Here is a 57671-nt window from a genome sequence, read left to right as displayed (position 1 = left end):
TGTTCGGCGCGTGGCGGCGCCGGGCGCGTCGCGCCCCGGACGTCCGGTTCCCGGTGCTGGGCGCCATCGCGCCCGCGGTGCCGCCGTGCTTCGACATGGCCGTCCTCGCCGGCCCGGGCGGCGACTTCAGCGAGGGCAGGGAGAGCTTCCTCGCCAGCCCCCGCCGCGCGGTCGAGGCGGAACTGGACTTCTACGCCGGGCGCCACGGACGGGTGCCGGCCGCCCTGGATGGGCTCGCCGACTCTTCCGCTGCCCGGCGGGAGGTGCTGTCCGCCGTGGAGACGTACCACCGGGCCGCGGTAGGCCCCCACTGGGATCGCGTCCGCGCACACCTCGACGCCGAGCGGGTACGACGCGGCATGATCCTGCTCGACAGGGGAGTGGAGGGCCTGCTGTCCGGCCTGCACCCGGCCATCCGGTGGACGCCGCCGGCCGTTCACATCACCGCGCCGGGGCCCGGCGGCGATTTCGTCCTCGACGGGCGGGGACTCCTGGTGGTGCCCTCGTTCTTCCTGCGCGCCCCGGTGGTGATGTACGCGGCGGACGGACCCGCCGACCCCATCCTGATCTACCCGGCCGCGCTCGGGGCCGACCGCGCGGCGGACGTCTGGACGACGGGCACGTCCGCCCGCGCGCTGGCCAACCTCCTGGGACGCACGCGCGCGTCGGTGCTCACCGCCATCGCCGACGGCGTCCTCACCACCGGCGCCCTGGCCCGGCGGATCGGCATCACGTCGGCGGCGGTCAGCCAGCACACCGGCGTCCTGCGCGAGGCGGGCCTGATCACGACGCGCAGGCACCACGGCGGTGTCCTGCACACCCTCACCCCGACCGGACTGGCTCTCCTCGATCGGCGCCGCCCACCGGCACCCTGATCGCGCACCCGCTGTCGCCGCGCCCAGGGCGAACGTACGCGGGGTGGCTGTGGCGCATATCACGATTAGGTGCCGTCAGTGCGAGGACCTGCGGAAGCATGGTGCAGAAGGTGCAGAAATGGACCTGTTTGCCGGTTTTTCGGTCGTGTCCTACTCGTGATCTACTATGCTTCCGGTCAGTGCGCCGGTGCGTGGTCCTCAACCCGAGGACGACCGGCGACCGCCGAATCCCGGATGTCATCGAACCCGGGAACCGGGGACCCACGTCTCTTCTGGGGTGAATCCGGACCATCCGGTAGGGCTACTCCTGGCCCGAACCCGTCAGCTAACCCGGTAGGCGGCCAAGGAGAGGAGAGCGCGTGGAGTGTCCGCTCCACCTGCCCACCCGGTCCGGCCTCCGTCGCCGGACCACATGCCCGCCCTGGAACGTCTCCAGGCTTCCGGGGTGACGGCGCGCCCGTGACGGGCTGCCACATCTCCCGTTTCTGAATCCCGTCCGACCCCGCCCGCCCGGGGACCGCCGCGGCCGTGTCCGCCGGTGCGTCCGCCGGCGTGACGGTCGGTGTGACGGTCATGCCCGCATGCCGTCGTGCCCGGCGGCGGGTTCGTCATGTTCTGACGCGCGCCATAGGAGCCTTCGATTTCTACCGATCCGATAGCACAGCAGTTGCTCGACGCCGTACGCCCGGAGCTCGGCTACCGGGAACGGCCCGGGAAGCCGACCAAGTTCGGCGAGTGGTACGCCGACAACATCGCCATGGACTCCGACTTCAAGGCGGCTCCCTGGTGCGACATGTTCGTCTCGTGGGCGGCCAACCGGGCGGGCGTGCAGGACCACGTCGGCGAGTTCGCGCTGACCACCCGGCACGCCAAGTGGTTCGAGCAGCAGGGCGCCTGGAGCCGCAAGCCGGAACCGGGGGCCGTGGTCTTCTTCGACTGGTCGGGGTCGAAGCGCATCAAGGACATCGACCACGTCGGCATCGTCGAGAAGGTCGTCGGCGGCAAGGTCCACACGATCGAGGGCAACGTCGACGGCGTCTGGCTCAAGCGCAAGGTGCGCGACTCCAGCAAGATCGTCGGGTACGGCCTGCCGCGCAAGGTGAAGGTGATCCCGAAGGTGACCGTCACCGTCCAGCCCGTGGCGGCGGACGCGGCGGTCCAGGGGGCGGTGGTCCAGGGGGCAGTGGGGCAGGGGGCGGCGGCGTCGGCCACGCGGAGCATGGCCGCGGGTCACGGGCAGCCGCCGGGCACGGCCTTCTCGCCGAGCGACGCCGTCCTGCCGGCCGGGCTGCTGTTCGCGCTCGTGTCGACCGCGGTGACCGGTCTGCGCTTCAGGGCAGCCGCGGCGGCGACGTCCGGCGGACGGCACCGCAGGGGTGGCCCGCGGCGGGAGGGGCACGGCGGCGAGCGACGCGGCCAGGAGGTCGTGGGAGCCGGGGTGTCCGGCCCCGCCGCGGCGCAGGAGCCGTTCCACCTCCCCTATTTCGGCTGACCGGCCGGAGAGGCGCCTGGGAACACTCTGGGAGTTTGAGATCGTTTGCGGGTGTCTGTGAAATTCGGTGACTCACGCGGCTAGGGTGGGCAGCCACCCGCGGAAGCCGTGGAGCTTTCCCCCGATACGACCGCTGGGAGTTGTCTCACATGTACGGGCGCGTCCCCTCACAGACGAGCCAGGATGATCAGTTTCGTCAGGAGATCCTCTCCAGCGACGAGCCGTCCGGCGCGAAGAGCAGGAAGCCCCTCGTCATCGTCGCCGTGATCCTGGTCGCCGTACTCGCGGCGGCGGGCGCGGGCTTCGCGTTGCGCGGCGCCACGGACCCGGGCCCCTCCGCGGGCGGTGCCGGGCAGCAGACGGCGCCGGCGCAGGAGAACGGCGCCGGTGATCCCGCCGAGGCGGGACCGGACTCCGGGACCGGCGCCGAGGACGGTGCGGATGACGGCGCGGATGACGGCTCGGCGGGCGACGCCGAGGGTGGTGGCGCGGACGGCGGCTCCGGAGGCTCCGCGCAGGCGCCCGCCGGAGACGGCACGGGCACCGGCTCCGGCGCCGGTGGGTCCACCGGTCAGGCGCCCGGCGGCACGGGCCAGGTGAAGACCGGGCCGGCCGGAAAGGCGGGCGGTGACACGAAGGGCGGCGCGGGCACCGGCTCCGGCGGAGGCGACGACACGCCCTCGACGGCCGGTGGCTCCGGCGGCCTCATCCCGGGGGAGTGCGCCGCCTCCGGATGCTGAGTCCGCGTGACGACCGCGTACCCGGCGAGTGCGCCGCCGCCGCGAACCCGGCCGGCTTCCGGCGGGCGTACCGGATCACCAGGTCCGTTCAGGCATCGGGTCAGGAGGACGGATCGGGCCAGCCGAGCGGGAACGAGACGGTCGTGGGCGGTTCGCCGGCCGCGTCGGTGAACTCGCGCATGGCGGTGATCAGAGCCTGGCGCCGGGGAGCGGGCATCCGGGCGAGTATCGCCGCGATCTCCGCCTTGCGCCGGGCCGTGACCTCGTCCACGATGCGCGAGCCGACGTCGGTCAGCCGCAGCAGCGTCTCCCGCCGGTTCTGCGGGTTCACCTCGCGCTTCAGCAGCCCGGCGGCGGCGAGGCGGTCCGCCATCCGCATCGCGGTCGAGGGATTCACGCCGAGTCTCTCGGCCAGCGTGACCAGTTTTGTCTCTCCCTGCCCGACCACCAGCAGCATCCGGAACTGCGGCAGTGTGACTCTGTCCTCCGCGGAGGCGAGGGAGCGTGCGGAGATCGCGACGAGCACCCGCGACGCGGTGAGCACGGCGGACGTGACGGCCTCCAGGTCGTCCGCGATCGGCTCCTCGTCCCCATCCTTAGCCATAGGCATCGTTTTTACACGGTCCCAGCCGCCGTCTCGTCATTGCACCGGACAAAGGTTCCCACCCTGTGACCAGGAGTTGTACGGCGAGGACGGCGGCGGTGCGTCCCGACATGCACCTCTGTGCAAGCGCGTGTGCTGATCGCTTCTGTGGGTAGTCGCGGGGGCACGGAAAACACGGAGGGAAACGATGGGCTGGAGCTACCGTAAGTCAATCAAGATGGGGCCTTTCAGACTCAACCTGTCGCGCGGCGGTGTGGGCCACAGCTACGGCGGCCGCGCCTTCCGCGTGACCAAGACGGCGGATGGGCGTCGCACCCTCACGGTGAACCTGCCCGGCGGCTTCCACTGGAAGAAGACGCTCAGTTAGAGCCGGTGCGTGACGCGCCGGGCGTGGCCTCCGGCCCGCCCGGCGCAGGACCCCGGCGGCGTCACTTCTCCGGGTCGCTTCGGGAGAGCGGCGGTCAGGCGGGCTCCCCGATACGGGTATCGGAGTTCCTGGGGCAGGCCCGAGCAGCAGGCATGTCCGGCCTACTTCACCGGATGGTCGGCCCACTTCGGGGTCGACCACAACCGGATCGTCGCGTCCTCGTTGGCGGTGGCGAACCAGCGGCCGTCGGGATGGAACGCCACCGCATAGACGGTGCCGGTGTGGGCGCTGAGGGGTTCGCCGAGGGGTTCTCCGGTGGCCGGATCCCACAGCCGCGCCGTGCCGTCGGCGCCGGTAGTGACGAGCAGGTCACCGCCGGGGTGGAAGGCCGCGCCACGGACCGCGCCGACATGGCTGCTCAAGGGTTGACGGGGATGTCTCAGTACCTCTCGCCCGGTTTCCAGATCCCGCAAGTGCACGCCCCCGTCGTCACCGACGGCGACGAGCAGGTGTCTCTGCGGGTGGAAGGCCAACCCATGGAGAGGGCCGGGGTAGGGCATGAAGGGTTCGCCAATGGACTCCATGGTGGCCGGATCCCACAGCCGCACCGTCCTGTCGACACTGGCGAGCAGACTGCCGTCGGGGTGGAAGGCCACTGCCTTGACGGGCGAGCCGCCACTGCCGAACCTGCCGAGGGGTTCTCCGGTGGCCGGATCCCACAGCCGCACTTTCCCGGCAACGCTGCCGGTGACCAGCAGATGCCCCTGAGGGTGGAAAGCCACCGCGATGTCAGAGTCGATCCGGCCACCGTGCTCCAGAGGCCTGCCGACGGGCTCTCCGGTGGCCGGATCCCACAGCCGCACCGTCCCGTCGACGCTGGCGAGCAGACGGCCGTCGGGGTGGAAGGCCACCTCGTAGAGACCGGAGTGGCCGGTGATGGGATCCCCGACGGGATCGTGGGTGACCGTATCCCACAGCCGCACGGTGCCATCGGCGCCGGCGGTGGCCAATAGCCGGCCATCGGGGTGAAAGGCCAGTCCGACGACGGGCTTGGCGTGGCCGGCCAGTATCCGAGGAGCGGCAACCGCTGTCGCGCGTGGTCTGGCCCTCCGGGCCTGGGCGGCGGACAGGCCTTGGAGCCGGGCCGCCAGTTCGTCCCGCTCACGCCGCACTGCCTCGAGTTCGCGCTCGCGCTGGTGGGCAAGGGAGTCCCGGTCCCCGCGCGGGATTTCGTCTCTGTGCTGGAGAGTGTGCTCTGCCTGGGGAGCCCGTGTGTCAACGGCGGCCGCATCGGCCTGGGCCTGACGCCGCAGCGTCTCGGCCTCGACGAGTCTCTGCTCGGCCTCGGCGATGATCTGCTCAGCTCGGCCGCGAGCCCCGGTGAGGATCGCCTCGGCCGCCTCGTGAGCCTGTTCCAGGACCTGCTCGCGGAACCGATCGAGGTCGGCGGGCTCGACCTCGGGGCGGCGGTTCTCCTCGGGGGCGATGCGCTCCCAGGCGCGCTGCCATCGCTCGACCTCGCCATCGGGTACCGCGCAGGCCTCCAGGAAGGTCAGCAGTACGGTCTTCCGCGGAAACCGCCGGCCGCTGAGCATGTCGGCGACGGTCGACTTCGACAGTGCCGGCTTCCCGTTCTGTTGTGCCCAGCGCTCCAGTTTTCGCAACGAGGGCCTGTCTGCGCGGGCGCGCAGCGCTTCGAGGAGCGAGGCCAGTTGCTCGCGAGTGGTCACAGCGGTCAGATCGAGATCGTCGGTGAACGGCCCGTCGTCCACGTCACCGTCCTCATCGTGTCCGCGGATGTCCGATCGTGTCCGCAAGTGTACGACCGAGGGGGTGGGCGGCACAGTCAGCCGGCCCAGAGTGAACGCGCTGTGTCCGGGCGTGGGATCCGGTCGGCGCTGATATGTCGCGACTCCGTCCCGCGGACTACTGGACACCGCCGGTGCCGGCTGTGCTGGACGGTGAGCGAGAACGACAGGGTTCCCGCCAAGATCAACCTGGAGGGATCGTGTACCTGCTCACGTTACGTGCGGCTGTCGTGTTCGTCCTCGCGGCCCTGACAGCGGTCATCGCGGTGGCGCTGCTCCTGACGGCCGGCAACTCCTGGCCGGTGGCGTTGCTGGGCGGCGGCGGAGCCTTCGGAGTGGCCCTTCCCCTCGTCAACGGAATGATCCCGCCCACGGAGGGTCAGGGCCGCTCGGCGCATGGGGGGTGACGGTGACACGTCGGTTGAGACCTTTGGGAATCCACGTGCCGCGGATACGGGCCGGCACGCTTATGGGTGTCCGGTCCCGTGAGCCGCCTGACGTCTCTGTCCAGGACATGGGCGACTTCCTCGGCCGGGCGTCACTTCTTCGGGTGCAGAGCCGAGGGCTTGTGCACCGCCGAGCCGCCGCTCTTCTCACTGCGCACCTTGTACTGCGGTTCCTCCGGAGACGCGGCCACGGTGCGGCCGGCCTCCTCGGTCCGTTCGGTTATCTTCTTCTCGACCTTGCCTTCGGCGGTCCCGCCGTGGCTCTTCCAGGTCACCTCGTCGCCGACCTTCGGTTCCTCGGATTCGCGCTTGTCACTCATGGGCCCGCGCATACCCCCTCGTCCCGCCGGCACTCGGGACGGGAATCCAGGAAAAGGGCGATCCCTTGGGCGCCTGATCTCCGTGCCGTTTCCCCGGCGTTTCCGCGGGGCGCCGAACCCGTGTGTTCCACGCCGCGGCGGCGCCCGTCAGGCGGGCCGCTTGCAGGCGTGATGGGACCTTTGCGGGTGAAGCGCCCGATCACCATGCTTGACCGGACATTGGTCGTGGGATGCGTGATCACTCCCTGGTGCGGCGCTTACCGTCGTGCTCGTACCATCCATGACCTCGGGGGAGTCTCATGCCTCTCTGCACTGCCGTACTGGCCGCCGCCCTCCTCTCCGGGCCGGCCGTCGTGCCGCCGGACCCGGCTCCGACCGGGACGACGGCCACCGCGGACACGAACGACGCCACGCCGTCGTGGCGGCCGGCGGGACCATTCGCTCTCACGCCCGGCGGGGCGCCGCAGGACGGGGAGTCTCCGTTCATGCTTCCGCAGGCGCCGCCGTGGATGGCGCCCGGCGGGACGGCGGGCGAGCGGGGCGACGCCGGCGCGGACTCCGCTCCGGGGAGCGCCCCGGACGTGCCGCGTGATCCCGGCGCGGACGCCGGGCCGGACGCGGACGGCGACGTCGTCAGGCCGGGGGAGAAGGCCGGCGGCGCGGAGAACGTCAGCCCGTCGGGATCGAACACCTCGATCATCCCGCTGATCGATCCCAAGACGCGCGACGTCGTGTTCCAGCCGGCGTCGGCGCCCGGCAAGCCGGGCGAGGCGCCGAAGCCGTTCACCTTCCACTCCGCGCAGGGAGTGCAGAAGACCAGGTCGTTCCCGCCGGTCCACGGGCGGAAGAAGGTCATCCAGCGCCCCCGGCAGCAGCAGCGGCCGCGCGGCTGGTGAACAACGCGCCCGAGACGGCCTGACGGACAGGCCCGCGCGCCCGGCCCGCCACCCAGCAACGACCTTTCCACGACTAAGGAAGCACCATCATGAAAACCCGTCTGCTCGCCTTTGCCGCGCTGACCGCGGCGCTGTCGATGTCCGCGGCGTGCGGTAGCCAGGGCGGCGACTCCGCGGCCCCGGTCGCGGTCAACGAGACCGCCACCGACATGACCACCGAGACCCCCACCACCAGCGCCGAGCCGAGCGAGGGAGCCTCCGCGACGCCCTCGGCCTCGGCGGCCGCGTCGCCGGTCGGGCCCGCCTGCGCCTCGCTCCCGGCCTCGGGCAAGGGCAGTCCCGCCGAACTGGCCAAGGTGCCGGTGGGCGCCGCGCTCTCCGACATTCCGTCGCTCTCCACGCTGGCCCGTGTGGTGAAGAAGGCCGGGCTCGCGGAGACGCTCAACTCCGCCCAGGACATCACCGTGTTCGCGCCCACCAACGAGGCGTTCGGCAAGATCCCGAAGAACCAGCTCGACCAGTTGCTGACCAACCGCAAGTCGCTCCGGGGGCTGCTGGCCTACCACGTGGTCAAGGGACGGAAGGCGCCCGCGGACCTGAAGGGCGAGCTGACCAGCCTGGAGGGCCGCAAGCTCACCGTCTCGGGCGCGGCGCCCAGCCTCAAGGTCAACGACGCCGCCGTGACGTGCGGGAACCTCGCCACCTCCAATGCGACCGTCTACCTGGTCGACAAGGTCCTCATGCCGAGGTGACCGGCCGCCGTCCAGGACGGTGTTCTCCGGGGGTGTGCCGCATGCGGCGCGCCCCCGGATTCGTTTCCACCCCTTTTCGCTCCTGATTCTCCGCGCGGGGTGCGGCCTATGTCCTGAAGCGGCCGATTCTCTTATTTGACCGGACACTGAGTGTCAGGTCCGTGAACGCCCGGCATCAGCCGCTTACCTTCGTTCTTGTACCGTCCACCAATATTCGGGGGAAATACTCATGCCTATAGCTACTGCCGTACTCGCCGCGGCTCTCCTGTCGGGGCCGGCGCCCGCCGACCAGAGCCCGATGGCCGCCAAGGAGCAGCTGTCGCCCGGCAAGAAGATCGCCGCGATGGCGATGAACCACCCGGAGGAGCCCGACTTCGTCGCGTCCAAGGCGCTGGAGATCCTGGACAAGGGCGCGAAGGTCACCCCGTTCACCAAGCCGGACGACGAGGCCGGCGCTCAGGGCATGCGCGGCCCGGCGGCCGGAGGCCCGCGGAACGCGGGCCAGGCGAACACCGGCCAGGCGGCCGGGGCTCCGCAGGGCGCGGGCCAGGCGGGCGGCAAGCAGGGGGCCGCCGGCCAGGAGCCCGGCGGCACGAGCGGCTTCATGCCGCTGGGCAACGGCGGCATGTTCACCATGCCGGCGAGGAACAACAGCGGCGACGCCAACAGTGGCGCCAACAGCGGCGCCAACGCCCAGAACGCGCCGCGGGACATCTTCCTCAACCCCTCCACGCAGAAGCCCACCTACGCGAAGCTGTCGGGCGACGACCTGACCGGCGCGCCCACCGGCCGGCAGAAGAAGGAGGACGACGAGGCGGCGGACGCATGGCTCCGGCCGGCGAAGCCGGCCACCGGGGCCAAGAAGATGATCAAGGCCAAGGGGCAGGCCAGGCCGAGGAGCGCCGACCCCTTCTCGATGCCGGGCTGGGACTGACCCCCGCCGCCGCATGGGCGGCAGTGGGACGACCGAGGGGTGAGCCGGCCGGGACCGGCTCACCCCTCATCGCCGTGCGCGCGGGCGTCCGGCCCGTCGCAGCTCCACGACCTCCACCAGGTCGGCCAGGTCCACGTGGGCGGCCACCTCCTCGACGGTGGCGCAGAAGCCGACGTGATACCCCAGATGGCGCACTCGCAGGAGCCGCCGGCCCTCGATGACGACGGAGTCCACCTCGTGCCCCTCCGCACTCACCCACCTGCGCATGACGGCAGGGTAGGGAACCCCAGGTCATGAAGGAGTAAACCCCGGCAGGACCCGCCGTGCCGGGACCGTGCGGCGCTCCACCGGCGGCGGCCGGACAGGCCATCCCGACATAACTGGCGATAAGTGGTGAAAACCGGTGCGGCGGAAGGGTATGACGGCAGCGTTGACGGGCGTGCGGGCCGGGGGGATCGGCATGACGGGCGGGTGGACGTTCGAGGGGCAGCCCAGCCCCATCGGCGCGGGCGCCGTGACGCTGGTGGCCGGGGGCTCGTTCTGCGTGTCGTCCCGCAACGGCGACATCCTGCCGGGAGCGGCGCAGGGGATCTACTACGCCGACACCCGGCTGCTGTCGCAGTGGGAGCTGCGCGTCGACGACGGCCCGATCGAGGAACTGCAGGTCGTCACCGGCGAGCCGTACCACGCGACGTTCCTCGGCCGGGCCGCGCCCAGGCCGGGCCAGGTGGAGAGCACCCTGCTGGTGACGCGCGACCGGTACGTCGGCGGGGGACTGTCGGAGGACCTCGTCATCCGGAACATGTCCCACGAGCCGGCCGGCCTCGTCGTGACCCTGCTCGTCGGGTCCGACGTGTGCGACCTGTTCGAGGTGAAGACCCACAGGGTGCACTGGGTGGCCGACGTGACGACCGCGACGGAGGAACGCTCGCTGCGCATGTTCTCCGTCAGCAAGGCCCGGGGGGCGCGGGTGACGGCCGAGGCCGGTGACACCCCGGTCCTGGCGGTGCCGGCTCCGCGCATGCTCCTGTTCCGGGCGGTGGTGCCGCCACGGGGCGAGTGGAGGGCCGCGCTGAAGGTCAACCCGATCATCAACGGGGTCGAGACCGAGGCGTGGTACTGCCACAAGCGGCTGACGCCCGCGCTCGCCGAGCAGGCGGGGTGGCTGTTCGAGTGGGACCGGAGCCTGCCGGAGGTCACCACCTCCAACACCGCCCTCGGCGCGATCCTGCGGCAGTCCCACCAGGACATCGGCGCGCTGCGGCTGTTCGATCCCGAGCGCCCGGACCTGCCGCCCAGCGTGGCGGCCGGGGCGCCCTGGTTCATGACGCTGTTCGGCCGCGACTCGCTGCTCACCTCCCTGCTGGTCCTGCCGCTCGACCCCGGATTGGCGTACGGCACGCTGTGCCGGCTGGCCGACCTGCAGGGCACGAAAGCCGACCCGATGACCGAGGAGGAGCCGGGCAAGATCCTGCACGAGCTGCGGTACGGCGCCCGGCCGGACGACGCGGGCGTGGGAGTGGGCGGGCACGCCTACTACGGCTCGGTGGACTCCAGCCCCCTGTTCGTCGTCCTCCTCGGCGAGCTGCGCCGCTGGGGTCTCGACACCGAGGCGGCCTGGCGGCTGCTCCCGCACGCCGACGCCGCGCTGGAGTGGATCGAGCGGTACGGCATGCGCGACGGGTTCCTGTGGTATCGGCGCAAGACCGACCAGGGCCTGGTCAACCAGGGGTGGAAGGACTCCTTCGACGGGATCAACTTCGCCGACGGCGCCCTCGCCCGGCCGCCCATCGCGCTGGCCGAGGTGCAGGGATACGTCTACGCCGCCTACCTCGCCCGCCACTATTTCGCCCGCGAGGCGGGGGACGCCGAGGCCGAGCGGCACTACCGCAGGCGGGCCGCGGAGCTGCGGGCCCGGTTCAACGAGCGGTTCTGGCTGCCCGACCGCGGCTACTTCGCCGTGGGGCTCGACCACGAGGGCCGGCCGATCGACGCCCTCGCCTCCAACATGGGCCACTGCCTGTGGTCGGGCATCGTCGACCGGGACAAGGCGGCGTCGGTGGCCGGGCACCTGCTCTCGCCCCGGATGTTCACCGGTTTCGGCATCCGCACGCTCGCCTCAGACATGGGCGCCTACAACCCGATGAGCTACCACAACGGCTCGGTGTGGCCGCACGACAGCGCGCTGGCCGCGGCCGGGCTCATGCGGTACGGCTTCGTGGAGGAGGCCCAGCGGGTGGCCTGCGGCCTGCTCGACGCCGCCCGGGCCTTCGGCGACCGGCTGCCCGAGCTGTTCTGCGGCTTCGACCGCGGCGAGTTCAACCTCCCGGTGCCCTACCCGACCTCGTGCTCCCCGCAGGCGTGGTCGTCGGCCGCGCCGATCCAGCTCGTGCGCCTCCTGCTGCGCATCGACCCCTGGGTGCCGCACGGCAAGGTGTGGATCGCGCCCGCACTGCCGGCGGGGTTCGGCGACCTGCGCATCTCCGGCATGCACCTCGCGGGGACCCGGGTCGACCTGGACGTCCGGGAGGGCAGCGGCGTGCCGCACGTGACCGGCCTGCCCGGCGACGTGCTCCTCATCTCGGAGCCCCGCCCGCCGGCCTCCTCCCGTACCGGCGCGTGACGGCCGGGCAGCCGTGTGGCCGGGCGGCCGGGCGCGTCGTCTCGGGCATAGTGAAAGCGTGGCCGACGACCTGAACTACTACTCGACGCTCATCGCGGTCGCCGACGACTGCCCGGTGACCACCGCGAAGGCGCCCGAGCCCCGAGGCGGCAGGCCGACCGTCGCCGTCCTGCAGTACGAGATGATCTCCGGCGCGCCGTACGGCCTGACCCAGGAGGACGTGCTGTTCGAGAGCTGGCTGCTCCGTCAGGACCTTCCGGACCTGACGGAGGAGCGGCGCGCGGCGCTGCGGAAGGACTTCTTCTCCCGCCCGCAGGCGTGCCTGCGGGGATCGCCGCTGCCCAAGAAGTACGGCTGGGGGCTGCTGTTCGACGCCGGCGGCCGGATCGCGCTGTGCCCGATGGAGTCGGAGGAGTACCGGCGCATCGTCGGGGGCGAGGGGGCCGGCGCGGGAGACGGCGCGGCGGGCGGCGACGGCGGTGTGCGGGTGCTGAAGGCGCTCCGCTCGCGCCGCGCCTGACGTCCGGTTTGTCGTAATTCGCCGAGGGTATGCCCACTGGTCGCGGAGGCGCGGCGTGCCGGAGGAGGCTGCGATGAGCGAGGTCGAGCTCAGCGTGCGGATCCCGGTGGGCGAGGTCGTCCTCGACGCGGACGTGGCCGTGCCCCGGGACGCGCGCGGAGCGGTGCTGTTCGCCCACGGCAGCGGCAGCGGCCGGCACAGCCCGCGCAACCGCTACGTGGCGGGGGAACTGCAGCGGGCCGGCCTGGCCACGGTCCTCGCCGACCTGCTCACCGCCGAGGAGGAGCGGGCCGACGCCCTCACCGGGCACCTGCGGTTCGACATCGGCCTGCTCGCCGCCCGGGTGGGGGCGCTGGCCGACCGGCTGCCCGGCGACGACCTCACCCGGGGCCTGCCCGTCGGGCTGTTCGGGGCCAGCACGGGCGCCGCGGCCGCGCTCGTCGCCGCCGCCACCCGGCCGGGCGTCGTACAGGCGGTGGTCTCCCGCGGCGGCCGGCCGGACCTCGCGGGGAACGCGCTGCGGGCGGTGCGCCAGCCGACGCTGCTGATCGTGGGGGAGCGCGACCCCATCGTGATCGGCCTCAACCGGGAGGCGATGGAGTCGCTCACCGCGCATGTGCGCATGGAGGTCGTGCCCCACGCCACGCACCTGTTCGAGGAGCCCGGCGCCCTGGAGACGGTCGCGCGGCTCGCCCGCGACTGGTTCGTACGCCACCTCCAGTCCACGCCGCCTGCTCCCTGAGCTGCCCCGCTACGATCTGACATCATGGAGCAGCGCGTTTTGGGCAGGACAGGCAGGCGGGTGGGCGTGGTCGGGCTGGGCGCCTGGCAGCTCGGAGCCGACTGGGGCGAGGTGAGCGAGGCCGATGCGCTGGCCACGCTCGGGGCCGCGGTCGAGGCCGGGACCACCTTCATCGACACGGCCGACGTGTACGGCGACGGCCGCAGTGAGAAGATCATCGGCAAGCTGATCAAGGAGCGGCCCGGCCTGACGGTCGCCACCAAGATGGGCCGCAGGGTGCAGCAGACGCCCGACGCCTACACCCTGGACAACTTCCGCGCCTGGACCGACCGTTCCCGGGAGAACCTGGGCGTCGACACGCTCGACCTGGTGCAGTTGCACTGCCCGCCGAGCACGGTCTTCGACACCGACGAGGTCTTCGACGGGCTCGACACGCTGGTGGCCGAGGGCCGGATCGCCGCGTACGGCGTCAGCGTGGAGACGGTCGCCGAGGCGCTGACCGCGATCGCGCGGCCGGGGGTGGCCACCGTGCAGATCATCCTCAACGCCTTCCGGCTCAAGCCGCTCGAAGAGGTCCTGCCCGCCGCGGAGAAGGCCGGGGTCGGCATCATCGCCCGGGTCCCGCTGGCCAGCGGCCTCCTGTCGGGCAAGTACGGCCCGCAGACGGTCTTCGCCGAGAACGACCACCGCAACTTCAACCGCCAGGGCGCGGCGTTCGACGTCGGCGAGACCTTCTCCGGCGTGGAGTACGGCGTCGGCCTCCAGGCGGTCGACCGGCTGCGCGGACTCGTGCCCGAGGGCATGACGCTGGCGCAGTTCGCCCTGCGCTGGATCATCGACCAGCCGGGGGTGAGCGTCGTGATCCCCGGCGCCCGCAACCCGCAGCAGGCCCAGGCCAACGCGGCGGCGGCGCAGTTCCCGCCCCTCAGCGCCGAGGCGCAGGACGAGGTCCGCAACGTCTACGACGACCTCATCCGCCCCCAGGTCCACCACCGCTGGTGACCACGGCTGCAGAGCGCCCTGGGGTCCGCCGCCGTCGTACGGGCTCACCCGCCCGCACGACGGCGGCGCGTCCCCGAGGGTCAGCGGGCGGCGAGCCGCCCGTGGTGCGCGCGGTTGGCGTCGATGAGCCGGTCGAGGGCGTCGCGGGCTGTCACGAGTTCCTCGACGTGCCGGCTGATCCGGTCCCGCTCCCGCACCAGCCGCTCGAACGCCTCGGTGGAGTTCTGCTCGCTCGGCGATTCCACGCACGGCAACAGCTCGGCGATCGTACGGCTGGAGAGCCCGGCGGCGTACAGGCGTTGGATGAACTCCACCCGTTCGATCTCGCCGTCGGTGTAGTGACGCTGGCCGCCGGCGCTGCGGGTGCTGGTGATGAGGCCCTGCTCCTCGTAGTAGCGCAGGGACCGGACGCTCACCCCGGCCCGTGACGCCAGTTCCCCGATCCGCATCGAGCCTCCCCTGGGAAATCTCCACTCGAAACACTTGCATCTGACGTCAGTGTCAGGTTCTAGCCTGGTCTTGTCCAGCCGGCGGACGTGACCATCCACGGAGAACCTGAAAGGCACGCAGTAATGACGTCCCTGTTCGATCACTACCGTCTCGGCGCGCTGACCCTGCCCAACCGTGTGGTGATGGCCCCGATGACCCGCGTACGCGCGGCCGCGGGCGGCCTGGCGACGCCGTCCATGGCGACCTACTACGCCCAGCGTGCCACCGCCGGGCTCATCGTGACCGAAGGGGTGCAGCCGAGCCTCGTCGGGCAGTCCAATCCGGGCACCCCGGGCCTGTACACCGACGAACAGACCGAGTCCTGGCGGCAGGTCACCGGTGCGGTCCACGCCAACGGCGGTCGTGTCTTCGCCCAGATCATGCACGGGGGCCGCGTCTCCCACCCCGACACCACGGGCATGCGGCCGGTGGCCCCGTCGGCCGTCCCCGCGCCGGGGGAGGTGTTCACCCCGGCAGGGCCCAAGCCGGCGCCCGTGCCGCGGGCGCTGCCCACCGCCGAGGTGCCCGAGCACGCCCGGTCCTACGCCGAAGCCGCCCGCCGGGCTGTCGACGCCGGCTTCGACGGCGTGGAGCTGCACGGCGCGAACGGTTATCTCATCGCGCAGTTTCTCTCCAGCACCGCCAACCTGCGCACCGACGCCTACGGCGGCTCGATCGCCAACCGCATCCGGTTCGCCGTCGAGGCGGTGTCCGCGACCGTCGAGGCAGTGGGCGGCCACCGGACCGGGATCCGCCTCTCACCCGGCGCCGGCTTCTGGGGCGCGGAGGACATGGAGGTTCCCAGCCTGTACGGTGCGCTGCTCGCCGAGCTGGCCCCCTTGGGCCTGGCGTATGTCCACCTCGAGGCCACGGCCGACGAGGAGGTGCTCCTCGGGCTGCGCAAGGCCTGGCCCGGCACGCTCATCGTCAACCCGGTCTTCCCGATGGGCCCCCGGCAGACGGACAGGGCGGCGGCCGACCACTGGCTGGAGCGCGGCGCCGACCTGATCAGCTTCGGCCGCGCCTTCATCGCCAACCCCGACCTCGTGGAGCGGCTGCGCCAGGGGCTGCCGATCGCACCGCACGACGAGTCCACCTGGTACCAGGGCGGCGACACCGGTTACCTCACCTACTCCGCCTACCAGCACGCCGCCTGAAGAACCAGCGCTGTCACGGACCGGCCGGCCGAGGACGCCGGCCGTGTCCTCCGGGCCACCGCTGGTGACCATGGCCCTTGCGGCCACCCGGATGGCCCCGCGCGGGGTTGCCGCGCGGGGCCCGTGCTCGTCAGACGCCGGTGCTCGTCAGACGCCCGTGCTTGTCAGACGGCCGTGCAGGTCACCTGGGACGGATTCGAGTTGGTGCCGTTCCAGGAGCCGTTGAAGCCGAACGTGGTGGAGGCGCCGGCGCCGAGCGCGCCGTTCCAGGACAGGTTCACGGCCTTCACGTCCGATCCGTTCACCGTGTGCGAGGCGTTCCAGAGCTGGGTGATCGTCTGGCCGTTGGGGAAGGTCCAGGCGACCGTCCATCCGCTGGTGGCGATGGCGCCGGTGTTCTTCACGGTGACGGTCGCCCCGAAGCCGCCGGGCCACTGGCTGGTGACGGCGTACGTCGCGGTGCACGCCTTACCCGTGCTCGCCGAAGGTGAGGGCGACGGCGAGGGACTCGGCGAGGGGCTCGGCGAGGGAGAGGGAGACGGGCTCTGTGAGGGGGACGGTGACGGGCTGGGGCTGGGCGATTCCGAGGGGGAAGCCGACGGCGACGGGCTCGCGGAGGCGCCGGCCTTCTCCGCGGTCCAGGCGCTCACCCAGGCCAGCACCGCGTTCCAGTTGATCGCGACCTCGTTGACCGACCAGGCGTTGATGTCGTCCAGGTAGCACTTCTGCGGCTTGCACCCGCCGAGCCTCTCCTGGGCGACCGGGTCCTGCAGCCCGCTGTTGGGGCCGCCGGCCAGCGCGCCGGGCGGCGCGATCGGCAGCGACGAGTCGAGCTGGTGGGCCCAGAACCGGTGGTGGACGTTGCGCGAGGGCTGGTCGCCGTACCCGGTCACGTACGACTGGCCCAGCGGGTTGCGGCCGAACTCGTAGGCCATCGTCTCGAACACCCCGTTGCGGAAGCGTTCCTGCCCGCTGAAGTCGTAGGCGAGCGCGAGCAGCGCGGCGTTGTTGAGGATGAGGTTGTTCGAGCCCCAGATGTAGCCGCCGCCGGACGGGGCGAACGGCACGGGGTAGCCCTGGTTGCGCATCGCGGTGAGCAGGGTGTCACCGTTGCTCACGAAACGGTTGCGCAGTTGCGTCCCGATCGTGGAGGTCAGGCCGTTCGGGACGAGCGCGAGCGTGATGTCGCCGAGCGAGCCGACCTCCGACCACTGGGCGCCCTCGTTGGTGAAGCTCCTGCCGTAGTAGAGGGACGAGCCGGTGAGGGCGTCGCGGTAGGTCTGCTTGCCCGTGGTGACGTACAGCTCGGCGGCCGCCCAGTAGAACTCGTCGGTCACCTTGGTGTCGACGTACGAGCCGCCGCCCTGGTCGTCGTTGCTCGGGGCGATGATGGACGGGTTGGCCTTGGCCGCCGCGTACGCCTTCTCCGCGGCGGTGAGGCAGCGGCTGGAGAAGGCCGAGTCGATGGAGGCCCACACGCGGGCGCACTGCGCGGCCGACGCGGCGAGGTTCAGCGTGGCGGCGGTGGTGGGCGCCGACAACAGCCGGGGCTGGGGGTCCTGGTCGGGCCGCAGCGGCAGGCCGGTCCACGCCTGGTCGTGGATCTTGGCGTGTGCCATGCCCGCCAGCGACCTCCCGTCCGGGACCTGCATCTTCAGCATGAAGTCGATCTCCCAGCGGGCCTCGTCGAGGATGTCGGGCACGCCGTTGCCCCGCTCGGGAATGGCCATGGTGCCGTCGCCGAAGGCCGCGGGGTCGGCGCCGGAGACATACTTGGCCCGCTCGTAGACGTTGACGAGCTGCCACGCCGACATGCCGCCGTTCACCACGTACTTGCCGTGGTCGCCGGCGTCGTACCAGCCGCCGCGGACGTCCAGGCTGTACCCGCAGCTCGTGCGGCAGGGCACGTTGTTGTCGCCCTGGTTGGGGGAGACGTTCAGGTGCCCGGCGGGCCGGGCGTACTGGGCGCCCACGTACTGACCGTTGATCGCGATGCCGCTGCGCTGGTGGTAGAAGAACGCGAGCGCGTCGTACGGCAGCTTCTTCCAGGCGTCCGCGCCGATGTCGAAGGGCCGGCTGGACTCGTTGCCCACGGTGAGCACGAAGTTCGTGCCCGTCCCGGTGTACGAAGAGAAGTCGATCTTGTGAACGCTGTCGCCCGACGGCGAGTCCTGCCCGAAGACGGTCGTGGTTCCGGTCGCCACCACCTGGTCGGAGCCGTTGAGCAGGCTCCACGTCAGCGGGGATGTGGAGGAGTTGACGACGGTCGCCTGCTTGGCCGCGCCCGGCGCGTAGGCGACCTGGTTGACCTTGATGTTCTGTCCGAGCGGCGGCCGCGTGACGGCGTGCACCGGGCTCGTCGCGGTCACGACGGCGACCGACGCCGCGCCGACGGCAAGTGCCAGGGACAGCGCCGCTCGGGGGCGACGCGTCCATCCTGGCTTCTTCATGATTAACACCTCCGGCCTTTATGTTTCGTGACCGCATCATGAGGGGGAGGCGTGGCCGGGGGACATTCCTCAACCGCACGCGTTTCACACCCGCAGGTCATCGGATCGGGCCGGCGAACGATTCTGAATATTTCACGAATGCTTTCGCGGACTCTCTAAACTCTCGCGTGTGACCGGCACAAGCCTTCCCACCGAGCTAGGACCGCGGCGCCGCCAGGAGATCACGGTCGCGCAGATCGCCAGGCTGGCCGGGGTGTCCCCGCCGACCGTGTCCAAGGTGATCAACGGACGCCCCGGCGTGTCGGTCGCCACCCGGCGCCGGATCGAGGAACTGATCCGCGAGCACGGCTGGCAGCGCCGGCCGGAGAGGACCGAGCCCGCGGCCATCATCGAGGTCCTCTTCCAGGCCCTCGACAGCCTGTGGGCGCTGGAGCTCATCCGCGGCGTCAACGAGGTCGCCCAGTCCTACGGCCTGACCGTGGCCGTCACCGACATGCACGGGCACAACTCCCCGCACCGCGAGTGGATCGAGGAGGTCCTGGCCCGGCGCCCCACCGGTGTCATCGCCGTCTCCGCCGAGCTGAGCGACCACGAGTACGCCCAGCTCGCCAGCAGGTCCATCCCGCTCGTCGCGCTCGACCCGCACGGCGAGCCGAGCCATCGCGTCCCCTCGGTCGGCGCGACGAACTGGAACGGCGGCCTGTCGGCCACCCGCCACCTGCTGGAGCTCGGGCACCGCAGGATCGCGATGATCAACGGCCCGGCGGCGCTGATGTGCTGCCGCGCCCGGCTCGACGGCTACCGCGCGGCCATGGAGACCGCGGGCGTGCCCGTCGACCCCCGCTACCTGCGGACAGGTCCGCTCTACGTGGAGACCGGCCGTACCGAGGCGCGAGCGCTGTTCGCCCTCCCCGACCGGCCCACCGCCGTCTTCGCCGGCAACGATCTGCAGGCACTCGGGGTCTACCAGGCGGCCCTGCGGGCCGGGCTGCGCGTGCCCGACGACCTCAGCGTCGTCGGCTTCGACGACCTGCCGCTCGCCCACTGGACGGACCCGCCGATGACCACCGTCCATCAGCCGCTGGCCAAGATGGGCGCCGCCGCCGCGGAACTCGTCATGGCGGTCAGCGCGGGCGACACGTCCGAACACCACCGCATCGAGCTCGCCACCCACCTCGTCGTACGCGGGAGCACCGCCCCACCGGCCTGACCGGCGGCGGGCCGGAGGCGGCCGCCGAGGCGGCGGAGTCCTCGGGTCATCGGCGATCGAGGCGGTGAGGTGAGGTTGTGGCCGCCCGGGGCATCCGGTCGCCGGGGTCCGTTCGAATGACCGTACGTGGAGAGATGGGAGACCGCTGAGAAGCGGGAGGCCGAGGCGGACGGCACGCCCCCCGCACGGCGTGGCGGCCGGCCGCCCTCGCGACGGCCGGGCGGGCCGGACCACGGAGCCGTCGGCGAGCCAGGACACGGAGCGGCCGGCGGGCCGTCGCCCGTGCCGGGAGCGCCGGAGCCGCCGGATGCCTCCCGCCCGACCCTGCGACGGCGGGGCGGGCCCCGTCCGCCACGATGGTGGCTGAACGCCGGCGGCGCCGTGCTGCTCGGCGTCATGGTGGCCGCGCAGATCGCGACCGGCCTGCGGCCCGATGACCTGCGCCTGACCACCGTGGTCGTGGTGCTGGTCGCGGCGAGCGGGCTCGCCTTCGCCTCCGCGGCCACCACGCCGCGCAGGGCGGCGGGCGCGTTCGGGGCGGCGGTGGCGGCGGGCTACGCCGCCGAGTGGATCGGCACGCGGACGGGTCTGCCCTTCGGCGACTACCACTACACCGATGTGCTGTGGCCGCGGCCCGGCGGAGTCCCGCTGATCGTCGCCCTCGCATGGGGCGGCATGGGCCTGGCCGCCCACGCCGTCGCCGCCCGTGCCGTCCCTGGCGGTACCGCCCTTGGCGGCACCGTCTTTGGCGGCACCGTGCCGTACGGCGCGGTGGCCCGGGTCTGCGCCGGGGCCGTCGCGCTCACCGCGTGGGACCTCTTCCTCGATCCCCAGATGCTCCGGCTCGGGCTGTGGGTCTGGGCCGAGCCCGGGCCGTACCGCGGTGTGCCGCTTGGCAACTTCGCCGGATGGCTGCTGGTCTCGCTCCTGGTCATGACGTTGATCGAACGCATCGCGCATCACCCCGCCCCGGCGGCGGCCCCGCGACGGGGTGCCGTGGGCGGGCAGGCGGGGGCGACCGGGCTGGTCGCCCTGTACACGGTGATGGCGGTGATGGAGACCATCGGCTTCGCCGTGGTCTTCCGGCCGCCCGACCCGCTGGTGGCCGCCGCCGGAGGAGTCGCGATGGGCACGTGCGCGCTGCTCGCCTGGAGGGGCACATGGCGGAGGTGATCGTGGTCGGGGGCGGCGTCGGCGGCATGGTGGCCGCCCTGCTGCTCGCGCGGGACGGGCACGACGTGCGGATCCACGAGCGGCTGCCCCGGCTCGGCGGCAAGCTGGCCGAGCACAGGCGCGACGGCTTCACGTTCTCGATCGGGCCCTCGCTGCTCACGCTGCCCGGCCTCTTCCTGGACCTCGGCGTCCCGCTCGACCTGCTCGAACTCGACGAGTTGTGCCGGTACCGCTTCGCGGACGGCTCGGTGCTGTCCACGTACCGTGACCCGGGCCGCACGGCCGGCGAGGTGGACCGGCTCGCGCCGGGCGAGGGCCGCAACTGGCGGGCGTACCACCGCTGGGCCGAGCGGTGCCTGGACGCCGCGATGCGCACCTTCTTCGCGGGACCGCTGACCGGGCCCGTCGTCGAGCCGCCGGCCCCCTGGCGGGACGGCTCCGCGCCCGGACGGCCGGGTGGCGTCTCGTCCGGGATCGGCGCGGCGGCCGGTGGCGTGGGCGGAGACGGCTCGCGGGCCGGTGGCGTGGGAGGCGGCGGGAGGGGCGGGCCGCTCCCGCAGGCCCGCCTGGGGGACCTGTTCGCGGTCGCGCCCGGCCGCACCCTGGACGCGCTGGCGGGCGGATTCTTCCGGGACGCCCGCCTGCGCCAGTACGTGGACCGCTACGCGACCTACGCGGGATCGAATCCCTACCGCGCGCCCGCCGCCCTCGGCTGCGTCCCCGCGATCGAGCACGGCGACGGCGGGTGGTACGTCCGGGGCGGGCTGCCCCGCCTCGCCGACGCGCTGGCGGCGGCGCTCGACAAGGCGGGCGTGGAGGTCCGGACGGAGACCGAGATCACCGAGGTGATCGCGGACGCGGACCGGGTCCGCGGCGTGCGCACGGCAGGAGGCGAGGTGGTACGCGCCGACGTCGTGGTCGTGAACGCCGACGCGGCCTCCCTCTACGGGCGGCTCCTGCCGGACCGCGCGCGGCTGCGCCGGATCGCCGGGCTGGGCCTGTCCTCGTCCGCCTTCCTGATGCTCGCCGCCGTCGAGGGCCGCACGGAGGACATGCCCCACCACTCGATCGTGTTCTCCGGCGACTACCGGCGGGAGTTCGGCGACATCTTCGACCGGCGGCGGCCACCGGAGGACCCCACGGTCTACATCGGCTGCCCGTCCGTGCACGACGCCACGATGGCCCCCGCCGGTGCGGAAAGCTGGAGCATGCTGGTGAACGTCCCAGCCGGCGACCCGGCCCGGTGGCCGATGCCGCCCGAGGCGTACGCGGAACTCGTCCTGGAGCGCCTGGCGAGCCGGGGGCACGACCTGTCCGGGCGGCTGCGCTTCCTCGACCTGCTGACCCCGGCCGACCTCCGGGACCGGTACGGCGCCTGGGGCGGTGCCATCTACGGCGGCGCGTACGGAGGCCCGCTCGCCCCCTTCCGCCGTCCCGGCAACCGGGGGCCCCGGCGCGGCCTCTACCTCGTGGGCGGGTCCGCGCATCCCGGGGGTGGCCTGCCGCTGGTGGCGATGGGCGGGCGCATCGTGGCCGAACTCGTGGCCCGCGACTTCACCCGCTCCGACCGGCGACGGGGAAGGGCGTGACCGTGACGACATGCCGGAGGATAGTTGGGGCCGCCCAGGCGGCCGCCGCCCTGGTGGTGCTGGCGCGGCTCGCCCGCGGACGCCGGCGCCTGCCCCCGCTCCACCCGCCCGCCCTGCCCACGGAACCGGCGAGCCCCGCCGGCCGGGAAGCCGCACGTTCGGCGGCGGCCGACCTCGGCGGCGGCGCGGCGGCAGAGGCCGCCCGCGACGCGACGCCGGGCGGCGGGGCACTGGGCAGCAAGCCCCAGACTGGCGGGACCCGGAGTGGCGGGATGCCGGGCGGCGGGGGTCCGGCGATATCCGTGGTGATCCCGGCGAGGAACGAGGAGCACCGCCTCGGGCCCTGCCTGCGCGCGGTGCCGGCCGATCCGGCCGTCACCGAGGTGATCGTGGTGGACGACGAGTCCTCGGACGGCACGGCCCGCCTCGCCGCCGCGCTCGGCGCCCGCGTGGTGCCGGGCCGGCCGCTGCCGGACGGCTGGGTGGGCAAGCAGTGGGCGCTGCACCAGGGGCTGCGGGAGGCGAGCGGCGAGATCGTGGTGACCCTCGACGCCGACACGCGGCCCCGGCCCGGCCTGTTCGCGGCCCTGGCCGCCGCACTGGACGACCACGATCTGGTCAGCGCCGGTCCGCGCTTCGTCTGCGACGGACTCGCCGAGCAGGCGCTGCACGCCTCGTTCCTGGCGACGCTGGTGTACCGGTTCGGCCCGATCGGTCCTCCGGTCCCGCCGCCTCCGCACCGGGTGATGGCCAACGGCCAGTGCCTGGCCTTCCGCCGTGAGGCGATGCTCCGGGCCGACGGCTTCGCCCGGGTCCGGCGGCACATGACCGACGACGTCGCCCTGGCCAGGGCCCTCGCCGCGGACGGCTGGAAGGTCGGCTTCCTCGACGCCCGGGATCTGCTGGAGGTCGACATGCACGAGTCGGCCGCCGGGGTGTGGCGGGAATGGGGACGGTCGCTGCCGCTGGGCGACGTCACCCACCCCGCCTGGCAGGCCGCCGACCTCGCCGTCGTCTGGCTCGCCGCCGCGCTGCCGGTGCTCCGCCTGGCCGCCGGACGGCCGACCCGGCTGGATCTCGGGCTGCTCGCCGTGCGGCTGCTGCTCACCACCGCCCTGCGCCCGGCCTATGCCCGGCCGGGGATGGGGGTGGCGCTGTCGTTGCTGCTCGACCCGGCGGCCGCCGTACGGCTGACGCAGGCGACCCTGCGGCCCGTGCGCACCTGGCGTGACCGCGCCTACCCCACAGCGCCGACGACCGCCCCCGCCACGCAGATCGCCCCCGCGACGCGGACAACAGGCCACGCCACGCGGACCGCCCCGGCGTCCGCCGAGGTCACGAAGCCTCCGGTGCCCGGGCAAGCTCCCCAGGACGCGCGCGTCGCGAAGGGCGCGCACGCTTCGCCGGCTGGAGAGGTCACTCAGGTCATGCCGGTCAGGGGCGGCGGGCGGCCAGCGCCGCCTGCCCGAAGCGGAGACCGATGAGGCACATCAGCGCGCCCGTGGCGGCGACGTGCCCGATCGGCGAGAAGGCCAGTTGCAGCACCGGGATCGCGAACACTCCGGCCCTGGCGCCCAGCGCGAACGACCCGGTGGCCAGCCGCGTCACCGCCAGGACGGCGAGCGCGAGCACGAACGCGGGCGGGCAGATCACGGCCATCCCCCCGGCGAAGGTCAGCACCGACCGCCCGCCGCGGAACCCGGCGAACACCGGCCACGCGTGGCCGAGCATCGCCGCTCCCACCGCGAGGTACGCGGCGGAGACGCTCGGGCCGGTGACCACTCCCAGCGCCGTCGTGTGGGCGCCCCCCGCCACCAGGCCGAGCAGCCCGGCGGCCACGCCCTTCGCCATGTCGCCGGCGAAGACGGGCGCCGCCGCCCGCGCGCCGAGCCGTTCGCGCACGTTCCAGAAGCCGGGGTTGCGGTCGCCCTCCTCCCGGGGATCGACGCCGCGCCGCCCGGCGACCAGCACCGCAACCGGGATCGAGCCGAGAAGGTAGCCGCCGATGACCGCGACGAGCAGCGGGAGCGTCGTCACATTCCACCTCCACAGGTACGCGGATCGGGGGGCGATGCGCCACATGGCCTTCGACCGTCCGGTGCTGCGCCGGACCCCTGGACTGCTGTTCTGGCGGCTGCTCGGCACGGGCCGGGGACCGTCCACGACGCTCGGCGCCGACCTGCGCCGCTGGGCGCTGCTGGCCGTGTGGCGGGACGAGCGGGCGCTGGAGGAGTTCCTGGAGTGCTCGCCGATCCCGGCGCGCTGGCGGCGCGAGGCCGTCGAGACCTGGCACGTACGGCTCGCGCCGATCTCCTCTCGCGGCCGCTGGAACGGCGTCGAGCCGTTCATCCCCGCATCCTTCGCTCCAGCGCCCTTCACTCCTGCGCCCCTCACTCCTCGGACCGGGCAGCACCCGATCCAGGGCATGACGCCTCCGGGCCTGGAGCATCTCGCCCAAGGGGCAGGGCTTTCGGGCGCGGAACGTCTCGCACAGGGGCGGGAGCCCTCGGGCCTGGAGCGCCTTGCCGCTCGGGAAAGGGCGTCCTCGCCGGCGGCGTCTCCGGGCGAGCGGGCGGGTGGCGGACCGGTGGCGGTGCTGACCCGGGCGTCGATCCGGCCGTCGCGGCTCCTGGCGTTCTATCGGTCCGTCCCCTCCGTCGACCGGCTCCTGCGGGCGCAGGAGGGCTGCCTCGCCTCGGTCGGGCTGGGGGAGTGGCCGCTGGCGCGGCAGGCGACCTTCTCCCTGTGGCGTGACGCCGCCGCCGTACGTGCGTTCGCCTACGCGGGCCGTGCGCACCGCGAGGTGATCGAGCGTGTCCGCGCGCACGACTGGTACTCCGAGGAGCTGTTCGCCCGGTTCGTGCCGTACGCGAGCACGGGCACCTGGGACGGGACCGACCCCCTCGCCGATTCCGTCGCCGCCCTCCTCGCCGGCCCCCAGGCCGACCCGGGCGCCGGTCGCCCGCCGGGCGCGGCGCCAGGGTCGTGACGGTCTCACCCCCGTGTCACCACGGGTCACGACCGTCTCACGCCGTCTCACCGCTGTCTCAACGGGCGGGGCGGACGGCGAGACGATCACCGAGGCGGGCTACGACCTCGCCCTGGGCCAGATCGTGGGCCACGACGCAGGCTCGCGCGATGGTCGAGGCCCGTGAGGAGCCGTGGGCCACCACGACGGTGCCGGTCAGGCCCAGCAGCGCCGCGCCGCCGTGTGTCTCCGGGTCGTAGCGACCGGCCACCCGCCGCAGCGCCTCGGGACCGGCCACGTCCTGGGCGCCGACCCCCGTGCCGCCCACAGCGCCGGCTCTCGCGCCGGCTCCCGCGCCGGCCACAGTGCCGGCCACAGTGCCGGCCCCCGCGCCGACCTCTGTGGCCAGCAGGGCGAGTGTGGCCCGGACGGTGCCCTCGACGTTCTTCAGCACGACGTTGCCGGTGAAGCCGTCGGTCACGATCACGTCGGCCAGCCCGGTGAGCACGTCGCCGCCCTCGACCGGGCCGTGGAAGCGCAGCGGCAGGTCGCGCAGCAGGGTCTCGGCCCGGCGGGTCAGCCGGTTCCCCTTGCCGGGCTCGGCGCCGATCGACAGCAGCCCCACGCGGGGCTCCGCCACGCCCAGCACGAGCTGCGCGTACGACGCTCCGAGCAGGGCGAACTGGGCGAGCATCTCGGGAGTGGGGTCCACGGTGGCGCCGGCGTCGATCAGCACGGTGGCCCCGCCCGCCGTCGTCGGCAGCGCCACGGCCAGCGCGGGGCGCAGTACGGCGGGCGCGGGGCCCAGCCGGTCGGTCGCGCAGGCGGCGACGGCTCCCGTGGACCCGGCCGACACGAAGGCCGCGCCGGTTCCGTCCCGGACGAGGCCGAGCCCGACGGCCAGGCTGGAGTGGGCCATGCGGACCGCCCCCGCGCCGCGCTCGGTCATCGGGACGACGTCGTCGGCGTGCGCCACGTCGATCTCGCCGACCGCCCCGAGCCGGGCCAGTTCCGCGCGCACGACGCCCGCCCGGCCGGCGAGGACGACCGGCACGCCGTGCTCCCGCCGGGCCTGGACCGCCCCCCGGACGATCTCGGCGGGTCCGTGGTCTCCGCCCATGGCGTCCACCACGACCGGCGAGGCGTTCGGCACGTCCCGCATGTCAGGCCACCCCCACCCGGCGCTCGGCCTGCGCGGCGGCGCGGGCCGCGAGCAGGTTCCGGGTGAAGATCGCGAGCCTCCGCCCGCGCGGCACCGTGGCCCGCCTCGCCAGCACGTCGTGACCGGCCGCCGCGATCTCGTCCAGGATCCCGCCGTACAGCTCGTACGCCGCGCGGATGCAGGGCCGCGACGACGGCGCGAGCAGCGCGATCCCCTCCCACGCCCGGCGGTAGTGGTCGCGGGCGCGTTCGCAGTTCAGGGCCACGAGGTCGCGTACGGCCGGGGTGGCGTGCGGCGCGGCGAGGTCGGCCGGGGTCACGCCGAACTTGTCGAGGTCGGCCAGCGGCAGGTAGATCCGGCCACGCGCGAGGTCCTCGCGCACGTCGCGGATGAAGTTGGTGAGCTGGAACCCCAGTCCGAGCTGCCGCGCGGGCTCGCGGGCCCGCTCGTCCTCCCCGGGCAGGGGCTCCAGCACGGGCAGCATCATCGTCCCGATGGCCGCCGCCGAGCCCTCCATGTAACCCAGCAGGTCGTCGTACGTCGCGTACCTGCCCACGGACAGGTCGGCCCGCATGGACGCCAGGAACGCCCCCACGTCGGCGTGGTCGATCCCGAAAGCCCTGACCGTGTGCGCGAAGGCGGGCAGCACCGGGTCGCGGACCGGCTCCCCGCCCAGCGCGGCGGTCAGCCGAGAGGCCAGCCGCTCCAGCGCCTGGGACCGGTCGCCGCTCATCCCGAAGGAGTCGACGATCTCGTCGGCGTAGCGGGCGAAGCCGTACAACGCATGGACGTGCGGCCGTTTCCAGGAGGGCAGCAGCCGGGTGGCCAGGTAGTAGGAGCGGCCGTAGCGGGCGTGCAGCCTGCGGCACCGCTCATAGGCCGCCGTCAGCGTGGCGGACGACGGAGGGGACGACGTTCTCATGGAGTGCTCTCCAGGATGCGTTCGGCGGCCAGGCGGCCGGAGATCAGCACGGGCGGCACCCCGACGCCGGGGGCCGTGTACATACCCGCGAAGTGGAGGCCGGGGACCCGCCGGGCCGCGCCGGACGGCCGGAACCAGGCCGTCTGGGTGAAACGGGCGTCGAGGGCGAACGGCGTGCCAGCGGAGTGGCCGCGCCGCCGCCAGGCGGGGGGATCGAACACGAGCCGGGGCGCCCCGGACAGGTCGCCGTACCCGAGGCCGGAGAGCCGGTCGAGCATGCGGTCCACCAGACGGGGGGTGAGGGCGGCCCAGTCCGCGCCGCCCTCCAGGTTCGCGGTGGGCTCCAGCACGCTCAGCACGGCGCGGCCCGCGCCGCCGGGCCCGTGATTGTCGGGCTTATGGTCGTCGGGCCCGTGGTCGTGTGGCCCGTGGTGGTCGAAAGGACAGGTCACCAGCAGGCTCGGGTCGGGCTGCGGGCGGCCGGCCTCCAGCGCCCCGAAGGTCGCCCGCCATTCCCGCCCGAAGTGCAGGGTGTGGTGGGCCTGGCCGTCCGGCCGCCGGTCGAGGGCGAAGTGCGCCACCAGGCACGAAGGGGAGAACCGGGGACGGCGCAGCCGCCAGTCGGCCGCCTCCTCCGGCAGCAGGCCGTCGCCGCGGGCGCCGTGGGCCCGGACGAGGTCGCAGGCCACCACCGCGTGCCGGGCCGCGAGCCGCTCGCCCGTGTCGAGCCGTACGGCCGTCACCCCGGCGCCGTCGGTCTCGATCCGGGTGGCCCGCACGCCGTACCGGAGGACCGCCCCGGCCTTCTCCGCGGCGGCGGCCATGGCCCGGGGGACGGCGTGCATGCCGCCCTCGCGGGGAAAGTAAACCCCGCCGACGGTGTCCATGTGGGCGATCACCGCGTACACGCCGAGCGCGCGCTGCGGCGACCTGCCGACGTACAGCGACTGGAACGTGTGCGCCCTGATCAGCCGCTCGTCGGTGAGGTGGCTCCGCACGAGGCGGTCCAGCCGGCGGAAGCCGCCGAGCGCGGTCAGCCGGGCCAGCGCGTACGGCCGGGCCAGCGCGCGCAGCCGGGTCATGTCCCGGTCGATGAACGCGTCCCACTCGGCCTCGAACATCTCGCCGAGCAGCCGGCGGAACCGGCGGTAACGGGCGGCCTCCGCGGGCCCGCACAGCTCCCGCACCTGGTCCTCCATGGCGTCCGCGCCCGCGACCACGTCGAGCCGCGACCCGTCGTGGAAGGTCAGCCGGTAGTACGGGTCGAGCCGGCGCAGCGGCAGCCAGCGCTCCATGTCCTGCCCGGCCGCGGCGAAGGCGTCGGCCAGCACCCCCGGCATGGTCAGCACGGAGGGGCCGGTGTCGACGCGGTGCTCACCCAGGGCGGCCGTGCCGCAGCAGCCGCCCGGTGCGTCGGAGGCCTCGACCACCGTCACCTCACGGCCGGCTCCGGCGAGGCGCATGGCGGCGGCCAGGCCGCCGAGGCCCGCGCCGACGACCACGACCGGCCCGCCCGCGGTCACCAGACGGTCCTGCGGGTCGTCGTCATGCGCGGTGCTCCTTCGGTCGGTGGTGGGCGGACGCTTCGGTGATCGGCGGCCGGTTCCGTGATCGGCGGTGCCGTCAGTAGAGTTTTCGCGCCCTCCCGCTCCGGCGGTTGCATCCGCGCGGTTGCATCCGTACGGGGCCTCCCGGCCGAAACAAGGCGAGGGGCGGCCGGAACGACGTGGTGGCCGGAGGACGGGAGCGGCGGGACGGCAGGGGCCCGAGCCACGACGGGCAACGGGAAACGGCGGCCGTGAGCGGAAGCGCGGGCCGGAAGCAGCGGCTGGAAGCACTCGGAAGCAGCGGACGGACACGGGGTGAGCGGGTGCGGCGTGAGGGGCAGCCGGAGACGGGCGGCGACGCAGTCTCCGAGGAGGAGCCGGGGTACGGCATCGGAGCCGTGGCCCGGCGGCTCGGCGTGCCCGCGTCCACGCTGCGCACCTGGAACCTCAGATACGGCATCGGCCCGAGCAGGCGCAGCCCCGGCGGACACCGTCGCTACGACGAGGCGGACCTGCGCCGCCTCCAGGAGATGAACCGGCTGGTCCGGTCGGGGATGCCGCCGGCCGACGCCGCCAGGCTGGCGCTGCGGCAGCGCCAGCCTGGCGGCGGGGAGCGGAGCACCGGGGACGCGGGAGCCGGTGAGCAGGCGGCGCCCCCAGCGGGCATGGCATCGGGGCGCCCGGCGCGCCGCGACGCGGGCCGCCTCGCGGGCCCCGCCGCGCCTCCCGAGGCCGCGCGTGAGGCCGCGCCCGAATCGCCGGCCGCGGAACCCGGCCTGCTGTCCGCGGCCATGCTGGCCCGCGCCGTGGCGGCGATGGACGCCCCGGCCGTGAGCGTGGCACTGGACGCGGCGCTGGCCGCGCACGGCGTGCTGTGGACGTGGGAGCGGCTCGTGCTGCCGGTGTTCGCGGCGATCAGCCGCAGGCAGTGGGAGACCGGAGCCGGGATCGACATCGAGCACCTGTTCTCCAACCGGCTCCAGGCCGCCCTGGTGCGGTTCTCCGCGCACGCGCCCGCGCCCGTCCACCCCCGGCCGGTCCTGCTGGCCGCCGCCGAGGAGGAGCAGCACACCCTGGCGATCCAGGCGCTCGCCGCCGCGCTCGCCGGGCTCGCGGTGGAGACCCGGGTGCTGGGGGCCCGCACGCCGTACTCCGCGCTGGCGGACGCCATGCGCCGGGTCGGCCCGGCGGCGGTGTTCGTCTGGTCGCAGACCCCCGCGACCGGCGAGCCGGCCCCGCTCGGCGGCCTGCCGGGGCTCCGCCCCGCGTGCCGGGTCATCGCCGGTGGCCCGGGGTGGGGCGAGGGCATGCCTACGGAAGTCGTTCGGGTGACTACGTTTCGTGACGCCATCTCGGCGGTAATGACCACTCTGCGGTGATTCGCCCTCTTTGGCGCACTCTTGACCTGGGGTTCGGCTGATTTTGTTGCCATGATGACGCGCGGAGGGCTATGAATAGGTTTTGAATAAGTTCTTGGGGCATGGGGGGACCATGGAGACGACGCTGGAGTTCCGCCTCGCCGCGGGTGACACGGGCGCCCTGGGGGAGTGCTACCGAGAGCACTCCCCGGCCGTGCGCTCCTACCTGCGCAAACTTGTGCCGCCGCAGGATGTGGAAGACGTCCTCCAGGTCGTCTTCACGGAGGTCTGGCGGTTCCGGCACCGCTTCGACCCGGGCCGGAGCCTGCCGGCCTGGCTGTTCGGGATCGCCCACAACCGCGCCGTCGACCACCTGCGGGCGCGCACGCCGACGACGGTGCCGCTGGAGGCGGTCCCCGACCCGGCGGGACACGACGGGCGGCAGGACGGCGACGAACTCGCCGACCGCGACCGGGTGCTCCGGGCGCTGGCCGCGCTGCCGCAGGTGCAGCGCCAGGCGATCGAGCTGGCGTACTACGGCGACCTGACCCAGCGCGAGATCGCCGAGCACCTGCGGGTCCCGCTCGGCACCGTCAAGGCTCGCACGGCCCGGGGTCTGCACCGGCTGTCCGCACTGCTGGAGGCGGCGTGAACACGACGGAGAGCACGACGGAGGGCGCGGCGGCGCAGGTCAGGCCGAGGGTGGCGGTGTCGAGCTGCCTGCTGGGCGCTCCCGTGCGGTTCAACGGCGGCCACAGCCGCGACCGGTTCCTCGCCGGCGAGCTGGACGAGTACGTGGACTGGGTGCCGATCTGCCCCGAGATGGAGATCGGCCTCGGCACGCCCCGCGAGACGCTCCGGCTGGAGCGCGGCACGGACGGGCCCCGGCTGATGACCCGGCGGACGCGCCGGGACCTGACCGACGAGATGGCCGGCCTCGCCGCCGAGCGGGCGGCGGAGATCGGCGCCGTCGACGGCTACATTTTCAAGTCGAAGAGCCCGAGCTGCGGGCTCCACGGCGTCCCCGTGTACGGCGGGTCCGCCCCGGGCGCCCCCGGGCGCCGCGGTCCCGGCCTCTTCGCCTCCGCGATCACCGGCGCCCACCCGTCTCTGGTCGTCGAGGACGAGGGCCGGCTGCACGACGCCGTGCTGCGGGAGGCGTTCGTCGAACGGATCTTCGCCGCGGCCCGGCTGCGGGCGCTGCTGTCCGGCGACTGGCGGCCCCGTGACCTGGTCGGCTTCCACGCCCGGCACAAGATGCAGATCCTCGCCCACTCGCCCGCGGCGTACCGGGTGATCGGGCGGCTCGTGGCCGCCGCGGGCGACCTGCCCCGGGAGACGCTGGCCCGCGAGTACGGCTGGGCCTTCCGCACCGCCCTCCTGGTCAGGGCCACGATCGGGCGCCACGTCAACGTGCTGCACCACTTCCTCGGCAGGATCAGCGGGGACCTCGACCCGGTCCGCCGGGCCGACCTCACCGAGGTCATCGAGGCGTACCGGGCGCACCGGGTCGCCCTCGCCGTGCCGCTGGCCCTGCTGCGCCACCACGCGAAGGGCGCCGGAGCCGGCCAGGTCCAGGAGCAGACCTACCTGTCGCCGTACCCGGACGCGTTGCGCCTACGCAACCACGTCCCCGCCTGACGAGGGCATGCGGGGACCGGTGCATACGGCCGGCTGAAAGGGAAGAAAGGCTCCCTATGGGACGCACCTCGAAGAAGACGCTGACCGGCACCGCCCTCGCCGTGACCGCCGCCGCCGTGGCCGGCGGACTCGGCACCGACCCCCGTTCCTCCTGGTACCACCGGCTGCGCAAGCCCTCCTGGCAGCCGCCGCGGCAGGCGTACGGACTGGTGTGGACGCCGCTGTACGCGACGATCGCCTACGCGTCCGCCCGCGCGCTCTCCGTGGGGGACGAGCGCTCCCGGCCGGCCCTGCGCCGGGCGCTCGCTGCGAACCTGGCGCTGAACGCGGCCTGGCCGCCGCTGTTCTTCAAGGCCCGCAACCCGCGTCTCGCGCTCGCCGAACTGGTCGCGCTCAACGCGTCGAACGTCCTGCTCACCCGCCGCTTCCTCCGCCAGGACCGGGCGGCGGGGCTCCTGCTGCTGCCGTACACGGGGTGGACGCTCTTCGCCACGGCGCTCAACGCCTCCATCGCCCGCCGCAACCCCCGGGCCTGACCGGTCCCGATCCGCCTTCCGCCGTGACCCACCGCGAAAGCGGTCAGACCCGCGCGGCCGCAAGACGCCGGCGGACTGGATTTCAGGAGGCCGTCAGGGAGCCGCGGGGTCGAGCTGGCGGGGCCGCTCGTCCTCGCCCGGCGGTTCCTGGGATTCAAAAGCCGTGAGGATCGTGGTGAGGACCTCCCGGAACCTCCGCACCTGGGCCGGGGTGAGGGGGTCGAACAGCACGCGGCGGACCTCCTCCACGTGGCCCGGCGCGGCCTGCACGAGCGCCGCGAAGCCCTCGTCGGTGAGCTCGGCGACGGTCGTGCGCCGGTCCTCGGGCCGCTTGACCCGCCGCACCCAGCCCTTCTCCTCCAGCCGCGAGACGGCGTGGGAGAGGCGGCTGACGGAGTATCGGAGAATGGAGGACAACTCGCTCATCGTCATGGTCCGGCCCGGCGACTCGGAGAGCACCACGAGGATCATGTAATAGGTGTGCGGGATGCCCGAGTCACGCTGCAACTGCCGTTCTAGGGCGTCCTGGAGGAGCTGGCTCGTCCTGATGTAGGCGCGCCAGGTGCGCTGCTCCTCATCGTCGAGCCATCGCGTGCCGGACATGCGCCAAGACTACCGGTCGGTCGGCACAATCTTTGTGGGCCAAAGACCCTGGTTCGATCGTTCCCGTCAGGAAAGTCTCAGGGCATGGACGAAATGGAGCGCATCGACGCCTATTGGCGGGCCGCGAACTACCTGTCCGTCGGGCAGATCTACCTGATGGACAACCCGCTGCTGACCGAGCCGCTGATCGCCGAGCACGTCAAGCCGCGGCTGCTGGGTCACTGGGGCACCACCCCCGGGCTCAACTTCTGCTTCGCCCACCTGAACCGGGTCATCCGGGAACGCGATCAGGAGATGATCTACATCGCCGGTCCCGGGCACGGCGGCCCGGCCGCGGTGGCCCACGCCTGGCTGGAGGGCACCTACACCGAGCGCTATCCCCACGTCACCCGCGACGCGACCGGCATGCGCCGGCTGTTCCGCCAGTTCTCCTTCCCCGGCGGCATCCCCAGCCACGTGGCCCCCGAGACTCCCGGCTCCATCCACGAGGGCGGCGAACTCGGCTACGCCCTGTCCCACGCGTACGGCGCGGCCTTCGACAACCCCCGCCTGGTGGTGGCGTGCGTCGTCGGGGACGGCGAGGCCGAGACCGGCCCGCTGGCCACCGCCTGGCACTCCAACAAGTTCCTCAACCGGGCCGGCGACGGGGTGGTGCTGCCGATCCTGCACCTCAACGGCTACAAGATCGCCAACCCCACCGTGCTGGCCCGCATCCCCGAGCCCGAGCTGCTCAAGCTGTTCGAGGGGTACGGTTACCGCCCCCACGTCGTCTCCGGTGACGAGCCGGCCGAGATGCACGAGCTGATGGCGCGGACCCTGGACACGGTGTTCGACGAGATGGCCGACGGCGGCCCGCTGCCGATGATCGTGCTGCGTACGCCCAAGGGCTGGACCGGCCCCCGGGAGGTGGACGGGCTGCCGGTGGAGGGCACCTGGCGCGCCCACCAGGTGCCGCTGACCGATGTGCGCGACCGCCCCGACCGCCTGGAGGCGCTGCGGGAGTGGATGCTCTCCTACCGGCCCGGGGAGCTGTTCGACGCCGACGGCCGGCCGGTCGAGGCCGTCACGGCCACGGTGCCGGACGGGCCGCTGCGGATGAGCGCGAACCCGCACGCCAACGGCGGTGAGCTGCTGCGCCCCCTCGTGCTGCCCGACTTCCGCGACTACGCCGTGGAGGTCAAGAGCCCGGCCACCGCCTCCAGCGAGCCGACCCGCGTGCTGGGCGGGTTCCTGCGGGACGTGATCGCCGCCAACCCGGAGAACTTCCGGCTCCTCGGCCCGGACGAGACCGCGTCCAACCGGCTGTCGGCGGTGTTCGAGACGACCGGCAAGGAGTGGGAGGCGGCCCTGCTGCCGACGGACGAGAACCTCGGCCCGGCCGGCCGCGTGATGGAGGTGCTCAGCGAGCACCAGTGCCAGGGCTGGCTGGAGGGTTACCTGCTGACCGGCCGCCACGGGCTGTTCAACTGCTACGAGGCGTTCATCCACATCGTCGACGCGATGTTCAACCAGCACGCCAAGTGGCTGGAGTCGTCCCGCAAGATCCCCTGGCGCAGGCCGGTGGCCTCGCTGAACTACCTGCTGTCCTCGCACGTGTGGCGGCAGGACCACAACGGCTTCAGTCACCAGGACCCCGGGTTCCTCGACGTGGTGGTCAACAAGAAGGCCGAGGTGGTGCGGGTGTACCTGCCGCCGGACGCCAACACGCTGCTGTCGACCGCCGACCACTGCCTGCGCTCCCGCGACTACGTCAACGTCGTCGTCGCCGGCAAGCAGCCCGTGCTCGACCTGATGAGCATGGACGAGGCGGCCGTCCACTGCGCCCGCGGGCTGGGCATCCTGGAGTGGGCCTCCACCGACGAGGGCGCCCATCCCGACGTGGTGCTGGCCTGCGCCGGTGACGTGCCGACCTTGGAGACCCTCGCCGCCGCGGCGATGCTGCGCGAGCACCTGCCTGAACTGAAGGTGCGGGTGGTCAACGTGGTCGACCTCATGCGGCTGCAGCCGGCCTCCGAGCACCCGCACGGGCTGCGCGACGTGGAGTTCGACGCGCTGTTCACCACCGACCGGCCGATCATCTTCAACTTCCACGGCTACCCGTGGCTGATCCACCGCCTGACCTACCGGCGTACGGGACACGAGAACCTGCACGTGCGCGGATACAAGGAGGAGGGCACCACCACCACGCCGTTCGACATGGCGATGCTCAACGACATCGACCGCTACCACCTGGTGATGGACGTGATCGACCGGGTGCCCGGCCTGGGCAGCACGGCCGCCCACCTGCGCCAGCGCATGGCCGACGCCCGGCTGCGCGCCCGCGCCCACACCCGCGAGTACGGCGAGGACCCCGCCGAGATCCGCGACTGGACCTGGCCCGCCTCCTGAACCGGGACGCCGGTCTGTATGTCGGGCAATCACCTGACGTGATTCTCATGGGTGGTCGATGATGCCGGTATGCGCGGAGCGGTGCCGGTATGGGGCGGGGCTGGGGTCGCGGTGGCGGCCTTGGCCGGGCTGGGCGTCTACCTGTCCCAGGTGGGGCTGGACAAGGCGGACAAGCTGGCCAGCGTGGCCGGGTTGTTCGTCGGCCTGGCCGGGCTGGGGGTGGCGGTGTACGGGCTGGTCGCCGAGCGGGGAAGCGGCGGTGGCGGTGGTGTGCGGCAGCGGGCCAGCGCCACCGGCCGTGCCCGCGTTTCTCAGGCCGGCCGTGACATCACCGCCGGTCCGGCGCGGTGGCTCGGGGAAGGCGACGATGACGCCGCTGCGGGTGGCGTTGCCGGCGGTGAAGCACGATCGGTGTGGCAGCGGGCCGAGGCCGTCGAGGACGGCCAGGTGGATCAGGCCGGCCGAGACGTCGACGAGCGGTGAGGCCGTCGCGCGGATCACGCAAGGTGATCCAGCAGGCGCAGGCCGCGGGACTGGCCCGGATCTACCAGGCGGCCGGGGACCTGATCGTGTACGGGGGCGAGGAGCCGTACCGATGGGCGCTGTGGCCCGCACCGGCGTCGCCTCCGACGACGGGAGAGGCGCGGGCGCAGCCCAGTGAGCTGCTGCGGGCCTCGCACGCGCTCGTCGCCTTCACCGGCCGCCACGATCTGCTGGAAGAGCTCACGAGCTGGCGGGATACGGCCACCGGGCAGAACGTGGCGGTGCATCTGATCCATGGGCCGGGCGGGCAGGGCAAGACCCGGCTGGCCGGACACGTGGCGGGCCTGTGGCGGCAGCGGGGGTGGGTGGTGCTGGCGGCTCATCACCGGCGTGACCGCTCCACCGCGGCGGAGTTCGAGGTTCCCACCTTCGAGGAGGCGGCCGGGGTGCTGGTGGTGGTGGACTACGCCGAGCGATGGGACACCGCCGACCTGCTCACCCTGTTGCGTGACGCGCATCTGCCCGGGCGGCTGCCGGTGCGGGTGCTGCTGCTGGCCCGCCCGGCCGGCACCTGGTGGGACAGCCTGAGGGGGCGGATGCACCGCGATCTCGGCCTGACGCCGACTCGGCGGGAGCTGGAGCCGCTGGAGCAGGAGACCGGGGTCACCCGTGCGGGGTTGTTCGCCGCGGCCCGTGACCGGTTCGCCGAACTTCTGCAGGTGCCCGGAGCCGCCTTGGTGGCGGTACCGTCCGCGCTGGAGCGGCATGAGGCCTATCGGCTGGTGCTGACCGTGCACATGGCCGCGTTGGCCGCGGTGCTGGCGGCCGAGCGTAAACAGCAACCGCCTGCCGATCCGGTGCTGGTGTCGCAGTTCCTGCTGGCGCGTGAGCGGGATCACTGGGAGGCGATGGCCTCCCCCCGCCGGGAGAGACCCCTGGCCACCTCGCCGGAGGCGATGGGGCAGATCGTCTACACCGCGACGCTGACCGGCCCGCTCGGCTACGACGACGGCAAAGCCGCCCTGGCACGCGCCGACATCGAGTCCACCCAGGCGACCGGGCAACTCCTCAAGGACCACGCGGTGTGCTACCCACCCGCGACAGCTCCCGGCCCGGGGCCGGCCTCACCGGAAGCGGTATCGGCTCCTCACCCGAGCATCACGGTGCTGGAGCCGTTGTACCCCGACCGGCTGGGCGAGGACTTCATCGCCTTGTCCACCCCCGGCCATTCCTGCGACTTTCCCGCCGATCCGTGGGCGGAGGCGGCGCCCGCCCGGCTGCTGGCCCCGCCCGACGGCGCCGGTGACGGGCCGGCTGAGGGCGGGAGCATGCCGACGTGGGCGCGGCATGCGGTGACCACGCTGATCGAGGCCGCTCACCGATGGCCCCACCTGGCGCGGCAGCAGTTGTATCCGCTGCTGGCCGCCGCCCCTGACCTGGCTGTGCACGCCGGTGGCGCCGCTTTGACCAGGCTGGCCGACCTGGACGACATCGATGCCCGGCTGCTGGCGGCCATCGCGGCGAGGCTGCCCGTCCAGCGGCATATCGATCTCGACATCGGGGCTGCCGCGGTGGTTTCCCGTCTGGCCGAAGATGGTCTGGCCGACGTCACCGACCCGGCCGCCCGTGCCCGCCTCCACGAAGCCCTGGCTGTCCGCCTGTCCTATGCGGGGCTGCACACACGCGCGCTGGCCGAAGGCCACCAGGCCGTCGGGCTCTGGCGCAGGCTCGCCGAGCTGAACCCGGCCGCCTACCTGCGCGACCTGGCCGACTCGTTGAACAACTACGCCGTCTTGCTGGCGGAGGTCGGGCGGCGGGCCGAGGCGGTGCCGGTCAGTGAGGAGGCCGTCCGCCTCAACTGCGAGCTGGCCGAGGTCAACCGGGACGCTCACCTGCCCCACCTGGCGATGTCGTTGACCAACCACGCGAACCGGTTGGCGGACGTCGGGCGGCGGGCCGAGGCGGTGGCGGTGAGTCAGGACGCCGTCCGCCTACGGCGGGCGCTGGCCGAGGTCAACCGGGACGCTCACCTGCCCGACCTGGCGATGTCGTTGACCAACCACGCGAACCGGTTGGCGGACGTCGGGCGGCGGGCCGAGGCGGTGCCCCTCAGTGAGGAGGCCGTCCGCCTCCACGGCAAGCTGGCCGAGCTGAACCGGGACGCCTACCTGCCCGACCTGGCCGGCTCATTGCACAACCATGCGATCCGGCTGGCCCAGGTCGGGCGGCGGGCCGAGGCCGTGCCGGTCAGTGAGGAGGCCATCCGCCTACGGCGGGAGCTGGCCGAGCTGAACCGGGACGCTCACCTGCCCGACCTGGCGATGTCGTTGGCCAACCACGCGAACCGGTTGGCGGAGGTCGGGCGGCGGGCTGAGGCGGCGGTGGTCAGTGAGGAGGCCGTCCGCCTACGGCGGGAGCTGGCCGAGCTGAACCGGGACGCCTACCTGCCCGACCTGGCCGGCTCAGTGCACAACCATGCGAACCGGTTGGCGGAGGCCGGGCGGCGGGCCGAGGCGGTGGCGTTCAGTGAGGAGGCCGTCCGCCTACGGCGGGAGCTGGCCGAGCTGAACCGGGACGCCTACCTGCCCGACCTGGCCGGCTCGTCGACCAACTATGCGATCCGACTGGCCCAGGTCGGGCGGCGGGCCGAGGCGGTGCCCCTCAGCGAGGAGGCCGTCCGCCTCTTCGGGGAGCTGGCCGAGGCCAACCGGGACGCCTACCTGCCCGACCTGGCCGGCTCGTTGATCAACCACGCCATCCTGCTGACGGGAGTCGGGCGGCGGGCCGAGGCGGTGTCGGTCAGTGAGGAGGCCGTCGGCCTCTTCGGGGAGCTGGCCGAGGCCAACCGGGACGCCTATATGCCCAGCTACGCGAAAGGCCTTGCGGCCCACGGGAGTGTGCTGATTGAAAACTCCCGGTTCGGTGCCGCCGTCGCCCCGCTGACCAGGGCGTGGCTGGCGTCGCGGGAACTGCCCGAGTACATCGCCCGAGACATCGTCGACGCGGTCGCCGACCTGCTGCGTCGCGCCTATGCGGGAGACGCCGCCGCTGTGGCCGACGAGTTCCGCGTGGTCACCGGCCAGGACGTCCCGACCTGGATGAAGGAACCACCCTCCGCCACCGAAGGCTGACGAGAGCGACCTCCACAGCCTCCGTGATCCCGGATCGGACTGATCCCGATGTCACGTGCCGGGCCGGATCAGGCCGCTCTCGTAGGCCAGGATGACCAGCTGGACCCTGTCGCGCACGTTCAGCTTGGCGATGGCCCGGGTGATGTGGGTCGACCGCCCCGCGGAGTTCGGCGGGTTCGACCTCTTCGGTGAGGAAGCCGCTGGCTCCCGCGCGCAGGGCGACTTGAGCGTGTTGGCGAGGGACCCCTGCACGACACGGCGAACGGCGATGGCGGTGATGGCGGGGACGACCGCGCGGTCGCCGTGCTCGTCGAGGGTCACCTCAAGGCCGGCGCCGCGGGTGTCGGCGATGAGAGCGTCCAAGGAGGCCAGATCCGCCTGGGGTTCGGTGTCAGCGGGGTCGTCCCGCAGGACCGTGATGAGGGAGCCGAGGTCGGCCAGCGTGTGGGCGATGACGTGGTGAACCTCGTGCGAGACGCGCAGCCGTTCCTCGGCCGCGCGCACGGCCGTCGGTCTCGCGCAGCCGCTCGCGCCAGCGCGTCGCGGCGGCAAACGTGAGACCCGCGGCGACGAGAACCGCCAGGAGCAGTCCTTCCCCCGCGACGTGGATCAGGTAGCGGGCCGGGTTGCGGTCCAGGACCAGCGGCGTCTCACCAGCAGGAGCGCTCCGAGAAGCAGACGGAGAGGGATCGTGCCCTGCCGGGGGTTGTGCACCCCGGTGGCGAGGGCCACGGCGACGACATGTCCGGCTTTCCGTAGCCGCGCGGACCGGCGGACTCAAGGGCTGCGGAAGCTCCGGCCGTCTCGACGAGAAACGCTAGGCCGGGCCGCAGCGGGACGCGTCGTCCGTCGATCGTCACTTGACCCTGCACCGTTCGCCGTACGCACTACACCCAAGGGAGCAGGCGTCAGGCCTCAACCGGCCGCACGAGGCCGAGCCCGTCGGGCTTAAGGACGGGCACGTCCAGGCAGTACGGAGGGGGTGCGGGATCACGGCGCCAGCCGGGCGACCGCTCCTGTTTCCAGGGCGGTCCACACAGCACCGTCCGGGCCCACGGTGACGCCGTGGGGTTCCGACGAGGGGGTGGGCAGGTCGTACTCGGTGATCACCCCGGCGGGGGTGACGCATCCGACGCGGTTGGCGCCCCATTCGGTGAACCAGCACTCTCCGGAGGGCGCCGTGGTGATGGCGTGGGGCCTGGCGCTCCGATCGGGCAGCGGGAACTCCTGGATCGCGCCGTCCGCACCGAGCCTGCCGATCTGTCCCGCGGCGATCTCCACGAACCACACCGCGTCGTCGGCCCCGCGCGTGATGCCCACGGGTGCGGCGCCGTCGGTGGGCAGCCTGTGGAGCGTCACGGTGCCGTCCAGGTCGAGCCGGCCGATGGCGTTGGCCTGGTTGAGGGTGAACCACAGTGCGTCGCCGGGGCCGGAGGTGATCATGGAGGGGAACGCTCCCTGTGCGGGGAGGGCGAAGTGGGTGATCTGTCCGTCCGTGGTGATGCGGCCGATCCGGTCGGTGTTCATCTCGGTGAACCACAGGGCGCCGTCCGGGCCCGCGCAGATGCCGAAGGGGCCGGCGCCGGGATCGGGCAATGCGAACGCCGTGAGGGTTCCGTCGACGGTGACCCGGCCGATGTGGTCGTCCGCGGACCGGGTGAACCACAGTGCCCCATCCGGGCCCGCGGTGATGACGCTCGGCCTGCACTCGGCGGAACCCGCGGGATACCGGCTGAGCTCACCGTCGACGGCCAGGCGGGCGATCTCACCGCTGTGGACCAGGGTGAGCCACAACGCGGCGTCGGGCCCGGTCGTGATGCCGTAGGGACCGGCCTTCGCATCCGCGACCGAGAGTTCCCGGACCGACGAACGATCGGAGTGTCGCAACTTCTGCTCCAGGGTCAGGGCGCTCGTGCGGCGTCGGGGACGAGGCGGTCGTCGACACCCTGCCCGTCAGCACCAAAGCACGGCAACTCGTTAAAAAGGCCGTCTCCGCGATCGGCGACGATCCCCCTCGTGACGCCTCCCGATGTGACCATGTGGCTGGCCGCCCCGCGCGGCACGCGGGTGGAGTTGCGGGTGCCCCGCGTGGCAGGTGGCGCGGCTGCTCGGGGACGGGGCGCCCCGGCTGCACACGCCGTGGCGTACGGCGTCGATGAGCGCACGCCCTCCCTGCTGGACATACTGGCCGGCCGGCAGGTCAGCGCGGTGTCCGTTCGGTCAGCCGCAGGGTGAGGCCGTGCGGCTCCAGGTGCAGTCGTGGCCGTGGGCGTACGGAGCCGGGGCAGGGTCGCAGGCGCCAGGACCGGATGATGCCGGCGAGGGACAACGTCAGGTCCATGAAGGCGAGTTCGTAGCCGATGCATTTCGACTCTCCTGCCCCGAAGGGCAGCCAGCCCTTGACCTGATGCGGGTCACGTCCGTCCCACCTGTACGGATCGAAGGCCTCCGGGGAGGGGAACAGGTCGGGCCGGTGGTGCAGCACGTACGGGCTCAGCAGCACCTGCGCGCCGGCCGGGATGCGCCGGGAGCCGATGGTGGTGTCGGTGACGGCAACCCGCGGGAAGATCCAGCTGGGAGAGCGCATTCGCAGGACCTCGGCGACGACGCCTCGGGTGAGGGGTAGCCGGGCCATCACGTCGGCGGCGGTGTGCCCCTGGTCGAGCCGGGCGACGGCCTGCGCTTCGTGGGCCACTTCGGCGTCCAGCGCGGAGTCCTGGGAGAGCTGGTGCAGGGCCCAGGCGTGGCCGACGGCGGTAGCGGTGATCCCGCCGAGGAGCACGGTCATGGCCGTGTCGCGCACCTCCTTGTCGCTGAGCCGGTCGCTGTCGAGGGCGGTGGTGAACATGGACATCAGGTCGCCGTGGTCCGCGCCGTCCCGGCGGTAGGCGGCGATCTCCTCGTCCAGGAAGCGCAGCAGCCTGGCCTCGCTCTCGCGATAGCGGCGATTGCGGCCGGTGGGCAGGCGGTTGAGGCCGGGGGCGATCATCCGCAGGATGGTCTGGTGGTCGACGAAGTCGGTGACGGCCTGCCGCAGCCCGGCGACTTCGGGGCCGAGATCGCGGCGGCAGAACATGGTCGCGAGGTTGGAGCGGGTGGCCAGCGACCGCATCTCCGGCAGTACGTCCAGGATCTGTCCGTGGCGCCAGGTCGCGGTGACGGCGTGAACCTGGGCGTGGATGGTATGGGCGTAGCCGGTCATCCGGCCGGTGTGGAAGGCGGGCTGTGCGAGCCGGCGGAGTCGTTTGTGCCGGGCCAGGGGGCAGGTGGCCATGCCGTCACCGACGATCGACCGCATGTTCTCGTAGAACACCCCGCCTTTGTCGAAGGCGTGGTCGGAGTTCCTCAGCACGCGCTGGGCCGCCTCCGGCGAGCACACCACATAGGTCGGCGTCCGGCCGAATCGCAGCTCCACGACCTCGCCGTGGCGTGGCAGCGCCGCCAGCAGGCCCAGCGGGTCGGTGAGCAGGGGTTTCATGTGTCCGAGCAGTGGCCGGCCACCCGGTGCCCTGGGCGGCCGGCCGACACGTTCCGGCGCCTTCCTGCCCTCGGGGAGTGTCATGGGGTGCCGCGGCCGTCGTGGTCGAGGCCGACTCCCGGGGCGCGTCGAAGTGGGGAGCGCATGATCCTCCAGCCGCACCGAAGTCGCTTATCGCTGTAGTCCGGCGACTCCACGTAATCACCGCCGGGTCCGGCCGGGAACTGGCGGCACGGTGACAGGCGCATGGCGAGCAGGTCCCGGCCCGTTGCCGCGTACGGGACCCGCCGCCCACCGGCCGCCCCGGCGCCGGGAGCGACCCGCCGCACCCTCGGTACCGGGAGCGACCCGCCCGCCCCCGGCGCCCGGAGCCGGCACGAGAAATCGGGATGACGGCACCGGTAGCATCGGAGGCATCGGAGCCGCCGCCTCTCCGCGTGCGCGCTACATCGACACTGTCCTAAGGAGCTACCGTGTCCGCCGCCCTTGAGATACGCATCACCCTCGCCGGAGCCGAGCGCGTGGTGGCGGCGGGCACGACGGCCGGGGAGGCGCTCGGTGCCGACGGGCGGTCGGTGATCGCCGCCCGGATCAACGGAGAGCTCCGCGACCTCGCCGCCGAGGTGGCCGAGGGCGACCTCGTCGAGCCGGTCGCGATCGACAGCCCCGACGGGCGGGCGATCCTGCGTCACTCGGCCGCGCACGTCATGGCCCAGGCCGTGCAGGAGATCTTCCCCGAGGCGAAGCTGGGCATCGGCCCGCCGGTGGAGAACGGTTTCTACTACGACTTCGACGTCCGCGAGCCGTTCACCCCCGACGACCTCAAGCGCGTCGAGAAGCGCATGCGCGAGATCGTCAAGCAGGGGCAGACCTTCCGCCGGCGTCCGGTCGGCGACGACGAGGCCCGCGAGGAGCTGGCCGGCGAGCCGTACAAGCTGGAGCTGATCGGGCTCAAGGGCGGCGCCGCCGAGTCGGCCGACGGCGCGGACGTCGAGGTGGGCGGCGGGCAGCTGACCATCTACGACAACCTCGACCCCAAGTCGGGCGAGCTGTGCTGGAAGGACCTGTGCCGCGGGCCGCACCTGCCCAGCACCCGGGTCATCCCGGCGTTCAAGCTCATGCGGTCCGGCGGCGCCTACTGGCGGGGCAGCGAGAAGAACCCGCAGCTCCAGCGCATCTACGGCACCGCCTGGGAGACCCGCGAGAAGCAGGACGAGTACCTGCGCCTGCTGGAGGAGGCCGAGAAGCGCGACCACCGCAAGCTCGGCGCCGAGCTCGACCTGTTCTCGTTCCCCGACGAGCTGGGCTCGGGGCTGCCGGTCTTCCACCCCAAGGGCGGGGTGATCCGCCGGGTGATGGAGGACTACTCGCGCCGCCGGCACGAGGAGGCGGGATACTCCTTCGTCAACACCCCGCACATCACCAAGGACAACCTGTACAAGATCTCCGGGCACCTCGACTGGTACGCCGACGGCATGTTCCCTCCCATGGAGCTGGAGGGGGCGCGTTACTACCTCAAGCCGATGAACTGCCCGATGCACAACCTGATCTTCCGGGCGCGCGGGCGGTCCTACCGTGAGCTGCCGCTGCGGCTGTTCGAGTTCGGCACGGTCTACCGGTACGAGAAGTCGGGCGTGGTGCACGGCCTGACCCGCGTACGCGGCCTGACCCAGGACGACGCGCACATCTACTGCACCCAGGAGCAGATGCGCGACGAGCTGAAGTCGCTGCTGCGGTTCGTGCTCGACCTGCTGCGCGACTACGGCCTGGAGGACTTCTACCTGGAGCTGTCCACCAAGAACCCGGAGAAGTCCGTCGGCGACGACGAGACGTGGGAGCAGGCCACCGAGACACTGCGGGAGGTGGCCGAGTCCGAGAAGCTGGAGCTGGTCCTCGACCCGGCCGGCGCCGCCTTCTACGGCCCGAAGATCTCCGTGCAGGCCCGGGACGCCATCGGCCGGTCGTGGCAGATGTCGACCATCCAGCTCGACTTCAACCTGCCCGAGCTCTTCGGCCTGGAGTACCAGGCCGCCGACGGCACCCGGAAGCGGCCGGTCATGATCCACCGGGCGCTGTTCGGGTCGATCGAGCGGTTCTTCGGCGTGCTGGTCGAGCACTACGCGGGCGCCTTCCCCGCGTGGCTCGCGCCGGTGCAGGTCGTCGGCATCCCGATCGCCGACGCCCACGCGCCGTACCTCCAGGACGTCGCCAAGAGGCTGCGCGAGCAGGGCATCCGGATCGAGGTCGACGAGAGCGACGACCGCATGCAGAAGAAGATCCGCAACGCGCAGAAGGCCAAGGTGCCGTACATGCTCCTCGCGGGCGACGACGACATCGCGGCCGGCGCGGTCTCCTTCCGCTACCGGAGCGGCGAGCAGAAGAACGGCGTGCCGGTCGACCAGGCGATCGAGGAGATCGTCGAGGCGGTCCGCCGCCGCGTCCAGGTCTGACGTCTGCGGGTCCGGCCCGTCCGGGCCCGGCTCCGTCGAGGCCTGGACGGAACGTCGTACGGCGAACCCGGGCGTCCCCTCCGTGGGGACGCCCGCTGCGCCCGACGGCGCTCCGGTACGGTGAACCCGGCGGGCCGGGAGAGATCCGCTGGGTCATATGCTGCTGCACAGCGCTGAGGATGCACAGAGCTGCCGGTGCACACTGCTGACGGTGCACGGCGCCGCCGGTCGTCGTACGGGCGGCAGCGGCGGTGGCCTGGGGCGCAGGGGACGGACCGGAGGGAAGCGACGACCGTGGATTCAGAGCCGATCGAGCAGGCCGGCGCCGGGGTTCCGGACAACTTCCAGCGCCTGTGGACTCCGCACCGGATGGCCTACATCAAGGGCGAGAACAAGCCCACGGGCTCCGGCGCGGACGACGGCTGCCCGTTCTGCGAGATTCCCAAGCTCTCCGACGAGGACGGGCTGATCGTGGCCCGGGGATCGGCCGTGTTCGCCGTGCTCAACCTCTACCCGTACAACTCCGGGCACCTGATGGTCTGCCCGTACCGGCACGTGTCCGACTACGCCGACCTCGACGGGCCCGAGACCGCCGAGCTCGCCGAGTTCACCAAGCGCGCCACGCAGGCGCTGCGCAAGGCGAGCGGGGCGCAGGGCTTCAACGTCGGCATGAACCTCGGCGGCGTGGCGGGCGCGGGCATCGCCGCCCACCTCCACCAGCACGTCGTGCCCCGGTGGGGCGGCGACACCAACTTCATGCCGGTGGTCGGGCACACCAGGGTCCTGCCGCAGCTGCTGCGCGACACCCGCGACCTGCTCGCCGGCGCCTGGCCCGCCGACTCCTGACCGCGCCCCGGCCACGGGGGCTCAGCCCGCCAGGCCCGCCGGGGGGATCGGCGTGGTGGCCGCCGGGGCGGGCTCGCCGTACTGCAGGGCGCGGATCCCCGCGCTGAGCACCAGCGGCACGGCGAGGGCCAGGGCCATGGACAGCACGGCGGCACCGGAGTCGTTGACGAGCATGCCGACCACCCCGCTCACGAGCGCGCCGAGCAGGCCCGCCTTGAGCGTGGGCGCCCGCTCGAACGCGACCGGCAGCACCCCGGCGCTGGCCGTGCCGGGGCGCAGCAGCGCGAAGACGAGGAACGCGAAGGCGGCGATCACCACCGGCATCAGGTTGGGGCTGAGCAGCGTGGCGAGCATCGCCCCGAGCTTGCGGGAGATCACCGGCAGGAACGTGCCGTCGGCGACCTGCCCGGCGAACCGCCCGAGATGCGTCTGGCTGGCCGGGGGACGCAGGTAGTCGAGGTAGGCGATCGTCATCACCAGCACGCCGCCCGCCGCGCAGAACGCGCCCAGCTTGACCACCGACACCCGCCTGCCCGCGACGATCATCGCGGTGACCGCGATGCCGGGGACGAAGGCGATCACACCGCCGAAGTCGCTGCCCACGCCGGGCCAGCCGTCGAGCAGCATCGCGAAGGCCCCGAGCACGGCGATCAGGGCCACCGCGACGGACTTGCGGCCCGACCGCACGAGCCGGTCCGCGACGGCCGTGGTCACGAGCAGCACGGCCGTGGCCAGCAACGCGAAGGGGATGTTCCCCAGGCCGTAGTAGCGGGCGCCGACCACGCCCGTGTAGCCCATCAGGCTGTTGAGCTGCAGGGGCGTGCCGGTCAGCAGGTCGCCGAGCAGCACGGCCGCGGTCACCGCCGCGATCACGGTCAGCGGCCCGAGCACGGCGCGCCGCCACGGCCCGGTGAGGGCCACCAGGGTCAGCGCCGCCGCGATGGCCGCGATCGAGGCGAAGAGCGTGAGCACCGGCTGCGCCGTACGGGCCCACGGGAGGAGGTTGACCAGATAGGTCGAGGCGGGGATCGCCGCCAGCGCCACGGCCGCGGACCGTACGGCCGGCAGCCGGTCGCGGCGGCGCAGCAACAGGAACGCGGTCAGGTAGAACAGCACCTGGAGCACGGCGAGGGTGGTGAAGAAGACGCCGGTGGTGTTCCTGATCGTCTGCCCGGCCACGTCGGCGGTCCGCAGGGCCGCGACGCCCTCCGCGAGACTGCCGCCGCCGGTCCCGTGCGTCTCGACCGGGACGCCGACGACGTTCGGGGGAGCGGCCACTCCGGCCCGGGCGAGGATCGTGGCGGTGAGGTCCGGCAGGATGATCATGTCGTCGCGGTGGGTGGACCTGGCGCCGAGCGTGCGTCCCGGCCCGCCCGCGCTGTCCGTGCCAGCGCTGTCCGGGCCGGTGGCCTGGCCGGCGCCCGGGCCGCGCAGCATCGCCACCCGCAGGTGCGGCACCGGCCCGTGGTCGCCGACGCCCGCCACCAGCACCGTCGCCTGTCCCAGGCGGGGCAGGAGCGCGCCGAGCTTCGCGTCGGCCGCCCGCGCCGCCGCCCGGCGCGCCTGCGGGGACACCGCCTCCGGCACCTCGCTCAGCCGGTCGGCCGAGATGTAGGGCGCGATGAGATCGGGGATCTCCACCGCGACGACGTCCGCCCGGGTCCAGTCCGAGACCTGCCCGGCGTCGGCGGCGTAGACGTCCACGCGCCCGGCGCGGTCGGCCAGCGCGAGCGCCGCGCCCGGGCCCACGGCCATCGTGGTCCGCCCGGCCGTGTGCAGGGCCTGTCCGAGGGTTCCGGCGTCGCGCTGCTCGCGCACCTCCCACAGCCAGGAGAACTCGGGGACCACCGCGCCCGCGCCGCTCGCCTCGGGCGTGGGCGCCATGCCGCAGCGTCCGCCCACCGCCGACCGCACCCCGGCCGAGACCGTGAGCCATCCGTCGTAGGGGCAGGTGCCGTCCTTGCGGACGGTCCGGGCGGACAGGGAGCCGATGGCGGACTCACCGGCGAGCCGCCACAGGGCGGGGGTGTCCGCCGGGGTGACGTCGCTCCACATCAGCCCCGGGATCCCGACCAGCACCATCCGCTCGCCGGCCGCCTTCTCGCCCGCGGCCGTCCCGTCCTGGCCGGGCCTCTGCTCCGGTCCGGCCGCGAGTCCGGCGTACGCGGCCGTGGTGGGCGCGAGAGTCACGACCGACACACCGAACACGACGGCGACGAGCGCGCGCCTCACCCACGTGCCACTCACCGGCGACCCCCAGGCCCGTACATGATCTTGGAAAAACCCGCGACCACGCTACCGGACCCGTGGACGTCCGCGCAGCGACTCGGTCCGTCCCGGGCGGCCCGGATCAGGCGGACGGGATCGGGCCGCCGGAGCCGGGCGTACGGGTCATGTCGCCAGGGTGGCGGCGCTCTCGTTGCCGAGGCGGTCGAGCGTGGTGACGTAGTAGGCGCCCGAGCCCGCTGCGGCGTACTGCGGTGCGGCGGAGGCCGGCACGACGGCGAGCAGGTTGCGCGCGTCGGCCGTGGCGCAGGAGGCGTCCTTGCCGGTCACCCGGTACACGGCGTACGCCTGCGCGCCGGGCTGGGCCTGCCAGGTCAGCGCCCCCGAGGCGGCCTTCACCCCGCGCGGGGCGGCCGGCGCGGCGGTGGACCCCGTCCTGAGCACCGGCGGCAGCGCGGGCCGCGTGTAGTGCTCCTTCACGATCCGGTCGAGCACGCCCAGGGGGTTCCGCACGAGCTGGGCGGCGCTGAAGTAGACGTCGCCGGAGATCTCCGGGTGCTTGCGGTTCAGCGTGAGGTGCGCGGGCAGCTCGCCGGCCTTGGTCCAGGCCGGGGTGTCGGTCGCGCCGACCCGGTAGAGCGCCTGCCCGATGTAGAGATCCACGTCGGTGCCCTTCACCGCGTCGGCCCACCACTTGGCGAGGACGGTGTAGTCGGCGGCGGCGAAGCCCCGGGGCCAGTAGAGCTGGGGCATCACGTAGTCGACCGAGCCCTTCTTGATCCACGCCTTCGCGTCCGCGTAGATGGAGTCGTAGGCCGACATGCCCTTGGTGGCCGACCCCGCCGGGTCCTCGGCCTTGTTGCGCCAGATGCCGAAGGGGCTGATCCCGAAGACGGCGTACGGCCTCGCCGCGTGGACCGCGCCCGAGACCTGGGCGACGAGGTCGTTGACGTTGCGCCGCCGCCAGTCGGCAAGGCTCAGGCCCTTGCCGTACTTCTTGTACGCCGCCTGGTCGGCGAACCTCGTGCCCCGGCCCGGGTAGGGGTAGAAGTAGTCGTCGAAGTGGACGCCGTCGACGTCGTAGCGCTGCACGACGTCCGTCACGACCTTGGTCACCCAGTCGCGCACCTGGGGCAGCCCGGGGTTGTAGTAGAGCTTGCCCTCGTGCTTGACGACCCAGTCGGGGTGCAGCCGCGCCGGGTGCCCGGCGGGCAGCTTCGCGGTGGCCGAGTCGGCCGCCCGGTAGGGGTTGAACCACGCGTGGAACTGCAGCCCCCGCCTGTGGGCCTCCTCCACGAGGAACGGCAGCGGATCCCAGCCCGGGTCCCGGCCGGCCGTGCCGGTGAGCCACTGCGACCACGGCTCCAGCGACGAGCGGTAGATCGCGTCCGAGGCGGGACGCACCTGGAAGAACACGGCGTTCAGCCGGCGCTTGACCGCGTTGTCGAGGATCCTCAGGTACTCGGCCTTCTGCCGGTCGGGCGACAGCCCGGGCTTCGACGGCCAGTCGACGTTGTGCACGGTCGCGATCCAGACACCGCGGAGCTGGCGCTTGGGATATTTCGCGCTGGTCGCGCAGGCGCCCGTCGCCGTCAGCGTCTCCGCCTTCACCACCTGGGTCCGCCCGTCCTTCGCTTTCGCCGTGCTGCCGACCTTCTCGGCCTGGGCCCCGGGGCCGAACGTGTAGGCGGCGCCGATGGCGGCGGCGGCGATGACGGTGGTGGCGATCAACGGGCGGACGACCTGTCTCCGCTCGGTCACGTGGCTGCCCCTCCGATTTGCCGGTAAGTCCGGCGACCAGTCTTACATCGGCATAAGAGCGGTTTAGCCAGAAAAAACGAAACGCACTTGTGATGCGGATGTGACGCGGGGCACGTCGTGAGGCTCCCCTGGCGGCTGTCCGGTCAAACCCGGCGGTACGGATGACCTGCGCGAACGGCCCGTCCGGCGGCGGCGCGGCCCGATCCGGCCGGAGGAGGGGCCGCCGGGGCGCGGGGGAATGGTTGTGAGGCGGATTGGTGACATCCGCACGCCCGGCGGCGGGAGGCGTGCCGCCGGGCGTCCGTGTCCGATCGTCGTCTGAGCCGTCGCGCGATGCGGGCCTACTGCTCGCCCGCCGCGGCCACCTTGTCCACCAGGTGCGCGGGCAGCGGCTCGTACCGCAGGAAGGAGCGGGTGAACGTGCCCGTCCCGTGGGACAGCGAGCGCAGGTCGACGGCGTACCGGGTGATCTCCAGCTGCGGGACCTCGGCGCGCACCAGCGTGCGGCCCGTGCCGACCGGCTCGGTGCCGAGCACCCTGCCCCGGCGTGAGGACAGGTCGGACATCACGGCGCCGACGTAGTCGTCGGGCACCAGCACCGCGACCTCGTCCACGGGTTCGAGCAGGTGCGTGGCCACCTTCGCCGCGGCCTCCTTGAGCGCGAGCTGACCGGCGATCTGGAAGGCCATGTCGGAGGAGTCCACCGAGTGGGCCTTGCCGTCGTAGAGCGTGACGCGGATGTCGACCATCGGGTAGCCGGCGACGACCCCCCGTTCCATCTGCGCGCGCACGCCCTTCTCGACCGACGGGATGAACTGCCGCGGGACCACCCCGCCCACGATCTTGTCGACGAACTCGAACCCGCCGCCCGACGGCAGCGGCTCGACCTCGATGTGGCAGATGGCGTACTGCCCGTGGCCGCCGGTCTGCTTGACGTTGCGCCCCATGGCCTGCGCCCGGCCGCCGAACGTCTCCCGCAGCGGCACGCGCAGGCCGACCTTCTCGACCTCCACGCCGTGCCGTTTGGCCAGGCGGTCGAGCAGGACGTCGGAGTGCGCCTCGCCCATGCACCACAGCACGAGCTGGCGGGTCTCGGCGTTGTTCTCCAGCCGCAGTGTCGGGTCCTCGGCGACGAGGCGGCCGAGGGCCTGGCTCAGCTTGTCCTCGTCGGCCTTCGACCGCGCCCTGATCGCGACCGGCAGCAGCGGGTCGGGCATGGTCCACGCCTCGACCAGCAGCGGCTCGTCCTTGGCGGAGAGCGTGTCGCCGGTCTCGGTGCGCGACAGCTTGGCGACCGCGCAGACGTCCCCGGCGACGCACTTGCCCACGGTCCGCTGCAGCTTGCCGAGAGGCGAGGACAGCGCGCCCACCCGCTCGTCGACGTCGTGGTCCTCGTGACCCCGGTCGGCCAGGCCGTGGCCGGAGACGTGGACCGTCATGTCGGGCCGCAGTGTGCCGGAGAAGACCCGGACCAGGCTGATCCGTCCGACGTACGGGTCGCTGGTCGTCTTGACGACCTCCGCCACCAGCGGGCCGTCCGGGTCGGCGGTGATCTCCTTGCACGGCTTGCCGTCGATCGCGGTGATGTGCGGCAGCGGGTGTTCCAGGGGCGAGGGGAAGCCCTGCGTCACGATCTCCAGGAGCTCCAGCGTGCCGACGCCGGGCGCGGTGGCGAGCACCGGGTAGAAGCTGCCCCGGGCCACCGCCTTCTCCAGGTCGTCGATGAGCACCTTGGTGTCGATCGTCTCCCCGGAGAGGTAGCGGTCCATGAGGGACTCGTCCTCGCTCTCCTGGATGATCCCCTCGATGAGGTCGCCGCGGTACTGCTCGATGAGCGCGAGCTGGTCCGGGTCCGGCTCCCGCTCCGACCTGCGGCCGCCGCCGTAGTCGAACAGCCGCTGCGACAGCAGGCCGAGCAGGCCGGTGCCGTCCACCGGCAGATAGAGCGGCGCCACGCCGTCGCCGAACGCGTCCTGGCAGGTGGCGAGGACGTCGTCGAAGGCGGCCCGCTGGTGGTCGATCTTGCTGATCACCACCGCGCGCGGCATGCCGACGAGCGCGCACTCGTCCCAGATCATCCGGGTGAGCCCATCGACGCCCTCGACGGCCGAGACCACGAACAGCGCGGCGTCCGCGGCACGCAGCCCGGCCCGCAGGTCGCCGACGAAGTCCGCGTACCCCGGGGTGTCCAGAAAGTTGATCTTGATGCCGTTGTAGACGACCGGGGCGACCGACAGGTTCACCGAGCGCTGCTGGCGCACCTCCACCTCGTCGAAGTCGCTGACCGTGGTGCCGTCCTCGACCCGGCCGGGACGCTGCACGGTGCCCGTCTCCGCGAGCAGCGCCTCGATCAGGGTCGTCTTCCCGGCTCCGGAATGGCCGACCAGCACGACATTGCGCACCATGTCCGGCCGATCGGCCACGGGTGCCCTGCCCGCGGCCCCTGTTGTCGCGCCGGTTGATCTTTCGGCCACATCGCCTCCCGAATCTCGGAGCGGCGGAGAGGGGGCGCACGGACGCGCCCCGCGCCGGCCGCTCGTGCCGTCGCTTCCCGCGCCCGGGGCCCGCCCTCTCACGACCACACGACGGGGTTCACCTCCGCGTCATCTCCGTGCGGTCCTGCGGGCGCGTGCTCTTCACCCTTTACCCATGTGGCGCATATCACAAGACTTTTCGGCGAATGTGCTTGCGAGGTGCGGCGGCCCTGGATGGCCTACGATCGGACGGCGATGTTGAACATCCTGCGCCCCGCCGTCACCCGAGTCATGACCCCCCTGGGACGGGCCCTCGCCCGCCGCGGGATCTCGCCCGATGTGATCACCACGGTCGGCACGCTCGGAGTGGTGGCCTCGGCCCTCGTCTTCTACCCGTCCGGACATCTGTTCGCGGGATCAGCCGTCATCACGTTCTTCGTGCTCGCCGACGCCCTTGACGGGGTGCTCGCCCGGATGACGGGCAAGGGGAGCACGTGGGGCGCCTTCCTCGACTCCACGCTCGACCGCCTCGGTGACGCCTCGATCTTCTCCGGGCTGATCCTCTACTTCGTCCTCGAGGACGAGCCCGAGATCGTCCTCGCGGCCGTCGCGCTCTTCTGCCTGGTCGCGGGAGCATTGGTCTCCTACGCGAAGGCCAGGGCCGAGGGGCTCGGCATGACCGCGAACGTGGGCATCGCCGAGCGGGGGGAGCGCCTGGTGGTCGTGCTCGTCGCGGCCGGGCTCTCCGGCCTCGGCGTGCCGTACATCCTGGCGGCCGGGCTCTGGCTGCTCGCCGCGGCCAGCGCCGTCACGGTCGTCCAGCGGATGGTGCACGTCTACAGACAGGCGGTGGACAGATGAGCGACACGGGCGGCCCGCCCGGCCCGTCCCGGCGGCCCCCACGGCCCCACGGGACGCCGCTCGCCGACCGGGCGGTCGCGGCCGCGTACGCCGCCGGCTGGGCCGTGGTGCGCCACGTGCCGGAGCGGGCGGCCGCCTGGTTCTTCCGTACGCTCGCCGACCGGCTGTGGCGCAGGCGCGGCCGGTCCGTACGCCGCCTGGAGGCCAACCTGGCCCGGGTCGTCGGCGCGGACTTAGCGGACCCCGCCGTACGGGACCTGAGCCGGGCGGGCATGCGCTCCTACTTCAGGTACTGGATGGAGTCGTTCCGCTTCACCGCCTACACCCGGGAGCGGATCCTCGGCGGCACCCGGTTCACCGGTGCCGAGGGCATCTTCGACAACCTCGCCCGGGGCAGGGGAGTGGTGGTCGCGCTGCCCCACATGGGCAACTACGACCTCGCCGGGGCCTGGCTGGTGCACATGGGCCACCCCTTCACCACCGTGGCCGAACGGCTGAAGCCCGAGTCGCTGTTCGAGCGGTTCGTGGCCTACCGCGAGAGCCTCGGCATGGAGGTGCTGCCGCTCACCGCGAAGGGCGGCGGCAGCGCCATGGCGTTCGGCACGCTCGCCAAGCGCCTGCGCGAGGGCCGCCCCGTCTGCCTGCCCGCCGAGCGCGACCTGACCGAACGCGGGATCGAGGTCGAGTTCTTCGGCGCGCGCACACGGATGGTCGCCGGGCCCGCGCTGCTGGCCGTCCAGACCGGCGCCGCGCTGCTGCCGGCCGTGCTGTGGTTCGAGGAGGACGGCTGGGCCATCCGGGTGCACGACGAGGTCCCGGTGCCGGCCGAGGGGACCCGGCAGGAGAAGGTCGTGGTCATGACCCAGGCACTGGCGGCGGTCTTCGAGAAGGGGATCGCCGAGCACCCGGAGGACTGGCACATGCTCCAGCGCGTCTGGCTCGACGACGTCGAACCCCCCGCCGGGGCCGGGTCGTGAAGGTCGGGATCGTCTGCCCGTACACCTGGGAGGTTCCCGGGGGCGTGCAGGCGCACATCAGGGACCTCGCCGAGGCGCTGATCGAGGACGGGCACGAGGTGTCCGTCATCGCGCCCGCCGCCGACGACGCCGAACTGCCGGCGTACGTGACCTCGGCCGGCCGCGCCGTGCCCGTGCCGTACAACGGCTCGGTGGCCCGCCTCGCGTTCGGCTTCCTGTCGGCGAACCGGGTGCGCAAGTGGATCAGGGAGGGCGGGTTCGACGTGCTGCACGTGCACGAGCCCGCCGTGCCGTCGCTCGGGGTCCTCGCCTGCTGGGTCGCCAAGGGGCCGATCGTGGCGACGTTCCACGCCTCCTACGAGCGCTCGCGGGCGATGTCCGTGGCCGCGCCGATGCTGCAGAGCGCGCTGGAAAAGATCACGGGCAGGATCGCGGTCTCCGACGCGGCCCGCAAGACGCTGGTCGAGCACCTCGGCGGCGACGCGGTGCTGATCCCGAACGGCGTGACCGTGCGCCGGTACGCCGAGGGCGAGCCGCTGCCGGGCTGGGGCCCCGACGGCAACGTGATCGGGTTCCTCGGGCGGATGGACGAGCCGCGCAAGGGCCTGCCCGTGCTGCTGGAGGCGTTCGCCACGCTCGCCGCCGAGCGGCCCGCGCTGCGGCTGCTGGTCGCCGGTCCGGGGGACGCCGACGACGTGCTCGGCCGGGTGCCCAAGCCGTACCGCGACCGGGTCGGGCTGCTCGGCATGGTCAGCGAGGCCGACAAGGTGCGCGCCTACCACTCCGTCGACGTCTTCTGCGCGCCCAACCTGGGCGGGGAGAGCTTCGGCATCGTGCTCACCGAGGCCATGTCGGCCGGCGCGCCGATCCTCGCCAGCGACATCCCCGCCTTCCGGCGCGTGCTGGGCGAGGGGCAGGCCGGGGCGCTGTTCGCCACCGGCGACCCCGCCGCCCTCGCCCGGGAGGCCGCCCGGCTGCTGGACGACCCCGGGCGGCGGGCCAAGCTCTCCGACGAGGCCCGCCAGGCGGTGTGGAAGTACGACTGGTCGACGGTCGCGCGGGAGGTCGTCCGCGTGTACGAGACCGTCGCCCACGCGGAGGCGGGAGTCGTGGAGGACGCGCTGCCGTGACGTCGACCCTGATCATCGTGGTGGCCGTGGCCCTCGTGGCCGTCGTGCTGTTCGCCGTCTACGTCTCCTGGCGGGCCGGACGGCTCGACCGGCTGCACATCCGGCTGGAGACCGCGCAGGCCGCCCTCGACGCCGCGCTGCTGCGCCGTGCGGCGGTCTGCCTGGAACTGGCCGGCTCGCGCATCCTCGACCCCGCCACCTCGCTGGTGCTCGCCGCGGCCGCCCACGAGGCCCGTACGGCCGGGCCGGACGAGCGCGAGCACGCCGAGAGCGACCTGTCGCGGGCCCTGCGCGTGGTCGCCGACCAGGAGCGGTTCCGCGAGAGGCTGGCGGAGCACCCCACCGGGGAGGCGCTGCTGGAGGAACTGGACTCGGCGGTCGCCAAGGTCGTCTACTCGCGCCGGTTCTACAACAACGCCGCCGCGGTCACCCGTACGGCGCAGCGGCGCTGGCTGGCCCGCGCGCTGCACCTCGCCGGGCACACCGACCCGCCCCGGTTCTTCGACATCGACGACGAGCCTCCGGAAGCCCTGATGGCCGCATAGTCGCTATTTGACGGGCATTAGGGGTATTCCCGGTAAGCTCATGCCGTTTCATTGCCATGCTGGGCGACGGTCCGCGTGCCGGTCGCGTCATGCCCGGTGACGGGGGCTCTCCACCGGGAGGAGCGGGACGGTGCGGGCAGGGATCGGCTTCACACTGGCCATGGCGGTCGTCCTCACCGGAGCCGCGTGCTCGGGTGACGACAGGCCCGCCGCCCAGTCGGAAGGGGCCGCGAGCCCGGTGGCCTCGCCGTCGCCGACGGCCCCTCCGGAACACCCCTTCACCGGGCGCCCGGTCGGCTCCCGCAGGCCGGTCCTCGCCGTGAAGATCGAGAACACCCACGCGGGCAAGCCGCAGATCGGCCTGCGCAGCGCCGACGTCGTCTACGTCGAGCAGGTCGAGGGCGGGCTCACCCGGCTCATGGCGATCTTCTCCTCCAAGCTTCCCGCGCAGGTGGGGCCGGTCCGCAGCGCCCGGATCTCCGACCTGCACATCCTGCCGATGTTCGGCAAGCCCGCCCTCGCCTACTCCGGCGTGCAGACGAAGATGATCCCCTTCGTCCAGAAGGCCTCGCTGTTCGACGTGTCCGACAGCCGCGCCCCCGGCGCGTACGTCCGCGCGCCGGGCCGCGTCGCGCCGTACAACCTGGTCGGCAGCCCCAGGAAGCTGCTGGCCAAGGCGCCGCAGGCGAGCAAGGCGAAGGACATCGGGTTCGTCTTCTCCGACGAGCCGCCCGCCGGGGGCACGCCGCAGAAGACGGTCAACGTGCGCTACCCGGCCGCCCGCTTCGCCTTCACCTGGTCGGAGGCCCAGAAGCGCTGGCTGGTCACGCAGGACGGCGAGAAGGACATGGCCGCCGAGGGCGGCCAGCAGGGCGCGCCCACGATCGTCGTGCAGTGGGTGAAGACCGACCGCTCGGAGTTCCACGACTTCACCGGGAGCTACACCCCGCTCGTGCACACCGTCGGCAAGGGCACCGGCGTGGTGCTGCGGGACGGCCAGGCGTACCGGGTCAAGTGGTCGCGCGCCTCGGAGAAGGAGGGCACCGTCTACACCATGGCCGACGGGAAGCCGATGCCGTTCGCCCGGGGCCAGGTCTGGGTGGTGCTCGCGTCGCGCAAGCCCGTCGCCCCGTGAGCTCGCGGCCGTGCCCGCATGGCCGCGCCCGGGGTTCGACCTGACGGACAAACGGCGTGATCGGTTTCGACACGTGGGCACTGCGGTCGCGGGAGCGGCCAGCACCTACCATGGAGAGGAATCCGTAGGCCCGCCGTCGTGAGGTAGCACCGTGTCCAGCAGCGCCCCCGAAGTCAACGAGACCGCCGCCGTCGGCACCGCCCGCGTGAAGCGGGGCATGGCCGAGATGCTCAAGGGCGGGGTCATCATGGACGTCGTCACCCCCGAGCAGGCCAAGATCGCCGAGGACGCCGGCGCCGTCGCCGTCATGGCGCTGGAGCGCGTCCCCGCCGACATCCGCGCCCAGGGCGGGGTGTCCAGGATGAGCGATCCCGACATGATCGAGGGCATCGTCAACACCGTGTCCATCCCCGTGATGGCCAAGGCCAGGATCGGCCACTTCGTCGAGGCCCAGGTGCTCCAGGCGCTGGGCGTCGACTACGTCGACGAGTCCGAGGTGCTGACCCCCGCGGACTTCGCCAACCACATCGACAAGTGGCAGTTCACCGTGCCCTTCGTCTGCGGGGCCACCAACCTGGGCGAGGCGCTGCGCCGCATCACCGAGGGCGCCGCGATGATCCGCTCCAAGGGCGAGGCCGGGACCGGCGACGTGTCCAACGCCACCACCCACATGCGCAAGATCCGGGGCGAGATCAAGCGCCTCACCTCGCTGCCCGAAGACGAGCTGTTCGTCGCCGCCAAGGAGCTCCAGGCGCCGTACGAGCTGGTGGCCGAGGTCGCGAAGACCGGCAAGCTGCCGGTGGTGCTGTTCACCGCGGGCGGCATCGCCACCCCCGCCGACGCCGCGATGATGATGCAGC

At 72.8% G+C, this 57671-nt stretch carries 50 protein-coding genes and 1 riboswitch (2 of these 51 cut by a window edge); of the genes, 33 read left to right on the top strand and 17 right to left on the bottom strand.

The features are described from left to right. From HHX37_RS37585 to HHX37_RS05595, 3 genes are all read left to right on the top strand, one after another. Positions 1 to 875: the 3' portion of an ArsR/SmtB family transcription factor gene (locus tag HHX37_RS37585; RefSeq protein WP_182884730.1), read on the top strand. Its footprint begins 121 nt before the window's first position; the window shows 875 of its 996 coding nt (coding positions 122–996); the start codon falls outside the window, past its left edge; the stop codon is at positions 873 to 875. A 211-nt stretch (positions 876 to 1086) separates the two neighbouring features. Then, a riboswitch (cyclic di-AMP (ydaO/yuaA leader) is annotated at positions 1087 to 1231 on the top strand. Positions 1232 to 1542: 311 nt separating this feature from the next. Beyond that, positions 1543 to 2367: a CHAP domain-containing protein gene (locus HHX37_RS05600; RefSeq protein ID WP_220502628.1), complete on the top strand. Its 825-nt coding sequence runs from the start codon at positions 1543 to 1545 to the stop codon at positions 2365 to 2367. A gap of 149 nt (positions 2368 to 2516) precedes the next feature. Then, the gene (locus tag HHX37_RS05595; RefSeq protein WP_182884729.1) at positions 2517 to 3107 is read left to right on the top strand and encodes a hypothetical protein; all 591 of its coding nucleotides are present in this window, start codon (positions 2517 to 2519) and stop codon (positions 3105 to 3107) included. A 100-nt stretch (positions 3108 to 3207) separates the two neighbouring features. On the opposite strand, the gene HHX37_RS05590 is transcribed toward HHX37_RS05595, so the two are convergent. Then, the gene (locus tag HHX37_RS05590) at positions 3208 to 3711 is read right to left on the bottom strand and encodes a MarR family winged helix-turn-helix transcriptional regulator (protein WP_111699797.1); all 504 of its coding nucleotides are present in this window, start codon (positions 3709 to 3711) and stop codon (positions 3208 to 3210) included. 187 nt (positions 3712 to 3898) lie between these two features. Between HHX37_RS05590 and HHX37_RS05585 the strand changes: the two genes are divergently transcribed. Then, entirely contained in the window at positions 3899 to 4078 is a 180-nt protein-coding gene (locus HHX37_RS05585; RefSeq protein WP_030505005.1) for a DUF4236 domain-containing protein, read from the top strand. Between the two features lie 161 nt (positions 4079 to 4239). Here HHX37_RS05585 and HHX37_RS05580 read toward each other — a convergent pair whose 3' ends face one another. Further along, complete coding sequence (locus tag HHX37_RS05580; protein ID WP_182884728.1) at positions 4240 to 5850, bottom strand: hypothetical protein; 1611 nt, start codon at positions 5848 to 5850, stop codon at positions 4240 to 4242. A 236-nt stretch (positions 5851 to 6086) separates the two neighbouring features. Here HHX37_RS05580 and HHX37_RS05575 point away from each other — a divergent pair, with 236 nt between their 5' ends. Continuing rightward, a complete protein-coding gene (locus HHX37_RS05575; RefSeq protein ID WP_182884727.1) occupies positions 6087 to 6293 on the top strand; it encodes a hypothetical protein in 207 nt (68 codons plus the stop codon). A 131-nt stretch (positions 6294 to 6424) separates the two neighbouring features. On the opposite strand, the gene HHX37_RS05570 is transcribed toward HHX37_RS05575, so the two are convergent. After that, positions 6425 to 6652 carry a DUF2945 domain-containing protein gene (locus HHX37_RS05570; RefSeq protein WP_150938517.1) on the bottom strand — a complete coding sequence of 76 codons (228 nt, stop codon included), beginning with the start codon at positions 6650 to 6652 and terminating at the stop codon, positions 6425 to 6427. 299 nt (positions 6653 to 6951) lie between these two features. Between HHX37_RS05570 and HHX37_RS05565 the strand changes: the two genes are divergently transcribed. The 3 genes from HHX37_RS05565 (at position 6952) to HHX37_RS05555 (ending at position 9234) form a co-directional block, all read left to right on the top strand. Next, complete coding sequence (locus HHX37_RS05565) at positions 6952 to 7548, top strand: hypothetical protein (protein WP_182880306.1); 597 nt, start codon at positions 6952 to 6954, stop codon at positions 7546 to 7548. Positions 7549 to 7637: 89 nt separating this feature from the next. After that, positions 7638 to 8300 (top strand): fasciclin domain-containing protein, encoded by a 663-nt coding sequence (locus tag HHX37_RS05560; RefSeq protein WP_182880307.1) that lies wholly within the window; start codon positions 7638 to 7640, stop codon positions 8298 to 8300. Between the two features lie 229 nt (positions 8301 to 8529). After that, entirely contained in the window at positions 8530 to 9234 is a 705-nt protein-coding gene (locus HHX37_RS05555; protein ID WP_182880308.1) for a hypothetical protein, read from the top strand. A 66-nt stretch (positions 9235 to 9300) separates the two neighbouring features. Here HHX37_RS05555 and HHX37_RS05550 read toward each other — a convergent pair whose 3' ends face one another. Beyond that, a complete protein-coding gene (locus HHX37_RS05550; RefSeq protein ID WP_182876885.1) occupies positions 9301 to 9501 on the bottom strand; it encodes a transposase in 201 nt (66 codons plus the stop codon). Positions 9502 to 9652: 151 nt separating this feature from the next. On the opposite strand from HHX37_RS05550, the gene HHX37_RS05545 reads away from it, so the two are divergent. From HHX37_RS05545 to HHX37_RS05530, 4 genes are all read left to right on the top strand, one after another. Further along, complete coding sequence (locus HHX37_RS05545) at positions 9653 to 11857, top strand: glycogen debranching N-terminal domain-containing protein (RefSeq protein ID WP_259406248.1); 2205 nt, start codon at positions 9653 to 9655, stop codon at positions 11855 to 11857. A 58-nt stretch (positions 11858 to 11915) separates the two neighbouring features. Then, on the top strand, positions 11916 to 12377 hold the full coding sequence (locus tag HHX37_RS05540) for a DUF6157 family protein (RefSeq protein ID WP_220502627.1): 462 nt from the start codon (positions 11916 to 11918) through the stop codon (positions 12375 to 12377). Between the two features lie 73 nt (positions 12378 to 12450). After that, a complete protein-coding gene (locus HHX37_RS05535) occupies positions 12451 to 13119 on the top strand; it encodes a dienelactone hydrolase family protein (protein ID WP_111699801.1) in 669 nt (222 codons plus the stop codon). Between the two features lie 24 nt (positions 13120 to 13143). After that, entirely contained in the window at positions 13144 to 14121 is a 978-nt protein-coding gene (locus HHX37_RS05530) for an aldo/keto reductase (protein WP_182880309.1), read from the top strand. Positions 14122 to 14201: 80 nt separating this feature from the next. Here the strand turns inward: HHX37_RS05530 and HHX37_RS05525 are convergent, their stop codons facing one another. Further along, entirely contained in the window at positions 14202 to 14570 is a 369-nt protein-coding gene (locus tag HHX37_RS05525; protein WP_182880310.1) for a MerR family transcriptional regulator, read from the bottom strand. A 123-nt stretch (positions 14571 to 14693) separates the two neighbouring features. Between HHX37_RS05525 and HHX37_RS05520 the strand changes: the two genes are divergently transcribed. Next, on the top strand, positions 14694 to 15767 hold the full coding sequence (locus tag HHX37_RS05520) for an alkene reductase (RefSeq protein WP_182884726.1): 1074 nt from the start codon (positions 14694 to 14696) through the stop codon (positions 15765 to 15767). Between the two features lie 164 nt (positions 15768 to 15931). Here HHX37_RS05520 and HHX37_RS05515 read toward each other — a convergent pair whose 3' ends face one another. Next, the gene (locus tag HHX37_RS05515) at positions 15932 to 18217 is read right to left on the bottom strand and encodes a glycoside hydrolase family 9 protein (RefSeq protein WP_182884725.1); all 2286 of its coding nucleotides are present in this window, start codon (positions 18215 to 18217) and stop codon (positions 15932 to 15934) included. Positions 18218 to 18386: 169 nt separating this feature from the next. On the opposite strand from HHX37_RS05515, the gene HHX37_RS05510 reads away from it, so the two are divergent. From HHX37_RS05510 to HHX37_RS05495, 4 genes are all read left to right on the top strand, one after another. After that, entirely contained in the window at positions 18387 to 19427 is a 1041-nt protein-coding gene (locus tag HHX37_RS05510; protein WP_208758875.1) for a LacI family DNA-binding transcriptional regulator, read from the top strand. Positions 19428 to 19553: 126 nt separating this feature from the next. After that, positions 19554 to 20600, top strand: a complete 1047-nt coding sequence (locus tag HHX37_RS05505; RefSeq protein WP_182884724.1) for a carotenoid biosynthesis protein — start codon at positions 19554 to 19556, stop codon at positions 20598 to 20600. Then, on the top strand, positions 20561 to 22189 hold the full coding sequence (locus tag HHX37_RS05500) for a phytoene desaturase family protein (protein ID WP_182884723.1): 1629 nt from the start codon (positions 20561 to 20563) through the stop codon (positions 22187 to 22189). Before HHX37_RS05505 ends, HHX37_RS05500 begins: the two co-directional genes overlap by 40 nt. Beyond that, positions 22186 to 23673, top strand: a complete 1488-nt coding sequence (locus HHX37_RS05495) for a glycosyltransferase family 2 protein (protein WP_310740271.1) — start codon at positions 22186 to 22188, stop codon at positions 23671 to 23673. Before HHX37_RS05500 ends, HHX37_RS05495 begins: the two co-directional genes overlap by 4 nt. Here HHX37_RS05495 and HHX37_RS05490 read toward each other — a convergent pair. Next, positions 23624 to 24226 (bottom strand): glycerol-3-phosphate acyltransferase, encoded by a 603-nt coding sequence (locus HHX37_RS05490; protein WP_310740270.1) that lies wholly within the window; start codon positions 24224 to 24226, stop codon positions 23624 to 23626. The genes HHX37_RS05495 and HHX37_RS05490 overlap by 50 nt on opposite strands. Here HHX37_RS05490 and HHX37_RS36275 point away from each other — a divergent pair. Further along, on the top strand, positions 24195 to 25178 hold the full coding sequence (locus HHX37_RS36275; protein WP_259406247.1) for a hypothetical protein: 984 nt from the start codon (positions 24195 to 24197) through the stop codon (positions 25176 to 25178). The genes HHX37_RS05490 and HHX37_RS36275 overlap by 32 nt on opposite strands. A gap of 58 nt (positions 25179 to 25236) precedes the next feature. Here HHX37_RS36275 and HHX37_RS05480 read toward each other — a convergent pair whose 3' ends face one another. The 3 genes from HHX37_RS05480 to HHX37_RS05470 are packed head-to-tail and all read right to left on the bottom strand — an operon-like array spanning position 25237 to position 28764. Continuing rightward, positions 25237 to 26319, bottom strand: coding sequence for a phosphate acyltransferase (locus HHX37_RS05480; protein WP_182884721.1), 1083 nt, complete (start codon positions 26317 to 26319; stop codon positions 25237 to 25239). A 1-nt stretch (position 26320) separates the two neighbouring features. After that, positions 26321 to 27241: a phytoene/squalene synthase family protein gene (locus tag HHX37_RS05475; RefSeq protein WP_182880317.1), complete on the bottom strand. Its 921-nt coding sequence runs from the start codon at positions 27239 to 27241 to the stop codon at positions 26321 to 26323. Continuing rightward, entirely contained in the window at positions 27238 to 28764 is a 1527-nt protein-coding gene (locus HHX37_RS05470) for a phytoene desaturase family protein (RefSeq protein ID WP_182884720.1), read from the bottom strand. Before HHX37_RS05470 ends, HHX37_RS05475 begins: the two co-directional genes overlap by 4 nt. A 347-nt stretch (positions 28765 to 29111) precedes the next feature. On the opposite strand from HHX37_RS05470, the gene HHX37_RS05465 reads away from it, so the two are divergent. From HHX37_RS05465 to HHX37_RS05450, 4 genes are all read left to right on the top strand, one after another. Further along, on the top strand, positions 29112 to 30167 hold the full coding sequence (locus HHX37_RS05465; RefSeq protein WP_182884719.1) for a MerR family transcriptional regulator: 1056 nt from the start codon (positions 29112 to 29114) through the stop codon (positions 30165 to 30167). Between the two features lie 112 nt (positions 30168 to 30279). Further along, the gene (locus HHX37_RS05460) at positions 30280 to 30798 is read left to right on the top strand and encodes an RNA polymerase sigma factor (RefSeq protein ID WP_182876873.1); all 519 of its coding nucleotides are present in this window, start codon (positions 30280 to 30282) and stop codon (positions 30796 to 30798) included. Continuing rightward, positions 30795 to 31787 carry a DUF523 and DUF1722 domain-containing protein gene (locus tag HHX37_RS05455; RefSeq protein ID WP_310740269.1) on the top strand — a complete coding sequence of 331 codons (993 nt, stop codon included), beginning with the start codon at positions 30795 to 30797 and terminating at the stop codon, positions 31785 to 31787. Before HHX37_RS05460 ends, HHX37_RS05455 begins: the two co-directional genes overlap by 4 nt. 56 nt (positions 31788 to 31843) lie before the next feature. Then, positions 31844 to 32323, top strand: coding sequence for a TspO/MBR family protein (locus HHX37_RS05450; RefSeq protein ID WP_138460203.1), 480 nt, complete (start codon positions 31844 to 31846; stop codon positions 32321 to 32323). A 93-nt stretch (positions 32324 to 32416) separates the two neighbouring features. On the opposite strand, the gene HHX37_RS05445 is transcribed toward HHX37_RS05450, so the two are convergent. Then, positions 32417 to 32926 (bottom strand): MarR family winged helix-turn-helix transcriptional regulator, encoded by a 510-nt coding sequence (locus HHX37_RS05445; protein ID WP_111700313.1) that lies wholly within the window; start codon positions 32924 to 32926, stop codon positions 32417 to 32419. Between the two features lie 84 nt (positions 32927 to 33010). On the opposite strand from HHX37_RS05445, the gene HHX37_RS05440 reads away from it, so the two are divergent. The 3 genes from HHX37_RS05440 (at position 33011) to HHX37_RS37580 (ending at position 38928) form a co-directional block, all read left to right on the top strand. Then, complete coding sequence (locus tag HHX37_RS05440) at positions 33011 to 35314, top strand: phosphoketolase (RefSeq protein WP_182880320.1); 2304 nt, start codon at positions 33011 to 33013, stop codon at positions 35312 to 35314. Between the two features lie 69 nt (positions 35315 to 35383). After that, positions 35384 to 35797 (top strand): hypothetical protein, encoded by a 414-nt coding sequence (locus tag HHX37_RS05435; protein ID WP_182884718.1) that lies wholly within the window; start codon positions 35384 to 35386, stop codon positions 35795 to 35797. Between the two features lie 23 nt (positions 35798 to 35820). Further along, a complete protein-coding gene (locus tag HHX37_RS37580; protein ID WP_182884717.1) occupies positions 35821 to 38928 on the top strand; it encodes a tetratricopeptide repeat protein in 3108 nt (1035 codons plus the stop codon). Positions 38929 to 38979: 51 nt separating this feature from the next. On the opposite strand, the gene HHX37_RS38110 is transcribed toward HHX37_RS37580, so the two are convergent. From HHX37_RS38110 to HHX37_RS05415, 3 genes are all read right to left on the bottom strand, one after another. Then, the gene (locus HHX37_RS38110) at positions 38980 to 39432 is read right to left on the bottom strand and encodes a hypothetical protein (protein WP_220502626.1); all 453 of its coding nucleotides are present in this window, start codon (positions 39430 to 39432) and stop codon (positions 38980 to 38982) included. A gap of 486 nt (positions 39433 to 39918) precedes the next feature. Continuing rightward, positions 39919 to 40815 carry a virginiamycin B lyase gene (locus tag HHX37_RS05420; RefSeq protein ID WP_182884716.1) on the bottom strand — a complete coding sequence of 299 codons (897 nt, stop codon included), beginning with the start codon at positions 40813 to 40815 and terminating at the stop codon, positions 39919 to 39921. 313 nt (positions 40816 to 41128) lie between these two features. Continuing rightward, entirely contained in the window at positions 41129 to 42490 is a 1362-nt protein-coding gene (locus HHX37_RS05415) for a cytochrome P450 (protein ID WP_396774828.1), read from the bottom strand. A 389-nt stretch (positions 42491 to 42879) separates the two neighbouring features. On the opposite strand from HHX37_RS05415, the gene thrS reads away from it, so the two are divergent. Beyond that, a complete protein-coding gene (gene thrS, locus HHX37_RS05410; RefSeq protein ID WP_182880326.1) occupies positions 42880 to 44856 on the top strand; it encodes a threonine--tRNA ligase in 1977 nt (658 codons plus the stop codon). 294 nt (positions 44857 to 45150) lie between these two features. Next, a complete protein-coding gene (locus HHX37_RS05405; protein ID WP_111700325.1) occupies positions 45151 to 45702 on the top strand; it encodes an HIT family protein in 552 nt (183 codons plus the stop codon). Between the two features lie 21 nt (positions 45703 to 45723). On the opposite strand, the gene HHX37_RS05400 is transcribed toward HHX37_RS05405, so the two are convergent. The 3 genes from HHX37_RS05400 to HHX37_RS05390 all read right to left on the bottom strand — a co-directional run bounded on the left by HHX37_RS05400 (position 45724) and on the right by HHX37_RS05390 (position 52163). Continuing rightward, the gene (locus HHX37_RS05400) at positions 45724 to 47949 is read right to left on the bottom strand and encodes a hypothetical protein (RefSeq protein WP_182884714.1); all 2226 of its coding nucleotides are present in this window, start codon (positions 47947 to 47949) and stop codon (positions 45724 to 45726) included. A gap of 144 nt (positions 47950 to 48093) precedes the next feature. Next, complete coding sequence (locus HHX37_RS05395; RefSeq protein WP_182884713.1) at positions 48094 to 49689, bottom strand: glycoside hydrolase family 10 protein; 1596 nt, start codon at positions 49687 to 49689, stop codon at positions 48094 to 48096. Positions 49690 to 50030: 341 nt separating this feature from the next. Continuing rightward, positions 50031 to 52163, bottom strand: coding sequence for an elongation factor G-like protein EF-G2 (locus HHX37_RS05390; protein ID WP_182880329.1), 2133 nt, complete (start codon positions 52161 to 52163; stop codon positions 50031 to 50033). Positions 52164 to 52418: 255 nt separating this feature from the next. On the opposite strand from HHX37_RS05390, the gene pgsA reads away from it, so the two are divergent. The 6 genes from pgsA to pdxS form a co-directional block, all read left to right on the top strand. Beyond that, positions 52419 to 53024, top strand: a complete 606-nt coding sequence (gene pgsA / locus HHX37_RS05385; RefSeq protein ID WP_182880330.1) for a phosphatidylinositol phosphate synthase — start codon at positions 52419 to 52421, stop codon at positions 53022 to 53024. Next, positions 53021 to 54001: a phosphatidylinositol mannoside acyltransferase gene (locus tag HHX37_RS05380; protein WP_182880331.1), complete on the top strand. Its 981-nt coding sequence runs from the start codon at positions 53021 to 53023 to the stop codon at positions 53999 to 54001. Before pgsA ends, HHX37_RS05380 begins: the two co-directional genes overlap by 4 nt. Next, on the top strand, positions 53998 to 55131 hold the full coding sequence (locus HHX37_RS05375) for a glycosyltransferase family 4 protein (protein WP_182876856.1): 1134 nt from the start codon (positions 53998 to 54000) through the stop codon (positions 55129 to 55131). The genes HHX37_RS05380 and HHX37_RS05375 overlap by 4 nt, the downstream gene beginning before the upstream one ends. After that, positions 55128 to 55676: a hypothetical protein gene (locus HHX37_RS05370; protein WP_182876855.1), complete on the top strand. Its 549-nt coding sequence runs from the start codon at positions 55128 to 55130 to the stop codon at positions 55674 to 55676. Before HHX37_RS05375 ends, HHX37_RS05370 begins: the two co-directional genes overlap by 4 nt. Positions 55677 to 55806: 130 nt before the next feature. Then, the gene (locus HHX37_RS05365) at positions 55807 to 56811 is read left to right on the top strand and encodes a DUF3048 domain-containing protein (protein ID WP_117408947.1); all 1005 of its coding nucleotides are present in this window, start codon (positions 55807 to 55809) and stop codon (positions 56809 to 56811) included. A gap of 151 nt (positions 56812 to 56962) precedes the next feature. Further along, positions 56963 to 57671, top strand: partial view of a pyridoxal 5'-phosphate synthase lyase subunit PdxS gene (gene pdxS, locus HHX37_RS05360; protein WP_117408946.1) — the 5' portion only. It continues 206 nt past the right edge of the window; only the first 709 of its 915 coding nucleotides appear in the window; its start codon is at positions 56963 to 56965; its stop codon lies beyond the right edge, outside the window.

Source organism: Microbispora sp. H10885, assembly GCF_014161415.1.
Classification (GTDB): Bacteria; Actinomycetota; Actinomycetes; order Streptosporangiales; family Streptosporangiaceae; genus Microbispora; species Microbispora triticiradicis.
The sequence above is the reverse complement of the archived record's forward strand: the minus strand, read 5'-3'. Positions and strand labels throughout refer to the sequence as shown.

Coding starts and splice junctions, on each gene's coding strand:
- HHX37_RS05535 (WP_111699801.1), top strand. CDS start 12,451: ATGAGCGAGGTCGAGCTCAGCGTGCGGATCCCGGTGGGCGAGGTCGTC.
- HHX37_RS05435 (WP_182884718.1), top strand. CDS start 35,384: ATGCGCGGAGCGGTGCCGGTATGGGGCGGGGCTGGGGTCGCGGTGGCG.
- HHX37_RS05545 (WP_259406248.1), top strand. CDS start 9,653: ATGACGGCAGCGTTGACGGGCGTGCGGGCCGGGGGGATCGGCATGACG.
- HHX37_RS05475 (WP_182880317.1), bottom strand. CDS start 27,241: ATGAGAACGTCGTCCCCTCCGTCGTCCGCCACGCTGACGGCGGCCTAT.
- HHX37_RS05565 (WP_182880306.1), top strand. CDS start 6,952: ATGCCTCTCTGCACTGCCGTACTGGCCGCCGCCCTCCTCTCCGGGCCG.
- HHX37_RS05585 (WP_030505005.1), top strand. CDS start 3,899: ATGGGCTGGAGCTACCGTAAGTCAATCAAGATGGGGCCTTTCAGACTC.
- HHX37_RS05555 (WP_182880308.1), top strand. CDS start 8,530: ATGCCTATAGCTACTGCCGTACTCGCCGCGGCTCTCCTGTCGGGGCCG.
- HHX37_RS05590 (WP_111699797.1), bottom strand. CDS start 3,711: ATGGCTAAGGATGGGGACGAGGAGCCGATCGCGGACGACCTGGAGGCC.
- HHX37_RS05450 (WP_138460203.1), top strand. CDS start 31,844: ATGGGACGCACCTCGAAGAAGACGCTGACCGGCACCGCCCTCGCCGTG.
- HHX37_RS05525 (WP_182880310.1), bottom strand. CDS start 14,570: ATGCGGATCGGGGAACTGGCGTCACGGGCCGGGGTGAGCGTCCGGTCC.
- HHX37_RS05460 (WP_182876873.1), top strand. CDS start 30,280: ATGGAGACGACGCTGGAGTTCCGCCTCGCCGCGGGTGACACGGGCGCC.
- HHX37_RS05530 (WP_182880309.1), top strand. CDS start 13,144: ATGGAGCAGCGCGTTTTGGGCAGGACAGGCAGGCGGGTGGGCGTGGTC.
- HHX37_RS36275 (WP_259406247.1), top strand. CDS start 24,195: ATGACCGCGACGAGCAGCGGGAGCGTCGTCACATTCCACCTCCACAGG.
- HHX37_RS05480 (WP_182884721.1), bottom strand. CDS start 26,319: ATGCGGGACGTGCCGAACGCCTCGCCGGTCGTGGTGGACGCCATGGGC.
- HHX37_RS05560 (WP_182880307.1), top strand. CDS start 7,638: ATGAAAACCCGTCTGCTCGCCTTTGCCGCGCTGACCGCGGCGCTGTCG.
- HHX37_RS05445 (WP_111700313.1), bottom strand. CDS start 32,926: ATGTCCGGCACGCGATGGCTCGACGATGAGGAGCAGCGCACCTGGCGC.
- HHX37_RS05415 (WP_396774828.1), bottom strand. CDS start 42,490: ATGACACTCCCCGAGGGCAGGAAGGCGCCGGAACGTGTCGGCCGGCCG.
- HHX37_RS05440 (WP_182880320.1), top strand. CDS start 33,011: ATGGACGAAATGGAGCGCATCGACGCCTATTGGCGGGCCGCGAACTAC.
- HHX37_RS05595 (WP_182884729.1), top strand. CDS start 2,517: ATGTACGGGCGCGTCCCCTCACAGACGAGCCAGGATGATCAGTTTCGT.
- HHX37_RS05380 (WP_182880331.1), top strand. CDS start 53,021: ATGAGCGACACGGGCGGCCCGCCCGGCCCGTCCCGGCGGCCCCCACGG.
- pgsA (WP_182880330.1), top strand. CDS start 52,419: ATGTTGAACATCCTGCGCCCCGCCGTCACCCGAGTCATGACCCCCCTG.
- HHX37_RS05515 (WP_182884725.1), bottom strand. CDS start 18,217: ATGAAGAAGCCAGGATGGACGCGTCGCCCCCGAGCGGCGCTGTCCCTG.
- HHX37_RS05520 (WP_182884726.1), top strand. CDS start 14,694: ATGACGTCCCTGTTCGATCACTACCGTCTCGGCGCGCTGACCCTGCCC.
- HHX37_RS05550 (WP_182876885.1), bottom strand. CDS start 9,501: ATGCGCAGGTGGGTGAGTGCGGAGGGGCACGAGGTGGACTCCGTCGTC.
- HHX37_RS05570 (WP_150938517.1), bottom strand. CDS start 6,652: ATGAGTGACAAGCGCGAATCCGAGGAACCGAAGGTCGGCGACGAGGTG.